The organism is Metabacillus halosaccharovorans (assembly GCF_002019635.1).
GTDB classification, from domain to species: Bacteria; Bacillota; Bacilli; order Bacillales; family Bacillaceae; genus Metabacillus; species Metabacillus halosaccharovorans.
On the sequence record NZ_KV917371.1, the window covers coordinates 1,700,687 to 1,758,357 of the forward strand.

Sequence of the window (57,671 nt, forward strand, 5' to 3'; positions counted from 1 at the left end):
TATAAAGTTTGTTGTTCATTTAATTGGAATACTTTTGGTTTAATTTCCTTTTTAGGACTTAATAGCTTTAGGTCGCGTTTATCAACAAAGTGTGCCATTTGATGGTGATTAATAATACCAGGTGTGTCATACAAGGAAGCTCCATTGTCCAGAGGTATTTCAATTAAGTCTAATGTTGTTCCCGGATAATGTGATGTTGTAATAACATCATTAACGCCTGCAACTTCTTTAATCATTCGATTTATAAATGTTGATTTCCCTACATTTGTACAACCCACCACATAAACATCTTGTCCATTTCGATATTCATCAATTAATTCGGCCACTTCTTTTATGCCATGTCCTTTTGCTGAGCTTACCAAACAAACATCAATCGGTTTTAACCCCAGCTCTTTTGCTTCTCTTTTCATCCAGTTAATCAGCTTTTGTTTTTTTACTGATTTAGGTAAAATATCGCTTTTATTCCCTATCAATAAAATTGGATTTCCTTTTACAAATCGTTGAATTCCCTGTAACCAACTACCACTGAAATCAAAAATATCTACAATTTTTACAATTAATCCTTTTGTTTCACCAATACCGTGTAAAATCTTTAAAAAGTCATCATCTGTTAGTGAAACATCCTGAATTTCATTATAATTTTTTAATCGGAAACACCTTTGACAGATGATATCCTCTTTTTCTAAAGCACTTACTGGAGCATATCCAAGCTTGTCAGGATCTTGTGTTTGAATCGAAACACCACACCCTATACATGAAAATTGCTGTTCAGACACGTTTTATTCCTCCCATTGAATCATACCTTTACGTTTCAAAGTAGCCATTATCTTGCGTTCAATTCTGCGGTTTATTCTAGTGAAAAAACCATCTGTAGAAGCAACTGGAACGACCAAAATGGTCTGAAATCCATTACGATTTCCACCTAATACATCTGTTAAAAGCTGATCTCCAATTACAACAACCTCTTCTTTTTTCAAGTTCATATCTTTAACCGCTTTTAAAAACGCTCTACCCATTGGCTTTCTAGCCTTATAGATAAAAGGAATCTTATGAGGTTCTGAAAATGCTTTTACACGTAATTCATTATTATTAGATACAATGGTAATTTTGATATCTAGGTCCTTCACTTCTTTAAACCACTCAATTAGTTGTGGGGTAGCATCTGGTCGATCCCATTCAACAAGAGTGTTATCTAAATCTGTAATAATACCTTTTATTCCGCTTTCCTTTAATTTCATAGGAGATATATGAAAAATACTTTTTACATAATCTCCAGGTAAAAATAACTGTAGCATGAGTTTTTAACACCTCATTATCATTTTTTTGCCAACTTACATCATATCGAATTTATTTCATTCTTTCAAAACAAAATTAAAGTATATGAAAATTCAACACAAAAAATCACAAAAACTTTTCGACATTTTCCGACCACCTTCAACACTTGTGGATAATATTATACACAATATCCACCCTGTAATACCTCATTTTTATCACCTTATAAACAACATACCCACAATTTATCCACTGTTAATTGTGGATAACAGAACGGTTGTTCTCACTTTTGATTTCTGTTAGATTTAAGTTAATAACAAAATATAACATTTTTTAGATGTCTTATTGTATAAGACCATAACAAATGTTAGGAGGTGGAGAGCCAAGTACTTGGCCATTCATATGCGTAAACTTTCTGACGAACTACTAATTGAATCTTACTTTAAAGCGATCGAAATGAAACTAAATGATGATTTTATAGAATTAATTATGATTGAAATTAAACGCCGTTCTTTGGGACATGTGTTAAAAGCTTCTTCTTAAAGCTTAACACTGTCGCCAGACGGCTTTTTTTTATTCATTATTTATACTTTGTCCATTCTGTTTTTACACTACTCTTTCAGCTTTATATGTAACATCTAATTTGTGAATGTTATTATACCATTTGTTGTGAAGCACCACTATCTTTAATTCCTTACTGACAAGAATTTAACAAAGGATCAACATTAGTGTAAAAGCCTTCAGCAATTTCATGAAGGCTTCATCATGTCATTTTTTTATTAACGATAGTGATTGAAGTAATAATAACCTCCGCCAATGACAAGCAACAAAATTAACAATACTACAATAAATTTATACCAATATCCATACCCTGCTGTAACAGCTGCAGGGTAATACGGGTATGGCGCTGGTCCATATGGTGAATAACCATACATCTGTTTTCCTCCTTCATTAGTCCCTTTTTTATATTACTATGTATGTAACCTAATAAGAGCGTAGGCTTTTACCCTGCATCGTCCAAATAACTTACAAATGTGAGAATATAAATGTTTGTGTAAGAAAAGAATCTAAAATAACTTTCATTTGTACAGACACAAACAAGCTTCCTTCAACATACACATGACTTATAGGCACGCGCCTAGATTATGTTTTTAGTGGAGGTGGGGGTATGACAGGGCTCATAACAGCACTAGGCTTCTTTGTAAAAGAATTAGTGTTCTTAGTATCTTATGTAAAGAACAATGCCTTTCCACAGCCTTTGTCTGCTACAGACGAAAAGAAGTATCTACAAAAAATGTCTGAAGGTGATGAGTATGCAAGGAACCTGCTAATTGAACATAACTTGCGACTCGTTGCTCATATTGTTAAAAAGTTTGAAAATACTGGTGAAGATTCTGAGGACTTAATATCGATCGGGACAATCGGGTTAATTAAAGCGATTGAAAGCTATTCACAAGGTAAAGGAACAAAACTTGCTACTTATGCTGCGCGTTGTATCGAAAATGAAATCCTAATGCATTTACGTGCCTTAAAAAAGACTAAAAAAGATGTTTCTTTACACGACCCTATCGGTCAAGATAAAGAAGGAAATGAAATCAGCTTAATTGATGTTCTAAAATCAGAAAACGAAGATGTGATTGACACTATTCAGTTAAATATGGAATTGGAAAAAGTTAAGGAATACATTGATATACTGGATGGTAGGGAAAAGGAAGTTATTGTCGGAAGATTTGGGCTTGATTTAAAAAAAGAAAAGACACAGCGTGAGATCGCAAAAGAACTCGGTATCTCAAGAAGCTATGTATCTAGAATTGAAAAACGCGCCTTAATGAAAATGTTTCATGAGTTTTATCGTGCAGAAAAGGAAAAGCGAAATCGTTTAAAAGAAAAATAATACGTAATAGAAGAAGGACACATTCAATTGTGTCCTTCTTTCAACTTTTCTTTCATTTCATTCTTCATCTATTGAACTTGGCTAGGTAGTGTCCTTCTCAACAATTAAATGTAGCAGTAATTCGATTTTTAACATATTTATCGCCTCCGTTATTTTTTAATTTAGCATTCATTTACATGTTGTGAAAGTTCTCAAATTGCTTTGTTTTTACTTCTTCCATTCTTTTTTGGATCTCTTGATCATGTTGAATATCAGTTTTGGTTTTCTTTTTTTTAGAAACAGAAAGTGTCAGCGTAATAAAGAATAAGTTAATTGTCATGTGTATCACCTCCTTTAAGTTATTTAACACCTTAACAGGCTGCCAAATCCTTAGAGGAATTATGAATTCTCTTTGTGACGTGATGTCTTAATGACTAAAAAAATAAAACACGCCACAGGGGCAACCTGCAGCGTGTTTAAATAACGATATAAATACGCCACAAGGATTCAAATCATCCCGAGGCGTGTGTTTTGCTGATCTTTTAGCAATCAATTAAGTAAATAATTAAGATACACCAATTCGGTCGATAAGAATGATTAAGTTATTGTTATGTGAATTTGTTCGCTTTTTCATGTTCATTTCCTTCGACCTCCTTTTATTATTTACTATTACAATGGTAATTATATCCACGATTTCCAATTATGTAAATACGTAATGAAAAATTTATATATTCAGACAATTAGGATTAGCTTTATTTCAATAAAAAAACCAATCTCATATAATGAAATTGGCTATTTTGCAATATTTATTTGTTTTCTGCTTCATTTAATTGTTTCTTATATTTTAACGACATTCTGAAGCTTACAAAAGCTCCAATTAAAAATAGTATGGTCGTAATCATTAGAACAATATCATACATAGCATGCTTTCCTTGATCCGGCAAAACGACACCTATATATATAAATACGCTTGCTGCTAATAGAACAAATGCATAATTTTTAAAATCTGTTACCAGCGCTTGTAATGCTTTTTTATTCATACAATCACCTACTAACTGTGTTATATATAAACAATAACACAGCCTAGCAGACTATTAATCAAGTAAATTAACCCAATGGTGGGATAATTTTTAAAAAATGACTCAAATGTTTGAGATCCTGCTCAACGATTTAAGTCATTTTGACATTTAGATCGCTTCAACAATTTTCAAAACTAAGTCTGCTGAATGTTTAGCTGCTTGATCTAAAAATTGATCAAATGAAACATTTGATTCTTTACCAGCGATGTCTGATAACGCTCTAATGATCACAAATGGTACTTCAAATTGATGACAAACTTGTGCAATTGCTGCTGCTTCCATTTCACCTGCATAAAGGTCTTGAAACTTACTTCGAATAAAATCTACTTTAACAGGATCATTTAAAAATGAATCACCTGTCACGATTAATCCTTTAGCTACTTGAATATCTGTAATTTCTTCAGCTTTTTTTACAGCAATTTCCACAAGCTTTTGATCTGGAGTAAAGGCTGCAGGTAATCCCGGTACTTGTCCATATTCATAGCCAAATGCTGTTACATCCACATCATTGTGGCGTACTTCAGAGCTAATAACAACATCACCTACATTCAATGAAGAATGGAATCCACCAGCTGAACCGGTGTTAATTACGTAGTCAGGTTTATATCGGTCCAATAATAATGTTGAACTAAGAGCAGCATTTACCTTTCCAATACCGGACTTAAGGAGAATGATGTCAACTCCATTATATACACCAGTAGTAAATTCACTGCCAGCAATTATTTCTTGCTCACGATTATCCAATTTATCTCTTAAAATTGTTACTTCCTCTTCCATTGCTCCAATAATGGCAATTTTCATCTCACTCAATCCTTCCATATGTATCATTGTACATCCAAGTTATGTCTTTCTATCTCCACATAGAAGTTTACCTATTTCATTTGTGCAACGCAAGGTTAATTGACTTACATGTAAGTTTTGTTAGTATTTAATAAAGAAAAAATATATTGAGGTGTCAAAAAACATGGATTTTCAATTGGAATTACTAAAGGATAAAGTTGAATTTTTTGAAGCAACATCTATTAAAGACTTAGAAAAAAAGATAAATGATCAAATCGTACATAATCAGGCTATTTTGTTACATGTGCATTCTGTTTCCCATCAGATGTTTGTTACGGAAGACGGCAAAAGAATATATAGTGCTGTAGTTCACTTTAAGGCCAAAATCTAGTTCATTAGAAAAGCGCAAGCGCCTTGATCAGCCCCGACAAGCATAAGACGCAAAGGAATAGAAGACGTTCTTTGTCTTCAATTCCTTTGTGGCTTATGACCTCGAGGGGCTAGGCGCTGGAGCTAGACACCCACACTAAGTACAAAATTTTATACTTTCTTACCTGTTTAGAAAAACACGACTTACCGCCAAGAATGGCGGAAGTCGATGTCTTTTCTTATACTATCATCCATAAAATTTATATACTTTCTGATAGTATAAAAAAGGAGCTTCTACGTATTAACCGTAAAAGCTCCTAGTTCATTTAACTTTGTTTTTCAATCTTCGTTGGCATCCAGCCTTTATTTTCAACCCAGGTAATATAAACTTTATATTTGGCAGATTGATCTTTAGGTGAGATCGTACCTACAGCATCATTCGGGCTACCATTGTTTCCAAGGTGCCAGATAATCATTTCTGATTCAGGAATTCCGGTTGCATAACCAAGCGCTTTTGTCATTTCCTTCCAATCCTGCGAGTTCTTATCATATTGTGCTGAATGAGGCTCAGATTGTGATGTACCTACAGGCTCCCATGCGGGGTTTTCAATTGTTTCAGCAACACCAGAACCAGGCTCTCCTTCCGTAATGGTTGCTTGTTCAAAAGGATCTTCTGTACTTTCTTCCTCAGCGGTATCATTGTTCTCAGTATTCTCTGTTTCCTCGGAACCTTCTTCCCCTTGTTCTTCAGAAGCATCAGGATCTTCTACTTCTGCTTCCTCATTTTCTTCGGTTTCAGCTGCAGGTTCTTTGGTACTTTCTTCATCACTTGCAAGTTTTATATCAGGCTGCTCATTATATTTAGCTGTTTTTTCAGATTGATTTGCCCCAAGGATAAGTTGTGATCCTATCACAAATATTAGAACCAACACAATCCCTATTAATGTGTTTAACACAATATTCGTTTTTCTTTTTTTATCTCTTTTTTCATAACGAGAGGTGCTAAATTGATTATTACTCAATGCCCTACACTCCTTTTTATCCCTTTACCTTCAGTCTTCATTCTAGCATTTTGAAGATTTTCTATCTAGTCGTATCATAAATCCTAATTGAAAAGATTACTACTCCTAAACTAGTTTTTTCGTTCGTCAATTTTAGACATTTCACTTACAATATCATAAAAAGCAGCATTAGTACCAGCCTCAGCACTGGTTGTATCCATCTCCACAACTACTAATGCATATTTTGGTTGATCTGATGGAAAATAACCTGCAAACCACTTATTATACAACGTTTGATCATCTTCATTTGATTTGCCTGTTTGAGCAGTCCCTGATTTACCTGATACCTCCATAGGAGATGTTTGAAACCTTCTTCCTGTTCCCTCAGAATCTGTCACAACCAGCCTGAGCAGCTTTTGAAGCTTTGCAGCTGTCATAGGAGATATGGTATCTCCTTCTAAAGGATTAGACGTAAATGAATACATTTTGGTTCCATTTTTATATAATATATTTTTTACGATTTTCACTTGTTGTTTCTGTCCGCCTCTTGCAATGGTTGCCATCATATTTGCAATAGAAAGCGGGGTAACTTTTACATCTTTTTGCCCTATAGCCGTTTGATCAATGGCTCTAGGGACATTTTTATCTTTTTCATCACTCCAAATATTACCTGTTTTTTCATCAGGAAATTGCTTAAAGTTTTCATAATGAAATACTTCACCAGTCCAGCCGACCGGATTGATTAAGCCAATTTTGCTTGCTGTATCTTCAATAACATGTTGATCTTTCTCCATTAATTCTCTGGCTAACGTTGTAAATGTGTAATTACAGCTTTCCGCAAAGCTTCTATCAAAGGTAAGTTGTCCATCATCTTGTCCCCCATCTGCTTCACCGTGTAAGTTTAAACTACAGTTAAACTGTCTGGTGGGATCATCTAAACCATATTCGATCGCTGCAGCAGAAATGACAGTTTTAAAAATAGAACCTGGAAAAAGGGGCTGAAGCATCTGATTTGATAGTGTTTTCGAATCAGATCGATTTAAACTTGGTTTACTAGCCATAGCTAATACTTCATTATTTTCTATATCAAGTAAAACAAGTCCCCCTTTCTCAATATTTTGGTGCTCTAATACATCTTCAGCCATTGTTTGTATTTCCTTGTCAATTGTTGTTTCAACTGTTACAGGATAAAATGGATTCGAGTCAGCAATATATTTGACGTTAATACCAAATAGAGGATGGCCGTCTCCATCTACATGATAAAGCAGCTTTGTTTCTGCATCTGGTAACAAAAATTCATCAAATGCTTCTTCAAGCCCGGTTACACCAATTTTTGTTTTGTAGGATAAGTCTGTACGGTCAGGGTATTTCGCTCTTAATGCCTCTGCATTTTCACCCACGATCCCAATGATATGTTCTCCTATTGTCTCGTCTAACTTTGTTTGCTGATAAATACCGAAAACGCCAGGAATTTCAAGTTCATTAATTTTTTCAAGTTCTGCTGCTGTTAATGAAACACCATCTTTACTTGATAACACTATCGGCTCCTTCGTGTCACTAACTAATTCTTGTAATTTATTACCGGGAATTCCAACAATTCTTGAAAGGTCCTCAGAAGGCCACTCCGCCTCCTTTAAAAAAGGAAAAAGAACCAATGAGGGTTCTGCCTGTTTTTGAAGCGGATCTCCATTTCGATCAACAAAACGCCCCCGGCCATCATCAATCATGACTTCTTGAGTTCTTTGATTAACACTCTCCTGCACAAGATTAACACCTTTTTTAGAAAAGGATTCTGTATTTATTAATTGAATATCAGCTAAGCGATATAAAAAGAATGTTAATACCACTAAATAAATAATACCAAAGAAAATAAATCTCTTATTTTGTAACATCGTTTCCTCCATTGAGGCCCGATCTTTCCCTTATTATTCTTCGAAAAGAGGAATAAAAAAGAAACACCTCGTCATCATTTTTGACGAGGTGTTTCTTATATAAACATTTTATTAGCTAATATTCACAATTTTCACAAGCATTTCTCCACCAGGTGTTTGAACTGTCACTTCATCGCCTACTTTTTTACCAAGTAAGCTTTTAGCAATTGGAGAATCATTCGAAATTTTACCTTCAAATGGATCTGCCTCTGCACTACCTACAATTGTGTATGTTTCTTCATCGCCATCTGGCAGCTCGGTAAAAGTAACTGTACGCCCAAGTGATACTGAACTTGTATCAGCTTCACCTTCAATTATTTTTGCATTGCGAATCATATTTTCTAAGGTCGTAATACGCCCTTCAACAAATGCTTGTTCTTCTTTTGCTGAATCATACTCAGAGTTCTCAGATAAATCTCCGAAGCTACGTGCGATTTTTATTCTTTCTACAACTTCTTTACGTTTAACCGTTTTCAAATATTCAAGCTCCTGTTCGAGCTTATCTTTACCTTCTCTAGTCATTGGAAAAACTTTTTCTTGTGCCATGTTTATTCCACTCCTTCTAGTAGACTTCCCGGTCGTACTGAGTCATTCATGCTATACTTTATCCTTTTGCTTATGTATTAACTAAAATTTAAGTAAAAAATATTTAAGCTTTTTAACCCTTTATCGTTTATCACAGTATGTAAAAAGTAAGGGCAACAATGTGCCCCGCTGTTTTATATAAACGATGCTTTTAATGAAAGCTAGATAATTTTTATTACTTATACATAATATGATCACAGTAGACTTTATCTATGCTATGTTATTACAAAATTGCATTTAGTTCAAGAATTGTTTGAATTTTTGTTACCATTAAGTCAATTGCAACGTGATTTTGCCCACCTTCAGGGATAATGATATCAGCATATCTCTTTGTCGGCTCGATAAATTGGTTATGCATTGGCCTTACAACTGAAATGTATTGTTCAATAACCGAATCAATTGAACGGCCCCTTTCTTTGATATCACGTAGAATTCTACGAATAATTCGTAAATCAGCATCAGTATCCACAAATAGTTTGATATCCATTAATTCACGTAAGCGCTCGTCCTCTAAGATGAGGATACCTTCAAGAATAATAACATCTTTTGGTTCCACGAGAATAACATCTTCAGATCGAGTATGCAATGTATAATCATAAACTGGTTTTTCAATTGAATTATGATTCATTAATGCATTTAAATGTTCAATTAATAAATCATTATCAAATGCAAGCGGATGGTCATAATTCGTGTTTAATCTCTGCTCAAATGGCAGATGACTTTGATCTTTATAATAAAAATCCTGTTCCAGCATTAAGATTGAATGACCTTTAAAATGCTCGTAAATCGCCTTTGTCACGCTTGTTTTTCCTGAGCCTGAACCCCCAGCAACCCCTATTACAACCGGCTTCTTCGCCATTATTTTTAGAACCCCTTTCGCATCATGTTGTTTACGAAGACGGGTTTATCTACTTTAAAAGTCACAATTTGTAGTGGATGGCGAGCTGCATCTAGCTCTTTTCCATCTTCATCCCAAATCTTCTCAATTGTTTGTGTAAAGTTCTCGATTTCCGGACCAAAGAATTCAACTGTTTCACCTATTTTAAAGTGGTTACGTTGCTGCAGGGTAACCATTTGTGTATCTTTGTTATAATCTAATACAAGCCCGGCAAAATCATACTCGGTTTTCTTACTATGATCGCCAAACATTTGTTGTTTATAGCCGGGAACTCCTTCAAAGAAGGCAGAAGCTGTTTCTCGGTTAGCACATTTATTAAGCTCTTTTAACCATTCAGGGTTTATTTTAAAGTTTTCAGGATCAGCACAATAAGCGTCAATGACTTTACGATAAACACTCACAACTGTAGCAATATAGTGAATTGATTTCATTCTTCCTTCAATCTTTAAACTGTCTATCCCAAGTTCAATCATTTTAGGAATAGATTCAATTAAATTTAAATCCATCGGACTCATTGCAAACGATGCATCATCTTCATCGAATAAGGCCACTTCTTGATTGTTTTCAAGCTTAAACAAGTCATAGTCCCAACGACATGACTGACAGCAACCGCCACGGTTTGAGTCACGTGCAGTCATATGGTTACTTAATGTACAGCGTCCGGAATAAGCAATACACATTGCACCATGAATAAAGGCTTCAATCTCAATATCAACCTTTTCTTTCATTTCCTTTATTTCTTCAGCACTCGTTTCACGGGCTAGTACGACACGCTCTAACCCTTCTTCCTTCCAAAACTGGACAGCTTTCCAGTTTGAAAGTGATTGCTGTGTACTTAAATGAACTTCAAGTTTCGGTGCCACACGGCGGCATGTTTCAATGATAAGCGGGTCAGCAACAATAATTCCTGTTACACCTGCATTCTGTAATCCTATTAAATATTCATCAAGTCCGTCCATGTTTTCATTATGTGCAAAAATATTTGTTGTAACATAGATTTTCGCTCCATATTTATTAGCGAACTGTACACCTTCTGCCATTTCCTCTAAAGAGAAATTACCGGCATTTGAACGAAGACCATATTCCTGACCTCCAATAAATACAGCATCCGCACCATAATGAACGGCAATTTTTAACTTCTCTAAATTTCCTGCTGGAGCTAATAACTCGGGCTTCTTCGTTATTACACGTTTTCCATCGATGATTGTAGATATTTTATCTATAACTGTCGTCACTTTTTTCACTCCCTTTTTGCACTACAACTATTCAAATTAATAAACTGTTTCTTTAAAGAAAAAGCCTGTATCTAATGAGCGGTTCTTCGCTTGAATGTTTTCAATTTCTTCTAAAAGTACATCTTTTGCTTCTTCGTACTTCGCATTGTCCTCAACATAAAGATCTATTGCTTTTCTGTACTTTTTTGTGACCTCTATAATATAGTCTGAAGTTTGTAATACACCATCAATCTTGAAGGAGTCAATTTCTGCGTCAATCATGTCTCCAAGCTCATCAATGATACACATATCATTTGGACTCATAATATGTGTTCCATTCACATCTTCAAAGATTGGATATTTATTATCCCTTTCAGGATCAAATAAAAACATCATTTCCTTGGTATCTGTACGGTTTTCCACTTTTAATGCCTTACCTTGATACTCAAAATAATTACCTAAAAGTGTGCGCTTGGATTGGAACATGCATGTCATCCCGTGTACCTGCACCTCAATTTCAACCTCTGCATGCTCTTTTGTTTCAATAATTGAATCCATGCTTAATTCACGGGCAAGTATCGCACGCTTTGCACCTTTTCTCCCCCAATAATTGCATGTATACCAGTTTGTTGCTGTTGTTTCAGTGTTCCAATGAAGGTTTAAATCAGGTGCCACTTCTTTTGCTGCCATTAAAACCGCCGGATCACCAAACACAACTGCATCAGGATTTACCTCTGTTAAAAAGGATAAGTAGTTTTCTATATCTTCGATTGCTTCGTTGTGGAAAATAGCATTCATGGCAACATATACTTTTTTATTATGTTGATGAGCAATTTCTATTGTTTGTTTCACTTGGTCTCTTGAGAATTCACCTGCAAGGCGCAGCCCAAATCTTTGTTCTCCAATCATAAACGCATCTGCACCAGCTTCAATTAATGGAAGAACATCGGTTACTGATTTAGGTGTAACTAATAATTCTGGTTTTTGCATTTTTTCACACCTCTTTTATTTCATTTTCTTTGTTACTGCAATTCCATCGCCAACAGGTATAATCGTTGTTTTATATCCTTCTAAAGTTGAAAGCATTTGATTATACTCATCCAGCTTTCGAACGAGAGTACGCTGCCTTCTCGTTTTAAGTTCTGAACGATCTCGAGCAACAGTTCCTTTAAATAACACGTTATCTGAATAGATGATGCCATCTTCAGCTAACATTGGTTCATATAATGCAAAAAACTTTTTGTATTTTGCTTTTGTAGCATCTATAAATAATGCGTCAAATGGTCCATATTGTTTAACTTCTTCTGAAATAGAAAGAGCATCACCTAAAAAGGTATTAATTCGGTTTTCTAAACCTAATTCATGGATATGTTTGTTGGCTTGGTGATACCGTTCCTCATCAAGCTCAACCGTAACAATTTGGGTTTGGGGTAAATGTGTCGCCATTCTAATAGCTGAATAGCCAATCGCTGTTCCAATTTCAAAAATTCTCTTTGGTTGCTGCATGGATAAAAGTAAAAGTAAAACCTCAATACCAACCTTCTCCATTATTGGCACTTCATGTTGTTTCGCAAACTCTTCCATTTGCTTAACGTAGGGTGATGATTCCGGTATTAAATTTTCTACATACGTTATAACATCTTGATCTAACATGATTGCCCTCCTGTTCATGTATTGCAATCATAAACCTAAGTTTCTTTTTACTTACATTAATTACAAATGGTAAACACTAAAAAGAAGAGCCTCATACATAGAGAACTCTTGTTCAAAAATTATAAAAATCGTCGTCCAACTAACAACTCGATATATTTTACCACAACAAGAAAGGGAATGCGAATAGAATAACTGCGTTCCCTTTCTTTCTTCTATTTAATTGTTTGTAATATATTTACTTTTTGCTTTATTATGTTCTTCAAGTGTTTTTGTAAAGATAACTTCTCCCTCACCTGTTGCAAGGAAATATAAGAAATCTGTATCTTCAGGAGTTAGAGCTGCCACAAATGAAACTTCACCTGCATTAGCAATCGGTCCTGGTGGAAGTCCCTTATTTTGATACGTATTATATGGAGATTTCACTTCAAGATCTTCATATAATACTCGATCTTTGTGCTCCCCCAACGCATATAAAACGGTTGGATCTGTTTGTAAAGGCATGTTTACGTCGATCCGGTTATAAAACACACTTGAGATCTTTTCACGATCTGCTTTTTCTGTCGCTTCTTCTTCAATAAGTGAAGCCATTGTAACGAATTCATGGACACTCATTTTTTGTTCCTGAAGTGTTGGAATGTACTTTGCTACAACCTCACTTGTTTTTTTGACCATTGGTTCTATCACTTCTTCAATGGTTGGTTTTTCTTTGTAATATGGATAAGTTGCCGGAAACAAATAGCCCTCGAGAGCATATTTCACATTTTCTCCATAAATATCATCTGTTAAAAGATCAGGGTATTTTGCTTTCATCGAGTTAATGAATTCTTTATCTGTTAGTGTTGCAAGAATCTCTGTTTCCTCAAAATCAGTATAATTTGCAATAATTGACGCAATCTCGGTTAATTGTCGACCTTCCGGGATTGTAATCTGAAAGGCTGCTTCACTTAGCAATTTCCCTTCCTTAAGACTTGTAATAATATCCTTAAAAGTCATAGATTTGTTTAATTTATAATTTCCAGCTTGGAAGCCTGACTCATTTTTAAACTTAATATAATACTTAAATACCCGGTCATCCTTAATAATGTCATGCTCTTCCAGAATTCTTGAGATAGTTGATACAGATGAACCAATTGGTATCGTGACATCTATTGCTGTCTGATCATTAGGATCTACTGGTTCTAGAGAAGATTTTATATATAGATAACCGCCTCCGATTATTCCTGAAAAAGCAATAATAAGAATAATAAAAACGGTTAATACAATTCTTCTAACTACCTTTGCCTCACTTTGTTTTTGCATTAGGTTTTTACGGAATGTATCCTTTTTCGGATCTTCAGACATGTATATCCCCCTTTCACCCCATTATTATACTACAATGTTCTGGACGATTCGGCAATAAATTACATGATTTATGGAAATCCCACTTACTTTGCACCGGAAAGGAAAAAAGGTGCAAAGGAGATGATCTCCCTTGCACCTTTTCGTTCTTATTCTTCCTCTTCGTCAAGAAATGTGTTTAACATTTCTTCAATTAAATCCCACTCTTCATCTGTTTCAACCGGCTCTAATTCTCCATCTTCACCGTTTGCGTGTGGATTAAAGCTTGAAGCATGAATTTCAATTTCTTCATTATCATCTTCATCTGCTCCAACCGGGTAATAAAGTACATATGATTTTTTGAATTCTTCAGATTCAAAAGTGAATAATACTTCACATAATTGTTCATTTCCATTTTCATCGATAACTGTAATTTGTTTTTCTCCGTGATCCATGTTTTCACCTCAAGATTTTTTTGTAATTCTAGTTTAGACTATCTAAATAGCCCTGCAAGATCATCACTGCTGCCATCTTATCAATGACTTGCTTTCTTTTTTTTCGGCTAACATCAGCAGAAATCAGCATTTTCTCGGCTGCCATTGTGGTTAAGCGTTCGTCCCATAAAATTACAGGAAGATTAAACTTTTTTGTCAATATTTCAGAAAACCTTTGACTTGCTTCTGCTCTTGGGCCTATGGTTCCATTCATATTTTTGGGCATACCGAGTACAATTTTCTCTACACTGTGCTGTTCGATAATATCAGAAAGCCTTCCTAATTGATAGTCTCGGCTTTCCTCATTAATTTTAATCGTTTCAATTCCCTGAGCAGTCCAGCCCAGTTCATCACTCACTGCGACTCCAAGTGTTTTGGAGCCTAAATCTAATCCTAATATTCGCATATTATGCCTCTCGGTTTTTTTGTAAGTAAGACTTAACTAGCTCCTCAATTAATTCATCTCTCTCAAGCTTGCGAATTAAATTCCGGGCATCACGATGTCGTGGAATGTAGGCAGGATCACCAGAAAGTAAATATCCTACAATTTGGTTTATAGGATTATACCCTTTTTCCTGTAACGCATCGTATACAGTATAAAGAACTTCGTTTACATTCGTTTCGACCGTTTCATCAGAAAAGTTGAATTTCATTGTTTTATCAAATGAACTCACCGTTCGCACCTCTTTCTCAGATTCATAATGGGAATCTGCTTGTCCTATCTTACCTACATTTTACACTACTTTTCCTAATTATAAAACGGATTCAACCCATTCTTCGACATATTTAAGTGCTTCTGTCAACTTTTCAGGTTGTTTCGCACCTGCTTGAGCCATTTCAGGACGACCGCCACCTTTTCCTCCACAGCGTTCTGCCACTTCTTTTATTAACTTTCCAGCATGATAACCTTTATCGACTAGATCTTTTGTCACACCCGCAACAAGATTAACTTTTCCATCTTCACTAGCTCCGAGAACAACAATAGCTGATTGCAATTTATTTTTCAAGTCATCCATCATACCTCGAAGACTATTCATATCTTTTGCATTCACTTTTGCAGCCAATACAGTTACACCATTTATTGTGACAGCTTGATCAACAATATTACCTGCTTCTAAATTTCCAAGCTTTGTAGTCAAAGACTCATTTTCACGCTGTAAGGCACGGTAATCCTGTAAAAGGCCGGTTATTCTTGACACGATATCTCTAGGGTTGGATTTTAATAGTTCTGCAGCTTCTTGAAGTCTACCATATTGTTCATTTGTTAACTCATATGCCGCTTTGCCTGTAACAGCTTCAATTCGTCTTGTACCTGCTCCAATTCCTGTTTCTGTAATAATTTTAAAAATGCCAATTGAAGAGGTATTTTGTACGTGACAACCGCCACACAGTTCTAAGCTGTAGTTACCGACTTGGACAACACGAACGATATTGCCATACTTTTCTCCGAACAGGGCCATAGCACCCATCTCTTTTGCTTCTGCCAGCGACTTATAATCAATTTGAACGTCAATGCTTTTCCAAATTTGCTCATTTACAATTTGTTCGATTCGAACTAACTCTTCTTGTGTAACTTGACCGAAATGAGAAAAATCAAACCGTAAGCGATCTGACGTTACTAATGATCCCGCCTGATTTACATGTGTTCCTAACACATCTTTTAAAGCTTGATGTAACAAGTGTGTTGCCGTGTGGTTTTTAACTATACCACTTCTGTTTTGTTCTAAAACCCTTGCAGTTAGTTGATCACCTGTTTGAATTGTGCCACTTTCTACAATTACATTATGCAGGTTTTGACCATTTGGAGCTTTTTGAACATCTTTTACCTTTAGAACAGCTTTTTCACTTGAAAGAGTACCAATATCCGCAATTTGTCCACCACTTTCAGCGTAGAAAGGAGTTTGATCTAGAATTAATTGAACTTCTTCTCCTTCGTGAGCTTCTTGAATGACATCTCCATTTTTCACAATAACAATCGCTGTCGCATTCTCTACTAAAAATTGGTCATACCCTACGAATTTGCTCTCAAGCTTAATCTCGCCTAACATTCCACCTTGGACTTGCATTGAATCAACCTTCTGCATAGCAGCACGTGCACGATCACGTTGTGCGTCCATTTCTTTTTCGAAGCCTTCATGGTCAACTTTCATGCCTTCTTCTTCTGCATACTCTTCCGTTAATTCAACCGGGAATCCGTATGTATCATATAAACGGAAAACATCCTCACCTGGAATTACATCATTGCCGTTTCCTTTTTGAGTTTTGATCACTTCACTTAGAATTGTTAAGCCTTCATTTAATGTCTCATGGAAGCGTTCTTCTTCATTTTTAATCACTTTTTGAATGAAGTCTGTCTTTGCTTTAACCTCGGGATAAAAATCAACCATAACTTCAGCGACAACCGGAACCAGTTCAAACATGAATGGACGGTTGATATTAATTTGTTTAGCATACCGAACAGCTCTTCTTAATAAACGTCGCAGTACATATCCACGACCTTCGTTTGATGGAAGGGCGCCGTCACTAATAGCAAAACTTACTGTACGAACGTGATCGGCAATTACTTTAAAAGCAACATCTTTTTCTTGATCCTTACGGTACTGTTCGTCAGAGATTTGCTCAGTTGCTCTAATAATCGGGATGAAAAGATCCGTATCAAAATTTGTTGGGACATTTTGAATGACAGATACCATTCGTTCCAATCCCATTCCGGTATCAATATTTTTCTTTGGAAGCGGCGTATATGTTCCATCCGGATTATGATTAAATTGGGAAAACACAAGGTTCCATACTTCTAAATATCGGTCATTTTCTCCACCAGGATATAATTCAGGATCGCGTGGATCATTCCCATACTCTTCGCCACGATCATAGAAAATTTCTGTATTTGGTCCACTTGGTCCTTCCCCGATGTCCCAGAAGTTCCCTTCTAAACGAATAATGCGTTCTTCAGGAATGCCAATTTTATCTTTCCAAATATTAAATGCCTCATGATCTTCAGGGTGGATCGTAACAGAAAGTTTCTCAGGATCGAATCCAATCCATTTTGCATCTGTAAGAAATTCCCACGCCCATTCGATTGCTTCAACTTTAAAATAATCACCGATAGAAAAGTTTCCTAACATTTCAAAGAATGTATGATGCCTTGCTGTTTTACCAACATTTTCAATATCATTTGTTCTGATGGACTTTTGTGCATTACAAATCCTTGGATTTGCTGGAATGACACGTCCATCAAAGTATTTTTTTAATGTTGCTACACCGCTATTAATCCAAAGTAATGTCGGATCTTCATGAGGAACGAGTGATGCACTCGGTTCAACATCATGACCTTTTTCTTTAAAGAAATCCAAAAACATTTGACGAACTTCTGCAGATTGTAAATTTCTCATATGTATCCTCCATTTTTTATAATAAATAGTAAACAAAAAACCCTCATCACTGTGAAAAGAATTCTCTTAACACAGGGACGAGAGTTAACTCGCGGTACCACCCTGATTACGGACATACGCCCATCACCTTTATTAAAACCGTAACGTGGTTCAATACGGCAGGTTTTTCTGCACTTAGGATTAGCTTTCTGCTGCCCTGACTTTAGAATTTTTCTCAGCCATGAAAATTCCTCTCTTAAAAGCGGTATCAGCATACTTCATTCCATCATCGTTTTTCCTTATTCTACCCTAAAATTATAGACAAGCGTTTTCTAAATGTCAATGTTGTCTTCTTAAAAGAGCAAGATGAACAATCATAACCTTCAAAATCACAATAACAGGTACCGCTAACATTAACCCAATCACTCCTCCAATTTCCCCTCCTGCCAGCAATGCAAGCATAATAACAATGGGGTGCATATGAAGGCTCTTCCCTACAATTAATGGTCCCAATATATTTCCTTCTATAAATTGCAGGCTTGCAATAAGAACAATAACGATGATGACTGTTTTTGTCGACATTGTCGCAGCAATAATTAATGCAGGTACAGCACCGATGACAGGACCGAAATAAGGAATAATATTTGTGGTTCCAATTAAAAGTCCAAGAATCAAAGGATATTTAACATGGAAAAACCACAGAGCTAAAAAGGCTAATGATCCAATTATAAGACAGACAAACAATTGACCTCGAATATAATTTCCCAGAGAATGATCAATGTCTTTCAAAAACTGAATGGAATCACTTCTCCATTTGCGGGGAGTCAAATACCATGCAGCCTTTTTGATTTGCTCATAATCTTTTAACATATAAAAGACAAGAAACGGTATTATCGCAAGTAACAGCATATAATCAAAAATACCTTTTAAGCTATTAATAGCTTTTTCAATTGTAACAGCAAGCCATTCTTCTGTTTTACTAAACATTAGATCAATTCGGTCATGAATTCCTACCGGCCACGTATCGGTGTGATCATGAATGGAATCCATCCATTGATTATAAATCATGGTAAACTGTGGAAAGTTTTCAGATAAATCTCTAAGCTGAGTTATTAAGACAGGGACTCCCCTATATATGCCGTATCCTATTAACCCAAAAAACAGGAAATATATAATAAGAATGGAGATTGACCTGGGCAAGCCCTTACGATGAAGCTTTTCAACTACCGGATGAAGTAAATATGTTATAAACGCACTGATTAAAAATGGAATAATTACCGCTTTAAACATAATTAAAAAAGGAGCCCATACGGAGTAAAGTTTTAAAAATACATACACGGATAATAAGGCTAATAATAATATCGTTATTTGCAGCAGCCACTTAACATGCTTTTCTCTCATTTAACTCCTCCTTACTATATAGTTGTTTGGAGGTATTATCATTTTTATACATCTATTGCCAATATATAAGGAATAAGATTAGAAAAACTTGATTTATCGCCAAGTCCTTATGGCGGAAGCCTTGTAGTAAAATCTAAAAAGGAGCTGAACAGATCAGCTCCTTCTTTACTAAAACATTTTCATTACTCTTTTTCTCATTTTCTTCATCGAACGATTATTCGTCATGTTTGTATTTCGTGCATAATGATAAGCAACTGCACCAAGACCAAGAGATACTAATGATGTTAAAGTACGGTTCAAGATGATCTCCCCTTTACATGCTTATTGATCGTTCATCTTCTGAAAATAAATCATCAAGTGAGCTTAATGTTCCATCTTCTTCCACCTGATGCGTTAATATCTTTCCTTTTGATACAGATAGCTCAATATAGCAACCCCAGCAGTAATATTGATTTACACCTATCTTTCCAAGATCTTTACTTCTACAATTTGGACATGAAAACAATTGGGCACACCTCTTTTACATTAAATCAATGACGATCGCATCTTTGCTTATCAAAAATGGTTCACCAGATGCTTTAACCACTTTTTTACCTTCGGCGATGTCAGCAAAAAATCCGTCCGTCAATTCGTATGCCTCAATTGTGCCCAATTTTTCAGAAAAATATACGTCTTCTAACAACCCTAATTTGTTTCCCTCTTTTGTTAAGACTGCTTTATTTTCAAGGTCAAGATAGGTATTATACGTATAATGTTTCTTCATGTCCTGGATGGATAAAAGGGAATCGAGCTGTTCAACCATGACTCCATTTTCTCCAATCGAATAAATCGAATGAATTGGAATGAATTTATCACGATGAAACAATCCTTTTCCTTCCATCATAAGTCCAAAAATAAAACCTTTGGAAGATAAGCATAAATTTGTTACATGCCCTTGAATAGTTGCATCGTTGTTACAGTAAACCGGTAGCCCTTTGAGCTTTGAAAATGTCCGCAAAGTTATCTCCACCTTTCCGAACATTTTTAGATTACACCCAAGTCGAGGTCATCATACTGTGTAACGTTTTCCATTCAATACTTTACTTTGTATGTTATAAATAACCTACTATTAAATTGGAAATTCATACCATAAATAAATAATTGACCTAAGAAGACAATATATTTGTCTACTGGTGATACACTAGTAGCTCCCAAAACTTAATGTTAAACACTTACTTTTTACAAGGAGGAATTTATTATGGTTAAAGAAACAGAATTAGAAGTAATTAAAAAGAATATTAAATCGAAAGATGCGGATAAAGCAACAATTGAACGAGTTGCTTCCGCTAAAGTAGAAGCAGAAATCGGGGAAGAGCTTGCACCATTAAAAAGCCAGTTACAAACGATACAAAATGCCTTAAATCAATTAAGTTCAACCGGACAGCAAGCATCAATGTCATCAGTTGGCCAAAATCAACAACAATCTAATGAACTTTTAAGCCAGATGCAACAATTCAGCTCACAAGCTCAACAACAACAACAAAAAACGTTTCAACAATTACAACAATCAATTCACCAAGCTACCCAAATGTTAAGTAATGTCGAACAATCATTACAATCAGTGAATATGTTAAACCAGATTTCTCAACAAATTAACCAATCACAACAACAATTGCAATACCAACAACAACAAAGTCAACAACAGAACCAACAACAACAAAACCAATCAGGTTCAAACCTTTACCAGTAAGAAGCATTAATAAAATGTGTAGTTGATTTGTGTAGATCAACTACACATTTATAATACTTGTATAAATTAGTTTTAATATCCAAGAAAACATTTTTCAATTAATTAATTTAGCCTGAAAATTTTTCCTTATACCTTAGTTTACTTATAACTAAATATTAACTTATAAAATAAGTACATTAATCCATGAAGTCATACGGTGTAACGTTTTCCATGCCAATATTTGCATCACTAACGGGAAAAGGCAATTCCTTTTGAAGTTCATCCATTTCCGAATCTGAGTGCATACCGCTTAATTTTTGCCTTAAACTTGTCTGCCGGTCTGAACTGTCATTATTTGACACACCCCATTGAAGAGCTTCTAACTCACCACATATCACAAGCGATCGTTTACTTCTGGTTACTGCCGTATAAATTAAATTCCGCCTTAGCATCCGGTAATATCCTTTTACAATAGGTAACACAACAATTGGAAATTCGCTCCCCTGAGACTTATGTATAGAGCAGCAAAATGCATGTGTAAATTGGTTGAAATCTTGCTTGGTGTAGGTAACTTCATTTCCATCGAAGGAAATGACAATCATATCCTCTTTCTCTGTATTTTCTTTTGCATAAAAGATTGAAACAATTTCTCCAATATCACCATTAAATACATTGCTATCTGGTTGATTGACCAGTTGAAGAACTTTGTCTCCATTACGATAAACAACATCACCAAATTTCATTTCTCGTTTTCCTGAAGATTTAGGATTAAACAGTTCTTGAAGTAATTTATTCAATTGGTCAATACCTGCTGCGCCTCGGTACATAGGTGCTAATACTTGAATATCCTTTGCTGTATACCCCTTATTTATTGCACTTTTAATAATCTTTTCAATTACATCCTTCATTTGTGCTTGTGAACAGCGAATAAATGATCGATCTGAAGTTGGTTTGGCAATATTTTGCGGTAAATTTCCTGTTTTCATTTCATGGGCGAGCTCAATAATGGATGAGCCTTCAGCTTGACGATAGATATCTGTTAACTGTACAGTTGGAATCATTTTAGAAGACAATAAATCACGCAGGACTTGTCCAGGTCCTACCGATGGAAGCTGATCTTCGTCTCCAACCATGATGACTTGTATTTCTTTAGGCAGCGCTTTGAACAATTGGTTGGCAATCCATATGTCAACCATTGAAACCTCATCAACAATGAGCAGTTTTCCAGATATAGGATTATCTTCATCATGTTCAAAACCGTCTGCTCCATTCCATTTTAACAAGCGGTGAATCGTAACTGCAGGCATACCTGTTGCTTCACTCATTCGTTTAGCAGCCCGACCTGTTGGAGCAACAAGCAAGATTGGAAATGGTTCTTCTTTTTTATAGTCTTTTGGTTCAAGCGAACAGCCATGCAAATCAGAATACAATTCAACAATCCCTTTAATAACAGTTGTTTTTCCTGTTCCAGGTCCTCCAGTCAATAAAAGCATTGGTGACATTAATGCTTTTTGAATAGCATCCTTTTGAGAAGGTGCATATTGAACCTTCATTCTTTCTTCCAGTTTACCGAGAGATAATAAAAACTCAGACTCAGGAAACAATTCATCATATTCGGTTTGCTCCAGAACTTTTTTAACGTTCTTGACTAATCCTTGCTCAGCAAAATAAAGAGAGGGTAGATAAACCCGTTCTTCTTCTACAATCAGCTTGCCTTCTTCTCCTAATGCAATAATTTCTGTCGCAATGTCTGTCTCATGAATAATGGCTTGCTTCGTATGATCAAGTAATTCCTTTGCTTTTACTATTAGCTGCTCAAGTGTTATGTAAACATGGCCATCTTGTACACATAATTGTTCAATAATGTAATGACACGCTGCTTTTATTCTTTCAGAATCTTTTCCTGATATACCCAGCTGTTTACCGAGCTCATCGGCCCTTACAAAACCAATCCCCTCAATATCCTGCACAAGCTGATAAGGGTTATTTTGAACAATTGTTAATGTTTCATCTTTATATGTTTGATAAATCTTCATGGCTAATTGAGGTCCAAAGCCAAACTGATTTAATGCGATCATAATTTGTTCTAGCCCCTGATGAGAAACTAAAGCATCGACTAATTGTTTTGCTTTTTCTTTATTTACCTTGGGGATATCATCTAAAATCGAAGGGTTTTGCAGGATTTTGGAGATGGCAGATTCCCCTAATTTCTCAACGATCGCCTCTGCTGTTTTTTTGCCAATTCCCTTAAAAAGATCACTTGAAAGATATTGAATAATTCCTTCTTTCGTTTGAGGTATTTCTTTACGAAAATGCTCGGTTTGAAATTGCAGACCAAATTTAGGATGATTTGTTAGTGTGCCATAAAACGTATAAAGATCATCTTCATGCAGGAGTGGAAAGTAACCTGTAACCGTTATTTCTTTATCTTCAATGTTTTCACTTGTTTCATGAACTCTTACTTTTAAAACAGAATATAAATTTTGATCATTGTGAAAGATCACAACTTTAACAAGACCTTTCACATAACGTTCATTTTCACTAAATAAATCGGCACTCTCCTGCATTACCGGCTCTCCTCTCACAGATAGATCTTTTAATTAGATTGACCATTCATAATTTTTAATGCATGTCCTGCCAGCATATGGTTCGGCTGAATATCCAACGCTTTTTCCAGCATGTCAATCGCTTTATCTGTATTTTCCTTAAAAGCAAACGCAACACCAAGATTATAATATGCATCTGCATGATCCTCATCTAATTGTATCACAGCATCAAATTGCTTTACTGCATCATCAATAAGTTCCAGCTGTGCCAAGCATAATCCATATTGGAATCTGGCATCACTATCCTTTTTATTTAATTCAACTGAACGCTGAAAATATGGAAGAGCTAAACGGTTTTGACCAAGATTAAAGAGTGACATCCCAAGCATAAAATGCAGGTCACCTTCATCAAGCCCATTTTGTAATGCCTTTTCATACATTTTCTTAGCTTCATCAAAGTTTTCCAGATTAAAATATACATTACCTGCCCCATAATATGCTGTAGCTGCATTCGAATCTATTGCAATTGCCTTTTCATAAAATTTAAGTGCCTTATCTAATTCATTGACTGCTGATAAAAGATTACCAAAATTTATATAGCTTATCGGATTATTTGGATTAGCTTCAATTGCTTCTGAAAAAATAGTTGCTGCTTCTTCAAAGTTTCCTTTTTGCATCGCTTCTATTCCACGTTGATTTGTGTCCATCTTTATACCTGCCTTTATATTCATTACTCGTTCTTTTACGAGGAAAAGGGGTTGACTCTTTATGTGCCAACCCCTTTCATCTTATCAAAAAAAATGTCCCTAATGGAAGAACAAACGATAAAATCATTTTATCCTACATACCAAAGCTTTTCGTTATTTTTAAATACGTGATCAATCGTCCCGCCGCCTAAACAAACATCACCATCATAAAACACTACGGCTTGACCAGGAGTTACTGCTCTAATAGGTTCTTTGAAGGTCACTTTAGCAGTTGTCTCATCTATCATCGTAACGGTCACCTCATTATCTTGCTGACGATAACGGAATTTTGCCGTACATGATAATTCTGTTACAGGTTGCTCTGAAACCCAACTTACATTTGTTGCCGTGATGGAATCAGAATACAATAAATCATTATGAAATCCTTGATCAACATAAAGAATATTCTTTTCTAAATCTTTTCCAACAGCAAACCAAGGGTCTCCGCTTCCACCAATACCCAAACCATGTCTTTGACCGATCGTATAGTACATTAATCCATCATGTTTTCCTTTTACTTCACCATCAAGAGTTTGCATGACTCCAGGCTGTGCCGGTAGATATCCACTTAGGAACTCTTTAAAGTTTCTTTCACCAATAAAACAGATTCCTGTGCTATCCTTTTTAGTTGCTGTGGCAAGATTCGCTTTTTTAGCCATTTCCCGAACTAAAGGTTTTTCAATATCTCCAAGTGGAAACATTACCTTTGAAAGTTGTTCTTGACCTAGTTGATTTAAGAAATAAGTTTGATCTTTGTTTTCATCGACACCACGTAGCATTTTATATTCTCCGTCTCGGTATTCAACACGTGCGTAATGTCCTGTTGCTAAATAATCAGCACCTAAAGACATAGCATGCTCTAAAAATGCTTTAAATTTTATTTCTTTATTACACATAACATCAGGGTTTGGTGTTCTCCCCGCCTTATATTCATCTAGAAAATAAGTGAAAACCTTATCCCAATATTGCTTTTCAAAATTTACTGCATAGTATGGAATGCCAATTTGGTTACATACTTCAATGACGTCATTATAATCTTCTGTTGCTGTACATACACCATTTTCGTCCGTGTCATCCCAGTTTTTCATAAAAATACCAATTACATCATATCCTTGCTCTTTTAAACGAAGAGCAGCAACAGATGAATCAACGCCACCAGACATGCCGACAACAACTCTTATATCTTTTGGGTCTTTATTCATCCCATTTCACCTCCGTGTCTTTCTAAGCTGTTATTCGCTTAATCACTTTTACAATCTCTTGTGCAGCATATTGAATATCATCCATGCTTGTCCCAAGTCCAAAACTAAAGCGTATGGAAGACAAGATACGATCTGATTCTTTTCCAAACATCGCCACCAGCACATGGGAAGGGTCAACAGATCCCGCTGTACACGCGGATCCACTTGAAGCTGCAATACCTGCTAAATCTAAATTTACTAAAAGTGATTCTATATGTGTTTTAGGAAAATATATATTGAGAACATGTGGAAGACCATTTAAAGAGCCATTTAGGTGAAATGAAATGTTGTTGTTTTCAAAAATCCTCATCATTTCTTTTTTAAATCCAATATATTGCTCTTTTTTTTGCTCCCTCTCTTCGATTGATAGCTTTGCTGCATGGCTAAATCCGCTAATTCCAGCTACATTTTCGGTACCTGCTCTGCGTTTTAGTTCTTGTTCTCCGCCATATAAAGCAGGCTGAAGCTTAATACCGGCTTTTGCATATAAAAAACCGACACCCTTCGGTCCATTAATTTTATGTGCAGAAACCGTTAATAAATCAACTCCAAGCTCCTGTACATCAATAGATTCCATTCCGTATGCTTGAACAGCATCTGTATGGAAAAAAGCAGGGTAATCTTTTAAATATTCACCGATCTCACGAATTGGCTGAATGGTACCAACTTCGTTATTTCCGAACATTACAGAGACAAGTACCGTTTGATTTGTTACATGCTTTTTAACATCATTTAATGATATAAGTCCCTGTTCATCAACAGGTAAATAAGTTACCTCATAACCTTGTTTTTCCAAATACTTACACGCATGTAATACAGCATGATGCTCAACCTGTGTTGTAATAATATGTTTTCCAATTTGGTTATTCGCCAAAACTGTTCCAATAATAGCTAAGTTGTCTGCTTCTGTCCCACCGCTAGTAAAAATAATCTCACCAGGTTTGGCTCCAATTGTGTTCGCTAAACTTCTTCTTGACTCATCAAGAGTTCGACGTGCTTCTCGGCCAAAAGAATGAATACTTGAGGGATTTCCGAAGTTTTCAATCATTTTATTCATCATTTTTTCAGCAACATCCGGGTGAAGTGGCGAAGTTGCTGCATGGTCTAAATAAATTCTTCTCACTCTGAATACCCTCCTTTCTACTTTATTTGTTATATTTTTTAAATATAGAACATGTAAGGTTCCTGGTCTCCATCTCCGTTGTAATTAGCAAGATCTTCTAATGTCGTATTGTCTAAAACATCCTTTACCGCATCACGAATTCTGATCCATAGTTGTCTTTTCGCAGGCTCTTCGTCATCCAACACTTCAACAGGACTTAGAGGTCCCTCTAAAACACGAATGATATCACCAGATGTGATATTTGCAGGTTCATCACCTAAAATATAACCGCCATATGCTCCTCTAATGCTTTTCACCAAGCGTGCGTTTCGCAAAGGTGCAATTAACTGTTCTAAGTAGTGTTCTGACAAATCATGAGCCTGAGCTATACTCTTTAAAGAGGTAGGACCTTCACCATGTTTTCTGGCGAGCTCAATCATAATTGTTAGTCCGTAACGGCCTTTTGTAGATATTTTCATTGTTTTCCCCCTTACGCCAGGAATTAATATAGGTAAGTAACCTTTTAAAATATATAAACTGTTTCAATATTATAAATCTTTTCTATCATCAGCATGATCTACTATCTGATAAAAGATTCAGGAATTTTAAAAATAAGTATTTCAAAAGAGATGAACCATCTCTTTTCAGAACGAAACCCTTTTTCCAATGTATTTCTAGTCTATATACTTTTGAACACTAGCCATTATAGCATAAACTTATCGTATTAAGCACTTAAACCACCTATGCTGCTTCAACACATCATATTGTATAAACACAAATACTACTTTCTTTGATTTCTAAACTGCTCTAACTTTTCATAAATGGCAGCAAGTCTTTTTTCATCACCAGCTTCCAATGGCTGATAATATTTTGTTCCAATTAAATTCTCTGGAAGGTAGTCTTGGTTAACCCATCCTCCAAATGTTCCAATCGGAAAGTCATGAGGATATTTATACCCAACATGTCCTAACACTTTTGCACCGGCGTAATGACCGTCTCGAAGGTGCATTGGAATGTTTCCTACTTTTCCAGACCGAACATCTTGAATTGCCAAGTCTAAAGCCTTATAAGCTGAATTGGACTTTGAAGAAAGGCACATTTCCACAACGGCCACAGATAACGGAATACGCGCTTCCGGGAGCCCTAAACGCTCACTTGCAGTGACAGCGGCTAAAACATTATTACCTACAGCAGTGTTTGCTAAGCCGATATCTTCATATGCGATCACTACTAACCTTCGATTGACTGCAACAAGGTCACCTGTTTCTAATAAATGGGCGAGATAATATAATGCCGCATCTACATCACTGCCTCTAATACTCTTTTGTAAGCTTGAAAGAAGATTATAAAAATGGGTTCCTTTCTTATCGCCATATACTCCAACATTTTCTACCATATCATTTACTATTTTATCATCGACAATAAATGTCTCATTTACCTTTGATGATGAATAAACAATTGATTCCAATAAAGTTAAGGATTTTCGAGCGTCTCCATTGGACCCAAAAGCAATCATTTTCACTTGTTCCTCTGAAATATCAATCTTAACCATACCCAACCCTTTTCTTTCATCCTGCAGGGCACGTTGAAGAAGTACCTCGATATCTTCAACAGTTAATCTTGTTAACTGTTTTATCTGTCCACATCGACTTCTAATTGCTGGATTGACATCATGAAACGGGTTTTCTGTTGTTGCTCCAATTAAGATGATGTCTCCCCGTTCAACATGTGGCAACAAGTAATCTTGCTGGGCTTTGTTAAAACGATGAATTTCATCTAAAAACAAAATGACTTTTCCTGTAATTCTCGTTTCATCAACGACTGCTTCTACATCTTTCTTTCCAGCAGTTGTTGCATTCAGTGCAATAAAGGGGATATTTGTCGTGCCTGCTATGGCAAAAGCGATTGATGTTTTTCCAATACCCGGCTCACCGTACAGAAGCATAGAAGGGACATATCCATTTTTTATCATCTTATAAAGGCTTGTTTCTTCCCCTATCACCTCTTTTTGCCCAACAATCTCATCAATTGTTGAAGGCCTCATTCGGAAAGCAAGTGGTTCTCCGTTCACATTAATACCTCCTGTTCATTTCTAACTTACATTATAAACCGAGTAACGAAACATTGTAATTGAAGGTGCTTGGAAGACATCTAGAATAAACATAGATAATTCGGAAAGGATAAAAAATGACTAACTTGATTGTAATGTGATAAAGGGGAATCCAGGGAGGTTGTCGTGAAAACTAGACATGATGCGTGGACTTTAGAAAATGAACAACTTCTAGCAGAAACGGTTCTATCATATGTTCAAAACGGCCGTACTCAGTCGGCTGCTTTTAAGGATGTTGGAAATCGATTGAATCGTACAGCAGCAGCGTGTGGATACAGGTGGAATGCGGAACTCCGCAAAAATTACACAAAAGAGCTGGAACAAGCCAAGATGAAAAGAAATCTTAACAAAAAGCAAGCCCAAAATAGGCAACAGGTTTTACAACATGGTGAAATAATACAGCTAACAATAGACGAATGCATCCATTATTTATCTCAAGTTCGAAGCAAAGAGAACCACATTCACTTTCTTGATGAAAATATACGATTAATTGAAGAAAATAAAAAGTTGTATGAGAAAAAACAAACCCTTATAAAAAAGTATGAGCAACTTACTAACCAAAAACAAAAGATAGATCATAAGTATAAGGCTTTATTTCGTCTTATTAACGAGGTCCAATTAATAGAGGAGGAAAAGCAACTCTATCATTAATGCTTTTCCTCTCCCCAAAAAACCACTTTACTTTTCATCCTTCACACGAGTAATCTTAATATCCTTCAGTAGCTCTGTAATGACATATCCACCCATAATTAACCCTGCAACAGATGGAACAAATGCATTTGATGAAGGTGGCATTTTTGCTTTTCTTATTGGCGCCGCATCATTTCCAACTTCTTTCCGTACTTCTTCACGAATTACAATCGGACTTTCATCTGAAAATACGACTTTTATGCCTTTATGAATTCCTTCTTTACGTAAGCGAGTTCGAATGACCTTTGCAATCGGATCTGTATGTGTTTTGGAAATATCAGCGACCTGAAATCTCGTTGGGTCCATTTTATTCGCTGCACCCATACTGGAGATAATCGGAATGTTTCTTTTTATACATTCTTTCATTAAATGAATCTTATATGAAATTGTATCAGATGCATCCACTACATAATCAAGATTATGATCAAAGAATTGTTCATACGTTTCTTCTGTGTAGAACATCTTTAAAGAAATGACTTCACAATCAGGATTAATGTCTTTAATACGATCAGCCATCAAGTCTACTTTCGGCTGACCTACTGTTGATACCAGTGCATGAATTTGACGATTTACATTTGTAATATCTACATCATCTTTATCTACTAGTACTAAGCGGCCTACACCTGATCTTGCTAATGCTTCTGCCGAGAAGGAGCCTACTCCTCCAATTCCCAATACAGCGACAGTGCTGTTTTTTAAAATATTTAACCCTTCTTTACCTATTGCCAATTCATTACGCGAAAATTGATGTAGCAACTAACTCACTCCAATTGATAACCTAAAATTTCTAATCATGTCATAATGACAGTATTTTTACCTGAAAAAGAATATACCATACATCACTCAAAAAGTAAGCCCTTATTATTAGAAAAACTTGGCTTGTCGCCAAGTCCTAATGGCGAAAGCCTTCTTTTTTCTTATACTATCATCCATAAAATTAATATACTTTCTGATAGTATAAAAAAAGGGACACCTCATTTCACAGTTAGTGAAAGAGGTGCCCCCTATTTTTCTTCTATGTAGCAGTCCCGATTGTGCCGTCGCCATTTCCCTCGTTTTGATCCCGCACTCAGCAGGTGGGTGCTTTGTTCCAGAGGTTTGTAAGTCCTCATGCGAGTGAGAGGCATTTACTCTGTCCGGAAACTTCAAGCTCCCGTATAAAAAATGTTAGGTCAAAACTAGGTGTACAACGAACACATCAGGACTTTCTTATATATACTTTAAAAAAATAATAGCATAAGAAAAATTTCATTTCAAGTTCTTGACTTAGTCACGAAGCTCAAGATTTAATTCTTCTAATTGCGCTTCACTAACTGCACTTGGTGCACTTGTTAATAAGTCACTTGCACTAGCTGTTTTAGGGAAAGCAATTGTGTCTCGTAGATTTGAACGACCAGCTAAAAGCATAACAAGTCTATCCAATCCAAGAGCAATACCTCCATGTGGTGGTGTTCCATATTCAAATGCTTCTAATAGGAAACCGAATTGCTCTCTAGCCTCTTCTTCAGAGAAACCTAACAGCTTAAACATTTTTTCCTGAATATCTTTTTCAAAAATACGGATAGATCCTCCACCTAATTCATATCCATTTAGGACAATATCATAAGCTTGTGCTTTCATATTTGAAGGATCTGTATCAAACAATTCAATGTCTTCGCGTGCAGGCATTGTAAATGGATGATGTGCTGCATAAAAGCGTTTTGTTGCTTCATCATACTCAAGTAACGGCCAATCAACTACCCACAGGAAGTTAAATTTGCTTTCGTCAATTAAGTTTAGATCCTTACCAAGCTTTGAACGAAGTGCTCCTAAAGCATCTGCAACAACTGATTTTTCATCTGCAACGAAGACAAGAAGATCACCAACAGTTGCCTCTAATGTTTGTAACAGCCCTTTTTGCTCTTCTTCAGTGAAGAACTTGATAATTGGACCTTTTAGACCGTCCACTTCAACCTTAAGCCATGCCAAACCTTTGGCACCGTAAGGAGCAACAAATTCCGCTAGTGCATCCATATCTTTTCTAGAGTATTTATCAGCTGCACCTTTAACGTTTATCGATTTAACTTGACCGCCATTTGCGATTACAGTATTAAATACTTTTAAACCACTATCCTTAACGATTTCGCCAACATCCACAAGCTCTAGACCGAAGCGTGTATCTGGCTTATCAGATCCATATCGTCCCATAGCTTCATCATAAGTCATTCTAGGTAATGGTAATTCAATCTCGATACTTTTTGTTTCCTTCATGATTATTGACATCATTTGTTCTGTCATAGACATAATATCATCTTGACTCATAAATGAAGTTTCAATGTCAATTTGGGTAAATTCCGGTTGACGATCAGCACGCAAGTCTTCATCACGGAAACAACGGGCAATCTGATAATATTTATCAAAACCAGAAACCATTAATAACTGTTTAAAGATTTGAGGTGATTGAGGTAAAGCATAAAATTCTCCCTCATGCACACGACTTGGTACTAAATAATCACGAGCACCTTCTGGCGTGCTTTTTGTTAATATCGGTGTCTCAATATCTAAAAAGCCATTTTCATCCAAGAAATTTCTCATAGATCTTGTTACTTGATGACGCAATTCAAGCGTAGTTTGTAAACCTGGTCTTCTTAAATCTAAGTAACGGTATTTTAAACGAACATCCTCTGACACTTCATCAGATTTATCTTCAATTAAGAATGGCGGGTTTTTAGCAGCATTGATAATTGTCACTTTCTCTACAATAACCTCAATTGTACCTGTTGAAACATTTGGATTGATTGTTTCTTCATCACGCTTAACAACTTTACCAGTTATATCCAACACATATTCACTACGAACTTTTTCTGCAATTGCTAATGCTTCAGCAGAAATTTCCGGGTTAAAAACTACCTGTACAACACCTGTACGGTCACGCAGGTCAATAAAAATAACTCCGCCTAAATCTCGTCTTTTTGCTACCCAGCCTTTTAAAATGACTTCTTCACCAATTGCTGACTCTGGAACTTCGCCACAGTAATACGTACGGCCAAACATGAAACCCTCTCCTTTTATTACATTGTTTTTTGTTTTAAATATGAGATCACTTGATCAAGTGCAATTTCTTCTTGTGTGCCAGTTTCCATATTTTTAATGGCTATCACATTGTTTGTTAATTCGTCATCTCCTAAAACTGCAACAAATTTAGCTTGATGACGATCTGCAGCTTTAAATTGAGCTTTCATCTTTTTATCTTCGTAGTCCTTCTCAGCAACAAGACCAGCATTTCTCATATCATTCAATAATGATACGGCACGATCTTTTGCTTGGTCTCCCATTGTTACGATATAACAATCTACGCCAGCTGAAATTGGTAATTCAATACCTTCCGCTTCAAGTGCTGCTAATAAACGCTCAATACTTAGCGCAAATCCGATACCAGGAGTTTCCGGGCCACCGATTTCCTGTGCTAAGCCATTGTATCGTCCGCCACCGCAAAGTGTCGTAATGGCTCCGAATCCTTCTGCATTGCTCATAATTTCAAAAGCAGTATGATTATAATAATCCAATCCTCTAACAAGTCCCGCATCAACTTCAAACTCAATCCCATTAGCAGTTAAATACTGCTGAACCTTGTTAAAGTAAAGAGTAGAATCTTCATTAAGGAATTCAAGAATAGATGGAGCAGTTCCCATCAAATCATGATCTCGATCCTTTTTACAATCCAAGATTCTTAATGGGTTTAGTTGTAATCTTTTTTGACAATCAGAACAAAATTCCCCAATCCTTGGTTCAAAATGAGCAATTAGTGCTTTACGATGAGCCTTACGACTTTCGCTATCACCTAAGCTATTGATAACCAGCTTTAAGCTTTTCAAACCAAGTGTTTGATATAAATTCATTGCTAGAGAAATCACTTCTGCATCAATGGCTGGATCATTACTCCCAAGTGCCTCAATACCAAACTGGACAAATTGGCGGTAACGACCTGTTTGGGGACGTTCATAACGGAACATTGGTCCGATATAATACAATTTTGTTGGCTGTGAAGCATTTGCATATAGTTTTTTCTCTACAAAAGCTCGAACAGTTGAAGCTGTTCCCTCTGGACGTAGGGTAATACTTCTTCCTTTCCGATCTTGAAATGTATACATTTCCTTTTGGACGATATCGGTACTTTCCCCAACACCACGAGCAAAAAGCTCTGTATGTTCAAAAACTGGTGTACGAATCTCCTTATATTGATATCTCCTACATAAATCACGTGCAGTATTTTCAACAAACTGCCACTTTTCAACCTCTCCAGGTAAAATATCCTGAGTACCTCTAGGAATCTGGAATGACATAATTTACCTCCTTTAAAAAATACAACAAAAAAACTCCCGTCCTACAAAATGTAGGGACGAGAGTTATACCCGTGGTTCCACCCTAGTTGAAATAAATCATCTATTTCCACTCGATCAGTTAACGCCTGTCACGTTCTACTCCTACTGGACTTACTGTTTTTCAGAGAGAAACCTAAGGAGTGTTTTTCAATAAGTCATCATGTGGAAATGCTTTCAGCCTAAGACATTTCCTCTCTTTTCATGTGTTATCTTATTTACTGTTCTCCCTCATTGGTTCACAAAATTATATATGTTGTATTTAGCTAATACTTTCGAATTTTATCTTATCATACGTATCTTTGTAGTATATTGTCAAGACCGATTTAAATGTTTTTTTAAATTTTTCACTTCTCTTAAGGAAATTCCAAATTCAGATGCAAGTTCAAAAGACGAGTCATTTTGCTCTTTTGTCATAAAATCATGAAAGTTTACCCCGAAAACATCCCGTCTGGAGTGCATTAATTCCCCTTTGTCATTATTTCTCATTGATCATTCCACCTCATCTCGTCATAGTCATTATTATCTTTTCCTATTTTGGAAAAATTTATTTCAAATTTCTAAAGGAATGTCGATATAAGTAGAGAAATGTTTTATTTAACTAATTTTTATAAAAAGGAGGTTTATCGTGAATCGCAAAATGATAACCATATCAATATGTTTCACATTAGTGATACTATCCTTTTTCACTGAAACTTCACCTTCAACCGCAAAGGCTGCTGATCAAGTCACAATTAATGTTGATGGGCTGAATGTGCGAAACGGAGCAGGACTAACATACTCCGTCATTGCCAAAGTAAAAAAAGGACAAACATATGATGTGGTAGAAAAGAAAAATGATTGGATTAAGATTAAATTATCAGCAAGATCTTCTGGATGGGTAGCAAATTGGTTAGTCATCCAGAAAAAAACAGTAACAAGTTCTTCTACACCTGCTGTTACAAATTCGAAGGGTTCCATCGTTGAATCCAATGCAACAGGACTTAGGTTTCGCTCAGGACCTGGAACTTCTTTCGGAGTGATTGGTGTATTTGAAAAAGGGAAAACAGCTTCCTATTTGGAGAAAAGCGGGGAATGGATCAAGATTTCCTATTCAGGTAAAACAGGCTGGGTATCTTCAAGCTATGTAAAGGTCAAAAATACTTCATCAACACAAGGATCGACAGGCACATCGTCCGGAAAAAACGGTACAGTGACCGCATCATCCTTAAATGTTCGTAAAACGGCCTCTACTTCCGGCAGTATTGTTGGAAGTCTTAAGAAAAATGCCACTGTTTCAATAATAAAAGAATCAGGGAAATGGGTTCAAATCCAAACAAAAAATATATCTGGCTGGGTACATAGTGATTATTTAAAGATAAACTCGTCCAATTCGGGTTCAAAAGAAAACACATCTTCCTCATCAAACCAAAGTTCTGCCGCAAAAGGCAGCGGAAAAGTGACAGCCACATCATTAAATGTAAGAAATAGCGGCTCACTTAGTGGAAGTGTTGTTGGTTCCATAACAAAAGGAACAAAGGTAAATATTCTTGAAGAGAAAAATGACTGGTATAAGATTGGTTACGGCTCAAATAAGGTTGGTTGGGTTGCTGGCTGGTACATTGCTAAAGATTCTACACAAAACACAAATACTAATACTAATACAAGTAATAGCAGTCAACAGGTAAAAATTATTTATAACGGTACAAATATACGCTCAGGAACATCTACTTCTCATTCAATCATTAAACGTGCAAATATTGGTGAGAGTTACGGCATTATTGAAAAAGCAGGAGATTGGTATAAGATCAATCTTGGTGGTAATAAAGCTGGTTTTATTGCCGGTTGGGTAGTCGAAACAACAGGTGTCAGCTCACCGGTTACGAAGCCTGGGGTGTCACAATACATCAAAAACAAGACAATTGTCATTGACCCCGGACATGGAGGACGTGACAGTGGTGCTGTTGGAGTATCTGGTACCTTAGAGAAGAATTTAACACTTTCTACAGCAAAATTAGTCTATGATAAGCTGAAATCTGCTGGAGCTAATGTTTTTATGACAAGATCAAATGATACTTATATTAGCTTAAATTCTCGTGTGAGTACATCACATTATCGAAATGCAAAAGCATTTATTAGCATTCATTTTGACAGCACATCAGATCGAAGTGTTTCAGGTACAACAACGTATTATTATCATTCGTTAAAAGATGGTTCTCTAGCAAAGTCTATAAATAATGAACTTGTTAAACAAACCAAACTGAGAGACAGAGGTCAAAAATTCGGGAATTTTCATGTCCTTCGAGAAAACAAAGCTCCTGCCGTATTGCTTGAGCTGGGCTTCTTAAGTAATCGGACAGAAGAATTAACCGTAGCAACTTCAAGCTATCAAGAACGCGCTTCACAAGGAATTTTTAATGGGTTAGCACAGTATTTCAAGTAATTAGAAAAACTCGGCTTATCGCCAAGCCATATTGGCGAAAGCCTTAGTTTTCCTAATACTATCATCAATAAAATCTTAAAACTCTTGAAATATAAAAAAGGTTATCCTTCATTCAAATGCAGAAGAAGGATAACCTTTTTATTTACTTTCTATAATCAATGTTACTGGACCTACGTTTGTAAATTGAACATCCATCATAGCTCCGAAAACCCCTGTTTCAACCTGCAAGCCTTTTTCTCTTAAGATACGATTAAAAGACTCATAAAGCTCATTTGCTACGTCAGGTTTTGCTGCATTCATATAGTTAGGTCTTCTACCCTTTCGGCAATCTCCATATAGGGTAAACTGAGAAACAGATAAAACCTGTCCACCCACATCAAGAATAGAGTGATTCATTTTGCCTGTTTCATCTTCAAAAATCCTTAGATGAGCAATTTTTTCAGCTAAGTATTCAGCATCTGCTTCTGTGTCATCATGTGTAATCCCCACAAGCACCATAACACCTTTATCAATTTTCCCAACTACTTTTTCATCAACAGTAACCTTCGCTTGAACTGCACGTTGTACAACTACCTTCACAATAAAACCTACCTTACCTTAGTTCATTACTCTTCTAACAGAGTATATATCAGAAATCTGTTTAATTCTTTCTACTACTTTTTGTAAGTGATTAATATTTGAAATAGAAATAGCCATATTAATCGTTGCAACTTTGTTACGGTCTGATTTACCTGCAACAGACGAAATATTAGTTTTTGTCTCATTTACTGCTTGTAATACTTCATTTAACAGGCCTCGACGATCATAGCCCAAAATTTCAATTTCAACATTATATTCTTTTCGACTTGATGAAGGCTGATTTTCCCATTCAACATCAATTAAACGTTCTTTTGCATCGTCAGTGTGAACATTTGTACAATCAGAACGGTGAACAGATACTCCTCTACCCTTCGTTATAAACCCGACTATGTCATCACCTGGAACTGGATTACAGCATTTTGAGAGACGAATTAATAAATTATCAATTCCCTTAACTTGTACACCTGCATCACGCTTTTTGGAAGTTGTAGAGGCAGGGATTTGTTTCGTCTCATTCATAACCTCTTGTATATTTTTTTCCTGTTCTTCCTGATCACGTTTTTTACGCCATTTTTCTGTTAAACGATTCGCAACCTGTAGTGCCGTTACACCATTATATCCAACAGCTGCATACATATCCTCTTCATTAGAAAAGTTGAACTTCTCAGCTACTCGTTGTAAATTATCAGCCGTCATGATTTCTTTGACATTGAAATCTAAATTTTTTATTTCAGTTTCAACCATTTCTTTCCCTTTTTCAACGTTTTCTTCACGACGTTGCTTTTTGAAGAATTGGCGAATTTTGTTTTTCGCTTGAGAAGTTTGAGCAAGTTTCAACCAATCTTGACTAGGTCCATATGAGTGTTTGGATGTTAAAATCTCAATAATATCGCCTGTTTTCAGCTTATAGTCAAGGGTGACCATTTTACCATTAATTTTCGCTCCAATGGTTTTATTACCAATTTCCGAATGAATTCGGTAAGCAAAATCAATCGGAACAGATCCAGACGGCAACTCAATTACATCGCCTTTTGGTGTGAAGATAAATACCATATCTGAAAATAAGTCAATTTTTAGAGATTCCATGAATTCTTCTGCATTTGTTACATCATTTTGAAATTCTAAAATTTCTCTAAACCAGGATAGCTTTTTTTCTAATGTTGTTTTTTCATCAACATCTTTTCCCTCTTTATAAGCCCAATGGGCTGCGATCCCGTACTCAGCGATTTGATGCATTTCAAACGTGCGAATTTGCACCTCAAGAGGATCTCCCTTAGGTCCAATCACGGTTGTATGAAGAGACTGATACATATTCGGCTTCGGCATGGCTATATAATCTTTAAAACGACCAGGCATCGGCTTCCAACAAGTATGAATAATACCTAATACGGCATAACAATCTTTAATGCTATTGACAACAATTCTAACCGCCAGTAGATCATAGATTTCATTAAATTGTTTATTTTGAAGAACCATTTTCCGATAAATGCTGTATATATGCTTTGGTCTTCCTGAGAATTCAGCTTCTATGTTGACTTCATCAACCCGTTCTCGAACTTCGTCAATGACTTGATCCAAGTATTCCAATCGTTCCTGACGCTTTTTCTTCATTAAATTCACAATTCGATAATATTGCTGAGGATTTAAATACCTTAATGATGTATCTTCTAACTCCCATTTAATTTTCGAAATCCCTAAACGATGAGCAAGCGGTGCAAAAATTTCTAATGTTTCATTTGAAATACGTCGCTGTTTCTCCTGTGGAAGATGTTTAAGAGTTCTCATATTGTGCAGACGGTCTGCAAGCTTTATAAGAATTACACGAATATCCTGAGCCATCGCTACAAACATTTTCCTATGGTTTTCAGCCTGTTGCTCTTCTTTTGATTTATATTTTATTTTCCCCAGCTTTGTTACACCATCAACGAGCATTGCCACTTCATTATTGAACTCTGCTCGTAAGTCATCTAGCGTAACATCTGTATCCTCCACAACATCATGAAGGAAACCACCTGCTATTGTAGCGGGATCCATCTCTAAATCTACCAAAATGCCTGCAACTTGAATAGGGTGTATAATATATGGTTCACCAGACTTACGGAATTGTTCCCGGTGCGCTTCTTCAGCAAAATCATAAGCACGCTGTATAAAATCAGTATCTTCGGCTGATAAATAGCGCTGTGCCTTTTGAATTACTTGCTCGGAGGATAATACTTGTTCATTAGCCATGAAATCACCTTTTTATATTGAAACTTTGATTACAAATTTTTTTCCTTCTTGCTGTTTATATATTGTCATAAAAACCGAATAATGAAGTTCATTATATCGATTAGAAATTTTACTATATTGTAACTATTATCAATAAAAAAACACGAGATGTAAAGAGAAAACAGTATTTTTCACACTAGCCAGAAAGTGGTATATGACCATTTACACAAAAAAACATTTGATAATTGGAGTAAAATGGATTTTATTAGTAAAGTTAATTGAATAGTATATGCAATTTGCAAAAAAAGCACCCATTTGAGTGCCTCTAAAAATAATGGGGACCGCGCTGCAAATAACTCGGGTCCCCATATAATTAAAATTTCATTAATGTTAAAACATCATAGCCATCCAATAAATTACGGCCATCTAAATATGATAATTCTATTAAGAAAGCAATACCTGCTACAACTCCACCTAATTCTTCTACAAGCTTAATTGTTGCTTCGATTGTTCCACCAGTTGCCAATAGATCATCTGTGATTAATACTCTTTGACCAGGCTTAATCGCATCTTTATGGATCGTAAGGACATCTTTCCCATATTCAAGACCATACTCAACACGTACAACCTCACGGGGTAACTTTCCTTCTTTACGAACTGGAGCAAAGCCCACTCCTAATGAATATGCCACTGGACAACCGATAATAAAGCCACGTGCCTCTGGACCAACAACGATGTCAATCTCTTTTTCACGAGCATATTCCACAATTTGGTCTGTCGCATATCGATACGCATCCCCATTATCCATTAATGTTGTAATATCTTTAAATTGAATTCCTGGTTTCGGATAATCAGGAACGACTGTTACAAATTGCTTTAAATCCATTTTTCCTTTGTCCTCCTTATACACCTACAGGCGCATCTAATGGAAACCTTTGTTCAAACCACTGCTTAAGCTGCATGTAAGATGTATATAATAACGTTTTTTCTAGTTCAATTTGGTTTTGCTTTTGGGTATACGTTTTCGATTCACTTAAATCTCTTTTTCGAGATGTGGAATTTGTCGAAATAACACCATTTTCTATTGTAACAAATTCTAGCTCAAAAAACACCTGTGACATAAATTCTATTGTTTCTTTTGTCCAGCCTTTGTGTTTCGCCAGAAGCTCACCTTGTTCACGAAGCTTAAAGGAACCTTGCTTTAGCAGGAAACCATAGTACCATTTAAAGTGATCCCTTGTCGGTATTGTCGAAAAAAAGTGATCCGCTTCTTGTTGAAACACAGAATAAATTCTTGCGGGTTTACCTTTTGAAAAAAGCCCGTCCAATAATTCGATTGAAGAAGGAATGTCAAGTAAAAGAAGATGTTTGTCACGGGCATCAAGATTTTTTGCATCTTCATCAGATTGTACTCGAAATGCTTTATGAACCAGTCCCCTTTGCGCTAATTCTTCATATGTTTTTGACTGAAATGTAATAATCTGCCCAGCTTCATCGGATGAAAGTAAGCTAATAAGATGATCAACATTTCTGGAACCGCGAAAGTCAAACAGCTGCCATTGATTTACTTTTAAATCCTTCAGCATAATTTGCGGTTTTCTCAAGTTATTCCATTCATTTATCGTAAGCTCTCCAATAGCAGATACAGCAACAGCAGGTGAGAGCTCATCATGAATATACCCCATACCGAAGCCAACACAATCGAGTTGCTGTTCTTCTTGTGAAAAGACGATCTTTAAATGATTTTGCTCTGCCCCTATTTTACGGACATTAGCCAATGTCATATCTTCCAAATGAATAATCGGTTTTGGATTATTCATACCAAACGGTGATAACTGCTGCATCTCTTCTATAGACTTAACAGTTATATCCTCTAACTTACAGCTAACATCAACTCGTGTAACAGGAATAAAATCATCTTCAGTCAAAATCATATGTGCTTTTTCTACCAGTCTTTCACGAAGTTCATTTACATCTTCAAGTTGTAATGTCATACCCGCAGCCATGGGATGACCGCCGAAATGAGGTAAAATATCACGGCATGTTGATAAATTTTCAAACAAATCAAAGCCTACAATACTTCGTGCTGATCCCTTTGCGATCCCTTTTTCTTTGTCAATACTTAAAACAATTGTCGGTCTATAAAAACGATCGACTAACCTTGAAGCTACAATCCCAACAACACCTGGATTCCAACCTTCTTTGGCAATAACAAGGACAGGATTTTGCTCAATTGGAAAGCGGGTATTAACCTCTTCAATAGCTTCCTCAGTCATTGTGTTTACTAGTTTTTGTCTTTCTTTATTAAGTAAGTCTATTTCTTCAGCGATCATCATAGCTTCTTCTTCATTATCAGAAAGAAGTAAGTCGACAGCTGGATCTGCAGATTGTAATCTTCCCACAGCATTAATTCTAGGACCAAGAGCAAAACCAATTGTATCTTCATTTATTTCTTGCAGCTTTACATTGGCAATTTTTAATAGAGCTTTTAACCCGATCCGATTTGTTGTTTTTAATTGGTTTATACCACGTTTTGCTATTAATCTATTTTCTCCATGCAGGGCAACTAAATCGGCAATTGTACCAATTGCCGCAACCTCTAATAAATCTGTTGGAACTTCCCCTAACAGTGCATGGCTTAATTTAAATGCTACACCAACACCGGCCAATTCCTTAAATGGATACATACATTCCGGCTGTTTAGGGTGTATGATTGCTAGTGCATCAGGTAAAACTGGACCTGGTTCATGGTGGTCAGTGATAATTAAATCCACACCTAAACCCTTCGCAACGTCTGCTTCATGAACTGCAGCAATACCGGTATCAACCGTAATGATTAGTGAAAAGCCCCGTTCATGAGCTAATCTAAATGCTGCCTCATTTGGTCCATATCCTTCCGAAAATCGATTTGGTATATAAAAATCTGCTTTAGCACCTAATTTTCGTAATGTCGTTAATAAAACAGTCGTACTACTTACTCCATCTGCATCATAATCACCATAAACCAATATATGTTCATTATTATGAATTGCCTTTTGAATACGTTGCACAGCTTTATCCATATCTTTTAAGAGAAATGGATCATGAAAAGTTTGTGAGTCCATATCTAAAAATTCCTGTGCAGCTTCGACAGAGTTAATTCCTCTATTTACTAGTAAAGAAGCTACCAGCGGTGTCACCGATAAATTCTCTCTTAAATTTTGAATGAAGGTTTCATCAGATGATTGAATCATCCACCTTGTATTTGCCTTTAACATAGTTTCACCCCTCAACCTTCTCATTATACAAGAGTGGTCAAGGGGTTTCAATTTAAGGATTCTTCCATTGTATGATGTTAGTGTTTATGATTGATCTGTTTGTAAGCGATGATCATTTTGAACAGCTTGATCTTTTACTGTTAAAGTTTTCATTTCTTCTTTTAACCTTGTGTTTTCTTTTTCTAATGCCTTTAATTTTCGATTGAGTGAAAGGAGTCTAACAACTCCTGTAGAGGCAATCATAAAACCGCCCATAAATACTGAACCCAAAATAAGTAAAATAAGTGGCCACTCAGCTTTCCCGAATAAATAATCCACCTCTACAGCTTCCACATTTATGACTGCAAAAATCGCAATAATTAAGGCAAAGATAATGGCCAGGATTATACTCCACTGACGTTTCATAAGTTTCCCTCCTTTAAGTTAAGTATAATTTGAAGAGCTTTTAGTACACTATTTCGTTCCAAAGCATATGTGTGACAAACTAAACCACAATAAATAAGAATCAACCCATCTCTATTTATTATTACCCCATTCTCATGGCATAGTAACAAAAAGAGTGAGTTGATCCTATATACAGTCAGTTATACCTGTGGTTCATCACTTACGTGAGAAGCTGTTTCTTTCTTTTTAGTTAATTGCTTACCTTTCCAAATTAACCATAATTGAGCTGCAATAAATAGAGAAGAATAGGTACCGGCAACTAAACCAACTAGTAATGCAATTGAGAAATTCGTAATGGATGAGCTACCAAAAATCAACAAAGCTGCGACAGCAATAACAACTGTTAACACAGTATTAATTGAACGGGTAAAGGTCTGTTGTAGACTTCTATTTACAATAAACTGTAAATCTTCAATCGTTTTAGCCTTTTTCTTTTTATTCAATTCCCGGATTCTATCAAAGGTAACGATCGTATCATTTATTGAATATCCGACAATTGTCAACACGGCTGCAATAAATGTAATATCCACTTCTAATCTAGTGATACTAAAAAAGGCAATGATGAAAAACGCGTCATGTAATAAGGCAATAATTGATGCCAGCGCCATATAGAATTCAAAGCGAATAGATACATAAATAATAATCCCAATGGAGGCAATTAACACTCCATACATCGCATTCCTTGCAAGTTCTTTTCCTACCGTAGGGGAAACCGTACTTACATTTGGTTCAGAACCATATAATTCATTAAAATGGCTTTTTACTTCAGCAATTTTTTGTGGTTCAAGTACACCTATAAAGCGTGCAACTCCAACCTCTTTGTTTTCTCCTGCAAGGACAACATCATCGACTTCGAGGTCCAGCTTACTCATTTCACTCTCAATTTCCTCGGCTGTTAAGCTCTTATCCGCTAATACCTCGATTCGTGTTCCACTCGCAAAATCAATTCCTACATTTAATTTAAATACTAAAAGAACAATAACACCTGCTACAACAAGTAATGTTGAAAGCATAAAGAATTTTCTCCGGTGTTTTAAGAAATCAACATGATCAAACTTTGTTGGTGCAATCGTATCATCGTCGGTTTCTTCGATACTAAGGATCTCATCCTTTTTAACACCAAAGTAACTTTTTTTCTTATCGAGCCATCGACTTTCAACTAATAAAGCCAATAGAATTCTGGATAGGAACACAGCTGTGATAAAGCTGACAATAATACTCAAGATCAGCATTGTGGCAAATCCTTTTACAGAGCTTGTCCCGAAGAAAAATAAAACTCCTCCAGCCAAAATTGTCGTAATATTTGCATCAAAGATTGTTGCAAAGGAACGTCTTGACCCTGCTTTAAATGCTGAACGAACAGAGCGGCCCAATTTTAATTCTTCTTTAATTCGCTCGTATGTAATAATGTTGGCATCTACAGCCATCCCGACACCAAGAATTAATGCTGCTATTCCAGGGAGTGTTAATACACCGTTCATCCAATCAAATACTTGAAGAATTAAATAAATATATGTTGATAATGTTATAACAGCAATTAATCCAGGTAAGCGGTAGAATATAAGCATAAACAAGAAAATAATTGCGATACCGACTATACCAGCTAAAACAGTACTATCCAGGGCTTGTTCACCAAATTGAGCTCCGACAGATGTAGAGTAAAGTTCAGTTAGTTTCACTGGAAGAGAACCTGCATTTAGAAGGTTTGCCAAATCCTGTGCTTCCTGAATTGTAAAGTTTCCTGTAATTGTAACCTCTGTTTGATTAAAAACCTGATCAACGTTTGGTGCTGATATAAATTTTGGCTTTTCTTTACTAACTTCAGCTTGGAAAGTATCTCCTTCTTCATAATCAAGCCAGATGACAAGCTGATTATAAGGTGCATTTCCAACAATCTCCTGTGTGACCTCTTTAAATTTAGATGCATCTTTTAATTTTATCGCAACATTCGGTTTTCCCTGCTCATCGAATGATTGCTTCGCTCCACCTTCAACCAAGTCAGAACCATTTAACATTTCTTTGTCTTCATAATCTCTAAATGTTAATTCAGCTTGTGTCGAAAGGATTTCCCTTGCTTTACTTTGGTCGTTTACTCCAGCTAATTGAACCCGAATCCGGTCATCACCTTCAATTTGAATGTTCGGTTCACTAACTCCCAGTACGTTTGCCCTTTTTTGAAGTGCATTTACTGTACTGACTAATACATCTCTTGTTATCTTGTCACCTTCATTTGCCGGTGAAACTTCATAGAGAATTTCAAATCCACCCTGCAAATCCAACCCTAGTATGATGTTACTTGTTGCCTTATTTGTGTTAAAACCTATTAAGCTTCCCACAACAAGGACAAGAAGAAAAAACGCAACTATGCGTCCACGCTTTACCATTATGTATCCTCCTTAATCTCTAACAAATGAACTTTTTGGGAGGCATGCTTATTTTATGTATCTAACTTCAACATTTCCCAATAAAAATTATACGATAGTAAATAAAGCAGAAGCAAACTAAATAAGACCTTTTAGGAGATCCTGTCCTTCCTCACTTTCAAACCAGTTGCCTCCTTTGAAAGATTCAACCGTCGCAAAATTCATAAATTCACCCACTTTAAGAGCAAGCACATCCCGTACAACTTCATGTACATATAGTTCAGGTGTTTTTTTCCACTTCTTCATTTTTAAGTACGTCCATAGCCTTTCTTCTGTTACATCCTCATAACCAAGTAAAATAAATTCTTCTAGTTTACTTTTAATTGCCGGTCTTACATGATCCCGATATTCATCAAACGGCTGCTTATTCATCATAACACTCCTTTTAGTCGAGTCGATTTCTATTTGTTATATTTCAACCATTCACAATCTGCTTAGAACTTGTCATGCTTGGCCTATTGGCTCGCATATAGTAATTGTATATGATTCCACGTTATTTGAGAAGGCAGGGAGAAAAATGTCAAAGCAGACGTTTCTAAAAGGAACGCTTATTTTAATTCTAGCAGGGTTTATTACTCGTGTCCTGGGTTTTATTAATCGGATTGTTGTTGCTCGTTTTATCGGTGAAGAAGGAGTAGGACTATACAATATGGCAGTTCCAACCCTGGTGCTGGTCATTACAATTACTCAACTTGGATTACCTGTTGCGATTTCAAAACTTGTTGCAGAAGCGGAAGCACAGGGTGATCATCGAAGAATAAAAAAAATACTGGTTGTCTCACTCTCTGTTACCTGCACATTAAGTCTCATCTTTACGCCAGCCATGATTTTACTTGCACCTTATTTATCTCAGCACGTCTTTACAGATCACCGTACCTATTGGCCGCTATTAGCCATTGCACCAGTTGTACCAATTGTCGCCATTTCATCGGTTATTCGTGGGTATTTTCAAGGAAAACAAAATATGCGTCCAGCAGCTATTTCCCAAGTTTTAGAACAAATTGTTCGAATTTCTCTTGTTGCAGTTTGTACTAGTGCTTTCCTGCCATACGGAATTGAATATGCAGCTGCAGGTGCGATGATTTCAGCTGTTATTGGTGAATTGGCTTCCCTTTTATACTTAGTGACAATGTTTAAAATGAAAAAGAAAATAAAAATTCGCAGAAAATTTTTCAATTCAGTAAAAAATGGGAAAGAAACATTGAATCAGTTAATGAACATCGCCCTTCCCACAACCGGAAGTAGATTCATCGGAAATATTTCCTGGTTTTTTGAGCCAATCGTAGTTGCGAATAGCTTATATATCGCAGGTGTCGCAACGGCCGCTGCAACTAAACAATACGGTGCACTCACCGGATATGCCATACCTTTACTTATGCTTCCATCATTTATTACCTTTTCGTTATCAACCTCATTAGTTCCTGCCATTAGTGAAGCAATGGCGAACAATCAATTAAAAACAGTTGAACACCGATTACAGCAAGCTCTACGCTTGTCCCTTATTAGCGGAGGATTGGCGTGTGTTATTTTATACGTATTTTCAGATCCGTTAATGACTGTTATGTACGGAACGAATAAATCAGCTATATTTGTTCAGGTAATGGCCCCTTTCTTTATTTTTCATTACTTTCAAGGTCCTTTGCAGGCAGTTTTACAAGCCTTGGATTTGGCAAAGGCTGCTATGATCAATAGTTTAATTGGCTCAGTTGTTAAAACAGCTCTCATCTTTGTCCTTGCCACACGTCCATCTCTTGGAATCATGGGGGCAGCACTCGCAATTGTTATCGGAATAATGCTTGTAACCTTACTGCACTTAGCGACTGTCATAAAGGTTGTACCATTCACAATACATGTTAGGGAGTATGTAAAGAGTGGTGTAACAATGGTGCTTGCAGGATTAGCTGGATTCTTTGCCTATGAGTACATATTCGAAACGACTCCTCTTATCTTTAGGTTACTTACAAGTTTGAGTATCACAACGGTCATTTACTGTTTACTCCTTCTTGTCTTCAAATTAGTTGAAAAAGATGAAGTAAAACGGATACCATTTGTTGGTTCTTATCTTTCTAGACTTATACCTGTTAAATAAGATAGAAAAAGAGAAGCTGATTGCGTTTTCAGCTTCTCTTTCTTAATTTTTATCTTCATCCTTTAAATCAATATAAAATACTCCATTCCCAAACGTACATAGAGAAATTTGTTTCATTTCTTTGTAACCTAATTTTTTAAGCTGTTGTCTTAACCATAGGTTGTTTTTTTGAATGATATCTAAATTATTCTCCTGAATGATACCATCAACTATAAGCGGCAATTGTAATTCCGTCTTTTTTTTACCCTTATTTTGTTTCTCTATAACTGATAGTTTTCCCGATGGTTCAAGAATGGCAAACTCAACATCCGCTACATTATTAATATCCTTGTCCCGAAGCTGAGTCATTAAATCATCGAAATTATATCGTTGTGTCCTCATGGCATGCTCATCAACTTTTCCCTGGTTAATGATAATCGTCGGCTTCCCATCTAATAAATGTCTAATTTTTTGATTTTTCAAGGAGATATAGGCCAAGGAGATTTGAATGATCATTAAGATAAGCATAGGAATAACAGTATGTACGAGTGGATCCTTAGGGTCTTCAATGGCCGTTACAGCCATTTCCGCGATCATAATAAAAACGACAAGATCTAAGATGCTCAATTCACCTATTTCTCTTTTTCCCATTACCCTAAAAATAAAAACGATGAGAAAATATAGTAACAGGGTCCGAATTAAGATCGTTAAATAATATTCCACTATTATGTTCTCCTTTCCTCCCACATACCTTATTACTTATTTTGAACGATATGCCATGTTTTATGTAAAGAATTAACTTTATACTGTAAAGTGAATTAAGTAACGAAAATAAATATAGACGGAGGATATTCCGAGTGAGATAATGACAATTGGAAACCCCACTTTTAAGAATTCAATAAATTTAATATCTTCCTTTTCCTTAGCAGCTAAACCTGCTACAACCAGATTTGAACTTGCTCCCAGTAATGTACCGTTGCCTCCCAAACATGCGCCTAATGCTAAGGACCACCATAATGGGTCAAGGTTTGTCATTCCATAATCTTTGAATTCAAGAATCACAGGTATCATTGCTGCAACAAAAGGGATATTATCCACAAATCCTGATAGGACACCTGTCATCCAAAGAATTAGCATAGACGTTTTAGGTAAATCACCTTCTGTATAAAAAACTAATCCTCTGGCAAGCTCATCTATAATTCCAACCTCTTCAAGCCCTCCTATTAACATAAAAAGGCCGATAAAGAAAAATAATGTTCCCCATTCTACCTGCTTAAATACCTCATCTGGCTTATATTCATCATGTGTTAATAATAACAATAACAAAGCCCCTGCTAATGCAATACTTGTTAAATCAATATGAAGAAGTGGATTTAACATAAAACCTATTATCGTCATGATCAAAACAGAAACTGACTTAGGCAGTGCAGGTGTTACCTTTAAATAATCCCTTGCTCTAATGGAAGTTAACTTTTTCTGATCAATATGATTAGCCTTTAATTTGTCCCAATAAACAAAAATTAAATAACCCAGTATCACGAAAAAAATAAGCAGGACTATAGGGCTTAAGTGAATTAGAAAAGCATTAAATGTTAAATGATCAACTGCTTGACCGATCATAATATTTGGAGGGTCTCCAATTAAAGTGGCTGTCCCCCCAATATTTGAAGCAATGATAATGGAAATTAAATAAGGGATGGCGGGTATATGAATCATTCTAACAATTGTCAGGATGATAGGCACAAGCAATAATACCATTGTAACATTGGCTAAAAATGCTGACCCAATTGCAGTTAAAATTGTAATAACAATTAGTAATGGAATAGGTCGTCCTTTAACCATTTTTGCCATGACAATTGCTAAGAATTCAAACACGCCTGTCTGACTTGTAATGATAACAATGAGCATCATCGCAAATAATAAGGCGATTGTATTCCAATCGATATACGTAACAAATGCCTTGTTAACATCATATATGCCTACAATAAGCATGGCAATTCCACCTAAGCCGGCTGCTAGTGCCCGATCAATCTTCTCCGTCATAATGACTATATATGTGATGAGAAAGATGATAACTGTTAACACAGTAAACATTTCCTACTCCCCCCTTTTTAAACTCCTTCTTTCTCATGATCTATCTGTTAAATCTTTCATTACATTTTTTCTGTCAATTAAACAGCAGTCCCATTACCATCATATGATGCAAGTCCACTAAAATATTTGTAGTCTATTTTTTTCTTCCATGAATATTCTGTAATAAAGACGAGCATAAACAAGCTCGAATTAAATTTGTTCAGATTGAAAGGGGGAAGCTTTGTGGAAACAAAAAAGTGGGGAAAAGCGATCCTATTTGGTCTTATCACCATTTTTGTTATGGCTCTTGTTACGAGTCTCATATTTTCTTTGCTTTTAAAATTCACAAGTCTCACTGAATCTTCTATTACATGGCTCATTCTCGGTTTATCTATTTTAGCCTTGTTCATTGGCGGATTTGTCGCAGGAGGAAACGGAAAGGAAAAAGGCTGGCTAATCGGAGGAATTACAGCTATTCTTTTTTCACTCATTATTCTTTTATTTAAATTTTTAGGTCATGGCGAGATCTTCTCGGTGCAGGAGCTCATGTATCATGGAGGATTTTTATTAATTGCCATGTTAGGTGGTATTTTCGGAGTGAATGTGTCTTCATCGAGGGCATAAGAAATGCGTAAGCGCCTTGAACAGCCTCGGGCAAATAAGACGCAAATGAATAGAAGACGTTCATTGTCTTCAATTCATTTGTGGCTTATGACCTCGAGGGCCTAGGCGCTGGAGCTAGACACTAACGCTAAGTACTATATTCTTACCTAAAATAAAAACCAGGGCCTATGTCCCTGGTTTTATTATGTACTTATTAATCTCTAATAACTTCACGTACAGATTTACGATCGAATGTAAGACGAGTTCCATCTCCAACTTTAAGAACAATTTTGTTCTCGTCAATTGAGTCAAGGATACCGTGTAATCCACCGATTGTTACAATTTTGTCACCTTTGGTTAGGCTATTTTGCATTTCACGAACCGCTTTTTGTTGTTTTTGTTGCGGACGAATCAGCAAGAAGTAAAAAATCGCAAACATTAATACTAACGGTAAGACTGTTCCTAACATTTCCATTTATATCACCCCTTTCATGCGGGTATTAGAAGTTTTTAGCATTAGGTTTGTTAAAGCCGTAAGCTTCAAAAAATTCATCACGGAAATCGCCTAAGCGATCTTCACGGATTGCTTGTCTAACTTTCTCCATTAAGTTTACCAGAAAATATAGATTATGATAAGAAGTTAATCTCAATCCGAATGTTTCATCACTTTTTATTAAATGACGAATATAGGCACGTGAGTAATTTCTGCATGTATAGCAATCACAATTTTCATCTAATGGACCGAAATCTCTAGCATACTTAGCATTTTTCACAACTAAGCGTCCTTCACTTGTCATGAGTGTTCCATTACGTGCAATTCGAGTTGGAAGCACACAATCAAACATGTCAATTCCACGAATAGCTCCGTCGATAAGAGAGTCAGGTGATCCTACCCCCATTAAGTATCGTGGTTTATTATCAGGCATGAGAGGTGTTGTAAATTCCAGCACACGGTTCATCACATCTTTAGGTTCTCCAACCGATAAACCTCCAACTGCGTATCCAGGGAAATCCATGGACACCAAATCCCTTGCACTTTGCTTCCTAAGCTCCTCGTATTCTCCGCCTTGAATAATTCCAAAAAGACCTTGATCGTTTGGTCTTGCATGAGCCTTTAAACAACGCTCTGCCCAACGGCTTGTGCGTTCTACAGATTTCTTCATATAATCATATTCAGCTGGATATGGAGGACATTCATCAAAAGCCATCATAATATCAGATCCGAGATCATTTTGGATCTGCATCGCTTTTTCAGGAGATAGGAAAAGCTTATCTCCGTTTAAATGATTACGGAAATGTACTCCTTCTTCTTCAATTTTGCGAAACTCACTTAAACTAAAGACTTGGAACCCGCCTGAATCAGTTAAGATCGCCCGGTCCCAATTCATGAAATTATGGAGGCCGCCAGCTTCCTTAACGATTTCATTACCTGGACGTAACCATAAATGATATGTATTACTTAGAATAATCCCTGCTCCCATTTCTTTAAGCTCTTCGGGAGACATTGTTTTAACTGTTGCTAATGTTCCTACTGGCATAAACACAGGAGTCTCAAAACTGCCGTGTGGAGTATGAACTCTTCCCAGCCTTGCTCCTGTTTGTTTACATGTTTTAATTAATTCGTACCGAATTGGTGAAGTTGACACCTTATTTCCTCCTTAAACAAGAAGTACGAAAGCACCTCTTATATAACACCATTTTATTTAAATGATCAGCATTGCATCTCCAAAGCTAAAGAAGCGATATTTCTCTTTTACAGCTGTTTCATATGCATTTATCACATATTCTCTAGAAGCTAAAGCACTTACTAGCATAATCAGCGATGATTTTGGAAGGTGAAAGTTTGTAACCATTCCATCAATCCCTTTAAATTCATAGCCTGGATAAATAAAAATATTCGTCCAGCCACTTTCTGCAACAAATTGACCATTATGTTTAGAAGCAATTGTTTCAAGCGTTCTCGTAGAAGTGGTTCCCACTGTGATAATTCTTCCGCCATTGGATCTTACGTTATTTAACATTGCAGCTGTTCCATCGGTTACTTGATAAAATTCTGCATGCATTTCATGCTCTTCTACCGTGTCTGCACTTACCGGACGGAAAGTTCCTAAACCAACATGTAAGGTAATAAAGGCGATATGAACTCCCTTTTCTTTTAACTGGTCAAGAATTTCCTCTGTAAAATGCAACCCAGCAGTTGGAGCAGCTGCAGAACCAATTTCACGTGAAAAAACAGTTTGGTAACGTTCACGATCATCTAATTGTTCTTTTATATAAGGTGGTAGAGGCATCTCTCCTAATGTCTCGAGCACTTCATAAAAAATACCTTCATATTCAAACTTTAGCAATCGGCCGCCATGATCACTAGTTCCGACACATGTTGCTTTTAAGTTACCGGAACCAAATGTAATAACAGTTCCTTCTTTTACCCTTTTAGCAGGTTTCACCAATGTTTCCCATATGTCATCTTCCTGCTGCTTTAGTAATAATATTTCGATGCTTGCACCTGTATCTTCCTTGATACCGAATAAACGTGCCGGCATCACCCTGGTATTGTTTAATACTAAGCAATCACCAGCTTGCAAATAATTAATAATTGATTTAAACGATTCATGTTTAAGATCTCCATTATCTTTTTGAAGAACCATTAGTCTTGACGCATCACGTTCTTTTAATGGAACTTGTGCGATTAATTCTTCAGGAAGATGAAAATCAAATAATTCTACTTTCAAAGCATTCACCTAATTTCTAACTTACTTATTTAACTTTGTTGTTCTTTTTTATTTAAATCGACCAAAAAACGAGAAAACAAAGGATAGAATAATACTGACGACAATACAGGTTACGATAGGGAAAAAGACTGTCGTATTTCCTTTTTTAAACACAATATCACCTGGTAGTTTTCCAATAAACTGCAGAAAAAATCCAACCACTAGAAGGATTCCGCCAATAATCATTAATACTTTTGGAAAATCAATCATGATGAGGGGCCTCCATTTGAAAATGTTTATAGACGAGATCTGTAACAATTCTTCCCCTGGGTGTTCGTTGCAGGAAACCTATCTGTAATAAATAGGGCTCATAAACGTCCTCAATCGTATGTGATTCTTCTCCTATTGTTGCCGAAATCGTATCAATTCCAACCGGTCCGCCACGAAATTTCTCAATAATTCCTAAAAGTAATTTGTGGTCGATATGATCAAGACCAAGTTTATCTACCTGAAGTCGTTCAAGTGCATCCACCGCTAATTCGGTTGAGATGGTTTCTTCACCCATTACTTGTGCAAAATCTCTCACCCTCTTAAGAAGTCGATTGGCTATTCGTGGTGTACCTCTTGATCTTCTGGCCATTTCAATCGCAGCATTATGTTCCAAACCAATTCCAAAGAGATCAGCTGTTCTTTCAATAATATAAGCTAGCTGGTTCTCATTATAATATTCCAGCCTGCTTAAGACACCAAATCGGTCACGAAGTGGAGCTGTTAAAAGGCCCACTCTTGTTGTTGCACCGATTAACGTAAATGGCGGGAGATCCAACCGGACAGATCTTGCCGTTGATCCTTTTCCAATGACGATATCCAAGCAAAAATCTTCCATTGCAGGATATAAAACTTCCTCAATTGATCGATGCAAACGATGAATTTCATCAATAAATAAAACATCACCAGGTTCGAGAGCAGTTAATACGGCTGCCAGATCACCCGGCCTCTCGATCGCCGGCCCTGAGGTAGTTCTTATATTAACACCCATTTCATTGGCAATAATTGTTGCCAATGTTGTTTTCCCTAAACCTGGTGGTCCATATAAAAGTACATGATCAAGTGTCTCACTCCGCATCTTAGCTGCTTCAATAAACACTCTTAAATTTTCCTTTACTTTATCTTGACCAATATACTGTGACAGTGTTTGTGGTCTTAAGGTTTGTTCAATATAGGATTCTTGTATATCCGCTTCACCCGAAACAAGGCGTTCATCCATGTTATCACCTTACTTTAATAGCTTTTGCAATGCTTTTTTTACATATTGATCTGTTGTTAACGTTTCTTTTTGTAAGGATGGAACAATTTTTTTAATCTCTCGTTCAGCATATCCCAGCACTTTCAACGCTTCTATTGCTTCATTAAGCGCATGATTTGCAGACTCTTTATACTCTATTTCTTCATGGTTAAAGAGATCAGGGGAATATAATGCAGCCACATCGGCAAGTTTTCCTTTTAGATCCAGAATAATCTGACGCGCTGTCTTTTTTCCAACTCCAGGGAATTTCACTAAAAACGTGTCATTTTCATTTTCAATTGCCTCTATAACCTGGGATGGATTACCAGATGCCAAAATGGCCAACGCTCCCTTTGGTCCAATACCGGTTACATTCAATAATTTCATGAACAGTGCTTTTTCTTCCCTGGAAGAGAACCCGTATAACGCTATTAGATCTTCTCTCACATGTTGATATGTATAGACAATCGTTTCTTCTTTACGACTTTTTGTGTAACTAAAAGGGTTTGGGGCATGTATCTGGTATCCAATTCCATGATGATCTATCACGATATACTCAGGAGTGATGTGATCCACAAATCCTTTAACAAATTCAATCATTTCCTCACCTCTAGTGACTGTACCTCATTGTGTCAATCATTTCTTTCATCAGAAGAATTTCAGCGCACAATTGTTCTCATCATTATATCATACCATTAATAGCAGTTAGTTTGTATTCCAAAATCGTTATTTTTTCTTAAAGTACAAAAAAAGCTAACCCGATATTTATCTCTCAGATTAGCGTTTTTAATGACTATTACTTCTTTTCAATCTTTGAATATGTTTCATATATTTTTAACACTTCCAGATATTGATCTTTTGACTCAATTCTTATTCCTTCCATTAACTCATCGTGCTTGTGGCTCTCTAATTTCTCCACATCTAATTGAAAAAATGATTGTATAATATCATTAGAACCAGGTCTCCCATTAAAAATCGAAAATATACCGTCACCAGTAATGCCAAAATATCCATTCGTTTTTAACAATGGTGATATATCATCGACTTTTCTTTGAAATACTATACTCTCCTTATTATGATCAAGTAGTATCCAATCTGAATACATTTCCACTATTTCCCCTATAGAAGTTGCTTTCTCAAGGATAATTTCTTCACTTATCTCTCCATCTAAGTATTTTCTTTGTAACACTACTTTTACAGATGAGGGATGTTGAATACTATTTACTTCTGCCATAACAGGCATGGCAGAATCAATGCTTACGAAACTAATAAAGAGAAAAACAACAAAAATACATACAGTTAGGATGTGACTGTGATAAGACATTCTCATCTATCTCACCTCATTCATATAAATTCACATGCAATCAATATTATTGTAGCCATTAGTAGAAGTTTTAACCAAAAGAAACCAAAACTAATATAAAAAGCAAGAGACAATGGCCTCTTGCTTTTTATATTAGCGGTTGTTTCCATTAAAAGGACGTTGAACAGCATTTCCAAGATCGTTTAGTAATTCGTTCACATCTGTATCAATGACATCTTTATCGACTCCGTTTTGAATATCATTATCGATGTTACGAACACGGGTAAATGTCCCTTCATCTGTTACAACTTGAACATTTCTTCCATTGGCCATTTTACGAGTTTGACTTGTAATTTTCTCCTTCATATCTTGATTATTTTTATCATTAGAATCAACGGCCACTAACACGTTATCATCAGTTACTAATACTCGTGCATTATCAACATTGTCCATTTTTTCAATCGCATTTTTTATTTTTTGAGCAGCCTCACCATCACCGCGATTATAATAACCAACTTCATTTAAATGTCTATGATAATTCGCATCACCATTACTGTAGCGATTATCACGAACAAGACCAGCATCCTTGTCTCCTAGTGGAACTGTAGGATTGCTTATATCTCGGGTGTTATTTCGATTATTTACTTGGCGAAAATAATGATTTCTATTATCACCATCGTTCATCCCATCCATCATCTCAGTAACAGGACCTTCATTATCTGCTCCATTTGTATTTTCGTTTGTATAGTATCCTATCGGTTGAGCTTGATCAGTGTTTCTGGTATTTTCTATCGCACCTTGATCTCCATTACAAGCGGTTAAACCCGTTGTTAAAAGGGCAATCGCAGTAAAAGCTGCAGCTTTTTTACCTTTTGTCAAAACAACAACCTCCCTGGAATATATATACAAGTGTATTGAGCATTAGATATGCTCAATACTATCTTGTACTTTAACAAGGGAGATGACTCTGTTAGTTATCGGAAACGTGGTTAAATTTATGGGAAATGAAAAAAGCAGGAGTAAGAGAACTCTCCTGCTTTCACATTTATTCTTAATCTTCATCTTCTTCGCGATCATAATTCGGCATTCCAAACATTTGACCACCTGCACCCGGCATTTGTTGGGCCGGATTAAATTCATTTTGGCCTTGTGGAAATTGTTGTGGTGCCATCATAGGCTGCTGACCATAGTAAGGTTGTTGTGGTGCCATCATAGGCTGCTGACCATAGTAAGGTTGTTGTGGTGCCATCATGGGCTGCTGACCATAGTAAGGTTGTGGTGCCATCATGGGCTGCTGACCGTAATAAGGTTGTTGCATCGGCATCTGATAGCCATATGGTGCTGGTGCCGGTCCACCGCATCCACAATCTCCCTGATCATACGCAGGAGCCACTGCTTGCGGGTATGGTTGATTCGGCATATTTGAGTGATTTTCATAATCATCATCAGGTGCTTCACCATATGCTCCTAATACTTGATTCGGATAACCTCCAAATCCCGGTCCCGGCATTACAGGTGAAACAGGTACTCCGGCATATGGATTAACCGGGAAGCCCGGTCCATAATGAGCAGGAGCCACTCCTTGAGGATATGGCATATTTGGCATACCCGTGTGATCTTCATAATCATAATCATCATCGTCGTCTTCATCAAATTCAGCCGGGCTAACTGCTGTTGGGTAGGGCTGCTGCTGAGTTGGCGGCATCATTGCGGGATTATAACCATATGGCATCGGGTGCATTGGATAATAAGGCGGACAAAGTCCTGAACCCGGTAAAACAGGCGATACTGGAACCATGTACTGTGGTGCAACATATTGCGGTTGATACATGGCAGGTTGCGTTTGTGTTGGCATCTGCATATTCGGAATGTTCGGCATGTTTGGTACATTCGGCATATTTGCCATATCTTTTAAATCCTCCTCATGTTTTTCTTCTGGTAAGTAATATGGCTCTGCTTTTTCAACTTCTGCCTCTTCTTTTGTCATTTCAGGTAACACATTTGCCGGCTTTTGTGGTAAAGGTGGATTAGCCATATTTGGCATCATCGCCATATTCACCGTATAATAATTATTCACATCCATCCCAGTATATACCGGATGTTGAGCATTAGGTACAGGAGGTATAAATGGTTTTGATGGTTTTTCTGTTACAGGCTCTTTTGGAACTGTATCTTCAACATCAACAACTGCCTTTGGCTTTTCTTTTGCAAATGGATGCTCAGCTTTCGGCATTTCCTTCTTAATTGGTGCAGCCTGTTGAATCGGCGCTTCTTTTTTCACTGCAATATTTCCGGAAGGTACTTTAATTTTCATGCCTGGCATAATTAAATCCGGGTTACTTAATTGTGTATTCATACTCTTTAACTCTTCAAAATCAACCCCATATTTTTTAGCAATTTTCCATAAAGTATCGCCTTTTTGGACAATATGAATTTTCAACGCTTTCCCTCCTAAGCAAAGAAATAAATCTACCATCATTTATTCATGATGGAGGAATGAACATAATGATTTTCTCTTCCAATTCATTGATTTCATGATGTTGAACAAGTTATAAA

The 57,671-nt window shown here is 36.3% G+C and carries 57 protein-coding genes, 1 other RNA gene, 1 pseudogene and 1 other annotated feature (1 of these 60 cut by a window edge); of the genes and pseudogenes, 8 read left to right on the forward strand and 51 right to left on the reverse strand.

Going from position 1 to position 57,671, the window contains the following annotated elements:
- Together yqeH and BK577_RS07865 are read right to left on the reverse strand one after the other, a co-directional pair.
- Window positions 1-776, reverse strand: partial view of a ribosome biogenesis GTPase YqeH gene (yqeH, locus tag BK577_RS07860; protein ID WP_078432407.1) — the 5' portion only. It extends 331 nt beyond the left edge of the window; 776 of the gene's 1,107 nt are visible here — the first part of the coding sequence; its start codon is at window positions 774-776; its stop codon lies off the left edge, out of view.
- A 3-nt stretch (window positions 777-779) separates the two neighbouring features.
- Window positions 780-1,295, reverse strand: a complete 516-nt coding sequence (locus tag BK577_RS07865; protein WP_078432408.1) for a YqeG family HAD IIIA-type phosphatase — start codon at window positions 1,293-1,295, stop codon at window positions 780-782.
- A 379-nt stretch (window positions 1,296-1,674) separates the two neighbouring features.
- On the opposite strand from BK577_RS07865, the gene sda reads away from it, so the two are divergent.
- A complete protein-coding gene (gene sda, locus BK577_RS07870) occupies window positions 1,675-1,815 on the forward strand; it encodes a sporulation histidine kinase inhibitor Sda (protein ID WP_026558670.1) in 141 nt (46 codons plus the stop codon).
- Window positions 1,816-2,051: 236 nt separating this feature from the next.
- Here the strand turns inward: sda and BK577_RS25930 are convergent, their stop codons facing one another.
- Window positions 2,052-2,207, reverse strand: a complete 156-nt coding sequence (locus BK577_RS25930) for a hypothetical protein (RefSeq protein ID WP_169908156.1) — start codon at window positions 2,205-2,207, stop codon at window positions 2,052-2,054.
- 233 nt (window positions 2,208-2,440) lie between these two features.
- Between BK577_RS25930 and sigK the strand changes: the two genes are divergently transcribed.
- The gene (gene sigK, locus BK577_RS07875) at window positions 2,441-3,166 is read left to right on the forward strand and encodes an RNA polymerase sporulation sigma factor SigK (RefSeq protein WP_026558669.1); all 726 of its coding nucleotides are present in this window, start codon (window positions 2,441-2,443) and stop codon (window positions 3,164-3,166) included.
- Between the two features lie 172 nt (window positions 3,167-3,338).
- Here the strand turns inward: sigK and BK577_RS07880 are convergent, their stop codons facing one another.
- The 3 genes from BK577_RS07880 to mtnN form a co-directional block, all read right to left on the reverse strand.
- On the reverse strand, window positions 3,339-3,485 hold the full coding sequence (locus BK577_RS07880) for a YrzI family small protein (protein ID WP_078432409.1): 147 nt from the start codon (window positions 3,483-3,485) through the stop codon (window positions 3,339-3,341).
- A 466-nt stretch (window positions 3,486-3,951) separates the two neighbouring features.
- A complete protein-coding gene (locus BK577_RS07885; RefSeq protein WP_078432410.1) occupies window positions 3,952-4,185 on the reverse strand; it encodes a YrhC family protein in 234 nt (77 codons plus the stop codon).
- A 147-nt stretch (window positions 4,186-4,332) separates the two neighbouring features.
- On the reverse strand, window positions 4,333-5,025 hold the full coding sequence (mtnN, locus tag BK577_RS07890; RefSeq protein WP_078433498.1) for a 5'-methylthioadenosine/S-adenosylhomocysteine nucleosidase: 693 nt from the start codon (window positions 5,023-5,025) through the stop codon (window positions 4,333-4,335).
- A 163-nt stretch (window positions 5,026-5,188) separates the two neighbouring features.
- Here mtnN and BK577_RS07895 point away from each other — a divergent pair, with 163 nt between their 5' ends.
- On the forward strand, window positions 5,189-5,395 hold the full coding sequence (locus tag BK577_RS07895; RefSeq protein ID WP_078432411.1) for a DUF2536 family protein: 207 nt from the start codon (window positions 5,189-5,191) through the stop codon (window positions 5,393-5,395).
- A gap of 304 nt (window positions 5,396-5,699) precedes the next feature.
- On the opposite strand, the gene BK577_RS07900 is transcribed toward BK577_RS07895, so the two are convergent.
- The 16 genes from BK577_RS07900 to BK577_RS07975 form a co-directional block, all read right to left on the reverse strand.
- Entirely contained in the window at window positions 5,700-6,395 is a 696-nt protein-coding gene (locus BK577_RS07900; protein ID WP_078432412.1) for a YrrS family protein, read from the reverse strand.
- A gap of 110 nt (window positions 6,396-6,505) precedes the next feature.
- A complete protein-coding gene (locus BK577_RS07905; RefSeq protein WP_078432413.1) occupies window positions 6,506-8,266 on the reverse strand; it encodes a peptidoglycan D,D-transpeptidase FtsI family protein in 1,761 nt (586 codons plus the stop codon).
- A 111-nt stretch (window positions 8,267-8,377) separates the two neighbouring features.
- Window positions 8,378-8,851, reverse strand: coding sequence for a transcription elongation factor GreA (gene greA, locus BK577_RS07910; RefSeq protein ID WP_078432414.1), 474 nt, complete (start codon window positions 8,849-8,851; stop codon window positions 8,378-8,380).
- Window positions 8,852-9,113: 262 nt separating this feature from the next.
- The gene (gene udk, locus BK577_RS07915) at window positions 9,114-9,749 is read right to left on the reverse strand and encodes a uridine kinase (RefSeq protein ID WP_078432415.1); all 636 of its coding nucleotides are present in this window, start codon (window positions 9,747-9,749) and stop codon (window positions 9,114-9,116) included.
- A 5-nt stretch (window positions 9,750-9,754) separates the two neighbouring features.
- The gene (locus BK577_RS07920; protein WP_078432416.1) at window positions 9,755-11,023 is read right to left on the reverse strand and encodes a peptidase U32 family protein; all 1,269 of its coding nucleotides are present in this window, start codon (window positions 11,021-11,023) and stop codon (window positions 9,755-9,757) included.
- A gap of 36 nt (window positions 11,024-11,059) precedes the next feature.
- On the reverse strand, window positions 11,060-11,992 hold the full coding sequence (locus tag BK577_RS07925) for a peptidase U32 family protein (RefSeq protein WP_078432417.1): 933 nt from the start codon (window positions 11,990-11,992) through the stop codon (window positions 11,060-11,062).
- A 15-nt stretch (window positions 11,993-12,007) separates the two neighbouring features.
- Window positions 12,008-12,655 carry an O-methyltransferase gene (locus BK577_RS07930; RefSeq protein WP_139367283.1) on the reverse strand — a complete coding sequence of 216 codons (648 nt, stop codon included), beginning with the start codon at window positions 12,653-12,655 and terminating at the stop codon, window positions 12,008-12,010.
- A 216-nt stretch (window positions 12,656-12,871) separates the two neighbouring features.
- On the reverse strand, window positions 12,872-13,954 hold the full coding sequence (gene mltG, locus BK577_RS07935; RefSeq protein ID WP_180321214.1) for an endolytic transglycosylase MltG: 1,083 nt from the start codon (window positions 13,952-13,954) through the stop codon (window positions 12,872-12,874).
- A 188-nt stretch (window positions 13,955-14,142) separates the two neighbouring features.
- A complete protein-coding gene (locus tag BK577_RS07940) occupies window positions 14,143-14,427 on the reverse strand; it encodes a DUF1292 domain-containing protein (protein ID WP_026558657.1) in 285 nt (94 codons plus the stop codon).
- Window positions 14,428-14,455: 28 nt separating this feature from the next.
- Window positions 14,456-14,872: a Holliday junction resolvase RuvX gene (ruvX, locus tag BK577_RS07945; RefSeq protein WP_026558656.1), complete on the reverse strand. Its 417-nt coding sequence runs from the start codon at window positions 14,870-14,872 to the stop codon at window positions 14,456-14,458.
- Window position 14,873: 1 nt separating this feature from the next.
- Complete coding sequence (locus BK577_RS07950; RefSeq protein WP_026558655.1) at window positions 14,874-15,140, reverse strand: IreB family regulatory phosphoprotein; 267 nt, start codon at window positions 15,138-15,140, stop codon at window positions 14,874-14,876.
- A gap of 78 nt (window positions 15,141-15,218) precedes the next feature.
- The gene (gene alaS / locus BK577_RS07955; protein WP_078432420.1) at window positions 15,219-17,858 is read right to left on the reverse strand and encodes an alanine--tRNA ligase; all 2,640 of its coding nucleotides are present in this window, start codon (window positions 17,856-17,858) and stop codon (window positions 15,219-15,221) included.
- Between the two features lie 318 nt (window positions 17,859-18,176).
- A complete protein-coding gene (locus BK577_RS07960) occupies window positions 18,177-19,238 on the reverse strand; it encodes an AI-2E family transporter (protein WP_078432421.1) in 1,062 nt (353 codons plus the stop codon).
- 168 nt (window positions 19,239-19,406) lie between these two features.
- Window positions 19,407-19,538 (reverse strand): YrzQ family protein, encoded by a 132-nt coding sequence (locus tag BK577_RS07965; RefSeq protein WP_078432422.1) that lies wholly within the window; start codon window positions 19,536-19,538, stop codon window positions 19,407-19,409.
- Window positions 19,539-19,551: 13 nt separating this feature from the next.
- Window positions 19,552-19,743, reverse strand: coding sequence for a hypothetical protein (locus BK577_RS07970; protein WP_078432423.1), 192 nt, complete (start codon window positions 19,741-19,743; stop codon window positions 19,552-19,554).
- A gap of 15 nt (window positions 19,744-19,758) precedes the next feature.
- Window positions 19,759-20,235 (reverse strand): PRC-barrel domain-containing protein, encoded by a 477-nt coding sequence (locus tag BK577_RS07975; RefSeq protein WP_078432424.1) that lies wholly within the window; start codon window positions 20,233-20,235, stop codon window positions 19,759-19,761.
- Between the two features lie 240 nt (window positions 20,236-20,475).
- On the opposite strand from BK577_RS07975, the gene BK577_RS07980 reads away from it, so the two are divergent.
- Window positions 20,476-20,967, forward strand: coding sequence for a hypothetical protein (locus tag BK577_RS07980; protein WP_078432425.1), 492 nt, complete (start codon window positions 20,476-20,478; stop codon window positions 20,965-20,967).
- A 176-nt stretch (window positions 20,968-21,143) separates the two neighbouring features.
- On the opposite strand, the gene recD2 is transcribed toward BK577_RS07980, so the two are convergent.
- The 6 genes from recD2 to BK577_RS08010 all read right to left on the reverse strand — a co-directional run bounded on the left by recD2 (window position 21,144) and on the right by BK577_RS08010 (window position 28,652).
- Window positions 21,144-23,513 carry an SF1B family DNA helicase RecD2 gene (gene recD2, locus BK577_RS07985; RefSeq protein WP_078432426.1) on the reverse strand — a complete coding sequence of 790 codons (2,370 nt, stop codon included), beginning with the start codon at window positions 23,511-23,513 and terminating at the stop codon, window positions 21,144-21,146.
- 29 nt (window positions 23,514-23,542) lie between these two features.
- Window positions 23,543-24,199 (reverse strand): tetratricopeptide repeat protein, encoded by a 657-nt coding sequence (locus BK577_RS07990; protein WP_078432427.1) that lies wholly within the window; start codon window positions 24,197-24,199, stop codon window positions 23,543-23,545.
- A 128-nt stretch (window positions 24,200-24,327) separates the two neighbouring features.
- On the reverse strand, window positions 24,328-25,440 hold the full coding sequence (mnmA, locus tag BK577_RS07995; protein WP_078432428.1) for a tRNA 2-thiouridine(34) synthase MnmA: 1,113 nt from the start codon (window positions 25,438-25,440) through the stop codon (window positions 24,328-24,330).
- A 22-nt stretch (window positions 25,441-25,462) separates the two neighbouring features.
- The gene (locus BK577_RS08000; RefSeq protein ID WP_078432429.1) at window positions 25,463-26,602 is read right to left on the reverse strand and encodes a cysteine desulfurase family protein; all 1,140 of its coding nucleotides are present in this window, start codon (window positions 26,600-26,602) and stop codon (window positions 25,463-25,465) included.
- 38 nt (window positions 26,603-26,640) lie between these two features.
- Window positions 26,641-27,060, reverse strand: a complete 420-nt coding sequence (cymR, locus tag BK577_RS08005; RefSeq protein ID WP_026558646.1) for a cysteine metabolism transcriptional regulator CymR — start codon at window positions 27,058-27,060, stop codon at window positions 26,641-26,643.
- Between the two features lie 302 nt (window positions 27,061-27,362).
- Window positions 27,363-28,652, reverse strand: coding sequence for a replication-associated recombination protein A (locus BK577_RS08010; protein WP_078432430.1), 1,290 nt, complete (start codon window positions 28,650-28,652; stop codon window positions 27,363-27,365).
- 165 nt (window positions 28,653-28,817) lie between these two features.
- Here BK577_RS08010 and BK577_RS08015 point away from each other — a divergent pair, with 165 nt between their 5' ends.
- The gene (locus BK577_RS08015) at window positions 28,818-29,342 is read left to right on the forward strand and encodes an RsfA family transcriptional regulator (protein ID WP_078432431.1); all 525 of its coding nucleotides are present in this window, start codon (window positions 28,818-28,820) and stop codon (window positions 29,340-29,342) included.
- Window positions 29,343-29,369: 27 nt separating this feature from the next.
- Here BK577_RS08015 and BK577_RS08020 read toward each other — a convergent pair whose 3' ends face one another.
- The 5 genes from BK577_RS08020 to BK577_RS25935 all read right to left on the reverse strand — a co-directional run bounded on the left by BK577_RS08020 (window position 29,370) and on the right by BK577_RS25935 (window position 34,228).
- Window positions 29,370-30,137, reverse strand: coding sequence for a tRNA threonylcarbamoyladenosine dehydratase (locus tag BK577_RS08020; protein ID WP_078432432.1), 768 nt, complete (start codon window positions 30,135-30,137; stop codon window positions 29,370-29,372).
- Window positions 30,138-30,402: 265 nt separating this feature from the next.
- A non-coding RNA gene (gene ssrS, locus BK577_RS08025) (6S RNA) lies at window positions 30,403-30,589 on the reverse strand.
- 58 nt (window positions 30,590-30,647) lie between these two features.
- The gene (gene aspS / locus BK577_RS08030; RefSeq protein ID WP_078432433.1) at window positions 30,648-32,414 is read right to left on the reverse strand and encodes an aspartate--tRNA ligase; all 1,767 of its coding nucleotides are present in this window, start codon (window positions 32,412-32,414) and stop codon (window positions 30,648-30,650) included.
- Window positions 32,415-32,431: 17 nt separating this feature from the next.
- Entirely contained in the window at window positions 32,432-33,703 is a 1,272-nt protein-coding gene (gene hisS, locus BK577_RS08035; protein ID WP_078432434.1) for a histidine--tRNA ligase, read from the reverse strand.
- 49 nt (window positions 33,704-33,752) lie between these two features.
- Window positions 33,753-33,983, reverse strand: a binding site (T-box leader).
- A 71-nt stretch (window positions 33,984-34,054) separates the two neighbouring features.
- Window positions 34,055-34,228 carry a hypothetical protein gene (locus tag BK577_RS25935; protein WP_026558640.1) on the reverse strand — a complete coding sequence of 58 codons (174 nt, stop codon included), beginning with the start codon at window positions 34,226-34,228 and terminating at the stop codon, window positions 34,055-34,057.
- 139 nt (window positions 34,229-34,367) lie between these two features.
- Between BK577_RS25935 and BK577_RS08040 the strand changes: the two genes are divergently transcribed.
- Complete coding sequence (locus tag BK577_RS08040) at window positions 34,368-36,161, forward strand: N-acetylmuramoyl-L-alanine amidase family protein (protein WP_078432435.1); 1,794 nt, start codon at window positions 34,368-34,370, stop codon at window positions 36,159-36,161.
- Window positions 36,162-36,299: 138 nt separating this feature from the next.
- On the opposite strand, the gene dtd is transcribed toward BK577_RS08040, so the two are convergent.
- From dtd to BK577_RS08075, 7 genes are all read right to left on the reverse strand, one after another.
- Complete coding sequence (gene dtd, locus BK577_RS08045; protein WP_078432436.1) at window positions 36,300-36,740, reverse strand: D-aminoacyl-tRNA deacylase; 441 nt, start codon at window positions 36,738-36,740, stop codon at window positions 36,300-36,302.
- 18 nt (window positions 36,741-36,758) lie between these two features.
- Window positions 36,759-38,969 (reverse strand): RelA/SpoT family protein, encoded by a 2,211-nt coding sequence (locus BK577_RS08050; protein WP_078432437.1) that lies wholly within the window; start codon window positions 38,967-38,969, stop codon window positions 36,759-36,761.
- Between the two features lie 352 nt (window positions 38,970-39,321).
- The gene (locus tag BK577_RS08055; RefSeq protein ID WP_078432438.1) at window positions 39,322-39,834 is read right to left on the reverse strand and encodes an adenine phosphoribosyltransferase; all 513 of its coding nucleotides are present in this window, start codon (window positions 39,832-39,834) and stop codon (window positions 39,322-39,324) included.
- A 16-nt stretch (window positions 39,835-39,850) separates the two neighbouring features.
- Window positions 39,851-42,205 carry a single-stranded-DNA-specific exonuclease RecJ gene (gene recJ, locus BK577_RS08060; protein WP_078432439.1) on the reverse strand — a complete coding sequence of 785 codons (2,355 nt, stop codon included), beginning with the start codon at window positions 42,203-42,205 and terminating at the stop codon, window positions 39,851-39,853.
- An 84-nt stretch (window positions 42,206-42,289) separates the two neighbouring features.
- A complete protein-coding gene (locus BK577_RS08065) occupies window positions 42,290-42,610 on the reverse strand; it encodes a LapA family protein (RefSeq protein ID WP_078432440.1) in 321 nt (106 codons plus the stop codon).
- Window positions 42,611-42,789: 179 nt separating this feature from the next.
- Window positions 42,790-45,033: a protein translocase subunit SecDF gene (secDF, locus tag BK577_RS08070; protein WP_078432441.1), complete on the reverse strand. Its 2,244-nt coding sequence runs from the start codon at window positions 45,031-45,033 to the stop codon at window positions 42,790-42,792.
- A gap of 117 nt (window positions 45,034-45,150) precedes the next feature.
- On the reverse strand, window positions 45,151-45,444 hold the full coding sequence (locus tag BK577_RS08075) for a post-transcriptional regulator (RefSeq protein ID WP_078432442.1): 294 nt from the start codon (window positions 45,442-45,444) through the stop codon (window positions 45,151-45,153).
- Between the two features lie 145 nt (window positions 45,445-45,589).
- Here BK577_RS08075 and spoVB point away from each other — a divergent pair, with 145 nt between their 5' ends.
- The gene (spoVB, locus tag BK577_RS08080; RefSeq protein WP_078432443.1) at window positions 45,590-47,161 is read left to right on the forward strand and encodes a stage V sporulation protein B; all 1,572 of its coding nucleotides are present in this window, start codon (window positions 45,590-45,592) and stop codon (window positions 47,159-47,161) included.
- Between the two features lie 42 nt (window positions 47,162-47,203).
- Here spoVB and BK577_RS08085 read toward each other — a convergent pair whose 3' ends face one another.
- Both BK577_RS08085 and BK577_RS08090 read right to left on the reverse strand, forming a co-directional pair.
- Window positions 47,204-47,863 (reverse strand): DUF421 domain-containing protein, encoded by a 660-nt coding sequence (locus BK577_RS08085; RefSeq protein ID WP_245823449.1) that lies wholly within the window; start codon window positions 47,861-47,863, stop codon window positions 47,204-47,206.
- Between the two features lie 78 nt (window positions 47,864-47,941).
- A complete protein-coding gene (locus BK577_RS08090) occupies window positions 47,942-49,234 on the reverse strand; it encodes an ArsB/NhaD family transporter (protein ID WP_078432444.1) in 1,293 nt (430 codons plus the stop codon).
- A 222-nt stretch (window positions 49,235-49,456) separates the two neighbouring features.
- On the opposite strand from BK577_RS08090, the gene BK577_RS08095 reads away from it, so the two are divergent.
- Window positions 49,457-49,837, forward strand: a complete 381-nt coding sequence (locus BK577_RS08095) for a TIGR04086 family membrane protein (RefSeq protein WP_078432445.1) — start codon at window positions 49,457-49,459, stop codon at window positions 49,835-49,837.
- A gap of 193 nt (window positions 49,838-50,030) precedes the next feature.
- Here the strand turns inward: BK577_RS08095 and yajC are convergent, their stop codons facing one another.
- The 9 genes and pseudogenes from yajC to safA all read right to left on the reverse strand — a co-directional run.
- Window positions 50,031-50,291, reverse strand: a complete 261-nt coding sequence (gene yajC / locus BK577_RS08100) for a preprotein translocase subunit YajC (protein WP_078432446.1) — start codon at window positions 50,289-50,291, stop codon at window positions 50,031-50,033.
- A gap of 25 nt (window positions 50,292-50,316) precedes the next feature.
- Window positions 50,317-51,462, reverse strand: coding sequence for a tRNA guanosine(34) transglycosylase Tgt (gene tgt, locus BK577_RS08105; protein ID WP_078432447.1), 1,146 nt, complete (start codon window positions 51,460-51,462; stop codon window positions 50,317-50,319).
- A gap of 57 nt (window positions 51,463-51,519) precedes the next feature.
- Window positions 51,520-52,548: a tRNA preQ1(34) S-adenosylmethionine ribosyltransferase-isomerase QueA gene (gene queA, locus BK577_RS08110; protein WP_078432448.1), complete on the reverse strand. Its 1,029-nt coding sequence runs from the start codon at window positions 52,546-52,548 to the stop codon at window positions 51,520-51,522.
- A gap of 48 nt (window positions 52,549-52,596) precedes the next feature.
- The gene (locus BK577_RS08115) at window positions 52,597-52,797 is read right to left on the reverse strand and encodes a DUF2905 domain-containing protein (RefSeq protein WP_026558625.1); all 201 of its coding nucleotides are present in this window, start codon (window positions 52,795-52,797) and stop codon (window positions 52,597-52,599) included.
- Window positions 52,790-53,794, reverse strand: coding sequence for a Holliday junction branch migration DNA helicase RuvB (gene ruvB / locus BK577_RS08120; protein WP_078432449.1), 1,005 nt, complete (start codon window positions 53,792-53,794; stop codon window positions 52,790-52,792). The genes BK577_RS08115 and ruvB overlap by 8 nt, the downstream gene beginning before the upstream one ends.
- Before the next feature lie 9 nt (window positions 53,795-53,803).
- Entirely contained in the window at window positions 53,804-54,412 is a 609-nt protein-coding gene (gene ruvA / locus BK577_RS08125; protein ID WP_026558623.1) for a Holliday junction branch migration protein RuvA, read from the reverse strand.
- A gap of 196 nt (window positions 54,413-54,608) precedes the next feature.
- Window positions 54,609-55,142, reverse strand: a complete 534-nt coding sequence (locus BK577_RS08130; RefSeq protein ID WP_245823450.1) for a BofC C-terminal domain-containing protein — start codon at window positions 55,140-55,142, stop codon at window positions 54,609-54,611.
- Between the two features lie 126 nt (window positions 55,143-55,268).
- A complete protein-coding gene (locus BK577_RS08135) occupies window positions 55,269-55,994 on the reverse strand; it encodes a YhcN/YlaJ family sporulation lipoprotein (RefSeq protein ID WP_169908159.1) in 726 nt (241 codons plus the stop codon).
- 1,410 nt (window positions 55,995-57,404) lie between these two features.
- Window positions 57,405-57,555: pseudogene (gene safA, locus BK577_RS26800) on the reverse strand (SafA/ExsA family spore coat assembly protein); the annotation flags it as partial.
- Between the last annotated feature and the right edge of the window lie 116 nt (window positions 57,556-57,671).

Bases quoted from the DNA above. Each gene is read 5' to 3' on its own strand.
- BK577_RS07865 (WP_078432408.1), bottom strand. From the start codon at position 1,295: ATGCTACAGTTATTTTTACCTGGAGATTATGTAAAAAGTATTTTTCAT.
- sda (WP_026558670.1), top strand. From the start codon at position 1,675: ATGCGTAAACTTTCTGACGAACTACTAATTGAATCTTACTTTAAAGCG.
- BK577_RS25930 (WP_169908156.1), bottom strand. From the start codon at position 2,207: ATGTATGGTTATTCACCATATGGACCAGCGCCATACCCGTATTACCCT.
- sigK (WP_026558669.1), top strand. From the start codon at position 2,441: ATGACAGGGCTCATAACAGCACTAGGCTTCTTTGTAAAAGAATTAGTG.
- BK577_RS07880 (WP_078432409.1), bottom strand. From the start codon at position 3,485: ATGACAATTAACTTATTCTTTATTACGCTGACACTTTCTGTTTCTAAA.
- BK577_RS07885 (WP_078432410.1), bottom strand. From the start codon at position 4,185: ATGAATAAAAAAGCATTACAAGCGCTGGTAACAGATTTTAAAAATTAT.
- mtnN (WP_078433498.1), bottom strand. From the start codon at position 5,025: ATGAAAATTGCCATTATTGGAGCAATGGAAGAGGAAGTAACAATTTTA.
- BK577_RS07895 (WP_078432411.1), top strand. From the start codon at position 5,189: ATGGATTTTCAATTGGAATTACTAAAGGATAAAGTTGAATTTTTTGAA.
- BK577_RS07905 (WP_078432413.1), bottom strand. From the start codon at position 8,266: ATGTTACAAAATAAGAGATTTATTTTCTTTGGTATTATTTATTTAGTG.
- greA (WP_078432414.1), bottom strand. From the start codon at position 8,851: ATGGCACAAGAAAAAGTTTTTCCAATGACTAGAGAAGGTAAAGATAAG.
- udk (WP_078432415.1), bottom strand. From the start codon at position 9,749: ATGGCGAAGAAGCCGGTTGTAATAGGGGTTGCTGGGGGTTCAGGCTCA.
- BK577_RS07925 (WP_078432417.1), bottom strand. From the start codon at position 11,992: ATGCAAAAACCAGAATTATTAGTTACACCTAAATCAGTAACCGATGTT.
- BK577_RS07930 (WP_139367283.1), bottom strand. From the start codon at position 12,655: ATGTTAGATCAAGATGTTATAACGTATGTAGAAAATTTAATACCGGAA.
- mltG (WP_180321214.1), bottom strand. From the start codon at position 13,954: ATGCAAAAACAAAGTGAGGCAAAGGTAGTTAGAAGAATTGTATTAACC.
- BK577_RS07940 (WP_026558657.1), bottom strand. From the start codon at position 14,427: ATGGATCACGGAGAAAAACAAATTACAGTTATCGATGAAAATGGAAAT.
- ruvX (WP_026558656.1), bottom strand. From the start codon at position 14,872: ATGCGAATATTAGGATTAGATTTAGGCTCCAAAACACTTGGAGTCGCA.
- alaS (WP_078432420.1), bottom strand. From the start codon at position 17,858: ATGAGAAATTTACAATCTGCAGAAGTTCGTCAAATGTTTTTGGATTTC.
- BK577_RS07960 (WP_078432421.1), bottom strand. From the start codon at position 19,238: ATGAGAGAAAAGCATGTTAAGTGGCTGCTGCAAATAACGATATTATTA.
- BK577_RS07980 (WP_078432425.1), top strand. From the start codon at position 20,476: ATGGTTAAAGAAACAGAATTAGAAGTAATTAAAAAGAATATTAAATCG.
- recD2 (WP_078432426.1), bottom strand. From the start codon at position 23,513: ATGCAGGAGAGTGCCGATTTATTTAGTGAAAATGAACGTTATGTGAAA.
- BK577_RS07990 (WP_078432427.1), bottom strand. From the start codon at position 24,199: ATGGACACAAATCAACGTGGAATAGAAGCGATGCAAAAAGGAAACTTT.
- mnmA (WP_078432428.1), bottom strand. From the start codon at position 25,440: ATGAATAAAGACCCAAAAGATATAAGAGTTGTTGTCGGCATGTCTGGT.
- cymR (WP_026558646.1), bottom strand. From the start codon at position 27,060: ATGAAAATATCTACAAAAGGCCGTTACGGACTAACAATTATGATTGAG.
- aspS (WP_078432433.1), bottom strand. From the start codon at position 32,414: ATGTTTGGCCGTACGTATTACTGTGGCGAAGTTCCAGAGTCAGCAATT.
- hisS (WP_078432434.1), bottom strand. From the start codon at position 33,703: ATGTCATTCCAGATTCCTAGAGGTACTCAGGATATTTTACCTGGAGAG.
- BK577_RS25935 (WP_026558640.1), bottom strand. From the start codon at position 34,228: ATGAGAAATAATGACAAAGGGGAATTAATGCACTCCAGACGGGATGTT.
- BK577_RS08050 (WP_078432437.1), bottom strand. From the start codon at position 38,969: ATGGCTAATGAACAAGTATTATCCTCCGAGCAAGTAATTCAAAAGGCA.
- BK577_RS08055 (WP_078432438.1), bottom strand. From the start codon at position 39,834: ATGGATTTAAAGCAATTTGTAACAGTCGTTCCTGATTATCCGAAACCA.
- recJ (WP_078432439.1), bottom strand. From the start codon at position 42,205: ATGTTAAAGGCAAATACAAGGTGGATGATTCAATCATCTGATGAAACC.
- BK577_RS08065 (WP_078432440.1), bottom strand. From the start codon at position 42,610: ATGAAACGTCAGTGGAGTATAATCCTGGCCATTATCTTTGCCTTAATT.
- secDF (WP_078432441.1), bottom strand. From the start codon at position 45,033: ATGGTAAAGCGTGGACGCATAGTTGCGTTTTTTCTTCTTGTCCTTGTT.
- BK577_RS08075 (WP_078432442.1), bottom strand. From the start codon at position 45,444: ATGAATAAGCAGCCGTTTGATGAATATCGGGATCATGTAAGACCGGCA.
- spoVB (WP_078432443.1), top strand. From the start codon at position 45,590: ATGTCAAAGCAGACGTTTCTAAAAGGAACGCTTATTTTAATTCTAGCA.
- BK577_RS08090 (WP_078432444.1), bottom strand. From the start codon at position 49,234: ATGTTTACTGTGTTAACAGTTATCATCTTTCTCATCACATATATAGTC.
- yajC (WP_078432446.1), bottom strand. From the start codon at position 50,291: ATGGAAATGTTAGGAACAGTCTTACCGTTAGTATTAATGTTTGCGATT.
- BK577_RS08115 (WP_026558625.1), bottom strand. From the start codon at position 52,797: ATGATTGATTTTCCAAAAGTATTAATGATTATTGGCGGAATCCTTCTA.
- ruvB (WP_078432449.1), bottom strand. From the start codon at position 53,794: ATGGATGAACGCCTTGTTTCGGGTGAAGCGGATATACAAGAATCCTAT.
- ruvA (WP_026558623.1), bottom strand. From the start codon at position 54,412: ATGATTGAATTTGTTAAAGGATTTGTGGATCACATCACTCCTGAGTAT.
- BK577_RS08130 (WP_245823450.1), bottom strand. From the start codon at position 55,142: ATGAGAATGTCTTATCACAGTCACATCCTAACTGTATGTATTTTTGTT.